Source organism: Cognatundibacterium crateris (genome assembly GCF_010078235.1).
GTDB classification, from domain to species: Bacteria; Pseudomonadota; Gammaproteobacteria; order Burkholderiales; family Burkholderiaceae_D; genus Undibacterium; species Undibacterium crateris.
In genome coordinates this window covers 173,015-230,685 of record NZ_JAABOS010000004.1, presented here as the reverse complement: position 1 = coordinate 230,685, position 57,671 = coordinate 173,015, and the positions used below count along the sequence as shown (strand labels likewise).

Here is a 57,671-nt window from a genome sequence, read left to right as displayed (position 1 = left end):
TTGTTCTGACATACGCTTAGTCAGCGTGGTCACCAGCACCCGCTCGTTCTTACGGATACGCTCAGTGATTTCGCCCATCAGATCATCTACCTGCGTCAGCGCCGGACGGACTTCAATCTCAGGATCGACCAGTCCGGTCGGCCGCACCACCTGCTCCACAGTCTGATCGGCATGCTCATGTTCATAATCGCCAGGCGTGGCTGACACAAACACGGTCTGGCGCATCTTGCTTTCAAATTCGGCAAATTTGAGCGGCCGGTTATCGAGCGCAGAAGGCAGCCTGAAGCCATAATCGACCAGATTGGTTTTGCGCGCACGGTCACCGTTATACATGCCGTTCAACTGTCCGGTCAGCACATGGGATTCATCAAGGAACATCAGCGCATCGGGCGGCAGATAATCGACCAGAGTTGGTGGTGGCTCACCTGGCTTGGCGCCGCTCAGATGGCGGGAGTAGTTTTCAATACCTTTGGTGAAACCGATTTCAGCCATCATTTCGAGATCGAAACGGGTACGCTGTTCGATACGCTGTTCTTCGATCAGCTTGTTCTCACGGCGGAAGAAGTCCAGCCGTTCGCGCAATTCGTCCTTAATCGATTCTATCGCGCGCAGCACAGTCTCACGCGGTGTCACGTAGTGCGAACCGGGATACACAGTAAAGCGTGGGATTTTTTGCTTAACCCGGCCGGTCAAAGGATCAAATAACTGCAGATTTTCGATTTCGTCGTCGAACATTTCTACTCTGACGGCGAGTTCCGCATGCTCAGCCGGGAAGATGTCTATGGTATCGCCACGCACCCGGAAAGTACCACGGCCAAAGTCGACTTCATTGCGGCTGTACTGCATCTGGATCAGCCGCGCAATCAGGTCACGCTGACTGACCTTGTCGCGCAATCTGAGGGTCAGTATCATTTTGTGATATTCGTTGGGGTTACCGATACCGTAAATCGCCGACACGGTCGCCACGATAATCACATCACGCCGCTCCATCAGCGACTTAGTGCAGGACAGGCGCATCTGCTCGATATGCTCATTGATCGCTGAATCTTTTTCTATGAACAGATCGCGCTGAGGCACATAGGCTTCAGGTTGATAGTAATCGTAGTAAGACACGAAGTATTCCACCGCATTGCGCGGGAAAAACTCCCTGAATTCACTGTACAACTGGGCCGCCAGCGTTTTATTCGGCGCAAAAATAATGGCAGGCCGGCCACAGCGCGCGATTACATTCGCCATGGTGTAAGTTTTACCAGAGCCGGTCACACCCAACAGTGTCTGGAAAAACAAGCCATCATGCACGCCCTCAGTCAATTGCGCGATCGCAGCAGGCTGATCACCCGCCGGCGGGAATATCTGATACAGCTGAAATGGGGAATCCGGAAAAGAAATGAACTTCTCCTCATCGAATTCATCGGATAAAGCAACTGAATTCACTGGTGCAACTGCCATGGTACCCATACCTTTGTTAAAATAAGCCGTTTATCAGCAGAAACAGCCTGTAAGCTGACTCTGCTCTCAGAGGATTTACGCAAAACCGACACGCGCGCCCTACCCTGCGCCACCCAACGTACTACCCGTACTGTTTTTCTGTGTTTTGCTCTGCATACCTTGCTGGAATCATTGTTTGCGTAAGCCCTGGCCGTAACGCATTTTTATTTCATTCCAACCTGTTTGCCGGCAACGGCAGAAACATTTCATATTATCACGATGACTGCTCCAGCTTCTTCCGCTCTGTTTTCCGCCATCGAAATGGCACCACGCGATCCTATCCTCGGCATCACCGAGGCGTTTAATGCCGATCAAAATCCGGCCAAAGTCAATCTTGGCGTTGGTGTCTATTATGACGACAATGGCAAAGTACCTTTACTCGAATGCGTAAAAAAAGCAGAAGCCCTGCTGATAGAAAAATACGCGCCGCGTACCTATTTGCCTATCGAAGGCCTGGCTGCCTATGACCGCGCGGTACAGGATCTGGTGTTTGGCGCCGACAGCGCGGTGGTGACAGAAAAGCGTGCTGTGACAGCGCAGGCGATAGGCGGCACCGGCGCACTCAAGCTGGGTGCTGACTTTCTGCAGCGCTTCAGCCCGCAATCCCAAGTGTATATCAGTGACCCAAGCTGGGAAAATCATCGTGCTTTGTTTGAATCTGCGGGCTTCACCGTCAATAATTACCCGTACTACGATGCGAATACGCGCGGCGTGAACTTCGAAGCTATGCTGGCCGCGCTGCAGGATATGCCGTCAGCCTCTATCGTATTGCTGCATGCATGTTGCCATAACCCAACCGGTGCCGACCTCAGCGATGAGCAATGGACCCAGATTATTGAAGTCGTCACCAGCCGTGGTCTGATTCCTTTCCTGGATATGGCCTATCAAGGCTTTGGCGATGGTATCGAGGCCGATGGTCAGGTGGTGCGTCGTTTTGCAGCGGCTGGCGGCCCTTTGTTTGTCTCCAACTCGTTCTCCAAGTCCTTCTCCCTGTACGGTGAACGGGTAGGCGCACTCAGCATCGTCGCTGCCAGTGCAGAAGAAGCGGGCCGTATCATGTCACAACTGAAGCGTGTGATCCGCACCAATTACTCTAACCCGCCATCCCATGGCGGTCAGGTAGTGGCAACTGTGCTGTCCACACCAGAACTGCGCCAGTTATGGGAAGAAGAACTGGCTGGCATGCGCGTTCGTATCCGTGAAATGCGCGCTGCATTCGTCAGCAAACTCAAAGAGCAGGCACCAGCGCAGCAGTTTGACTTCGTGATGCAACAGCGCGGCATGTTCTCTTATTCCGGCCTGAGCAAGGAACAGGTAGGCAAGCTGCGTGAGACAAACTCGATTTACGCTGTCGATACCGGTCGCATCTGTGTGGCCGCCCTGAATAGTAAAAACATCGACAAGGTGATTACAGCGATCGCAGGCGTGCTGTAATTGTTGGCACTGCAGTTGACAAGAATGGCTGCGAAGCATATAATTTTTGTCTCTGTTCCCTGATAGCTCAGTCGGTAGAGCGACGGACTGTTAATCCGCAGGTCCCTGGTTCGAGTCCAGGTCGGGGAGCCACAGAATTCAAAGTAGGTAGTGAACTTAAAACCAATCACTACATAAAGTTTACCGAAGATCATCAAATCTTCTATTCCCTGATAGCTCAGTCGGTAGAGCGACGGACTGTTAATCCGCAGGTCCCTGGTTCGAGTCCAGGTCGGGGAGCCACAGAATTCAAAGTAGGTAGTGAACTTAAAACCAATCACTACATAAAGTTTACCGAAGATCATCAAATCTTCTATTCCCTGATAGCTCAGTCGGTAGAGCGACGGACTGTTAATCCGCAGGTCCCTGGTTCGAGTCCAGGTCGGGGAGCCAAATTTGAGGGCTTAACATCAATGGTGTTAAGCCCTTTTTTCAGGCTGGCATATCTGATCAGTATTCCACGCCAAGTCACATCAGCCGCTCAGGCGGCATAATCAGACACCGCAGCCAGTCTGTTTCAGTATGGCGGCATCTCCCCGGTAGTATTCATTGTTTATCATTGGTATGCCTGGCCTGCTTCAGAGGCTGCGTAACCTGAGTAAAAAATTCTCAGGGTAAAAGTTGTGGCCAGCTTTTCCCGATTTTTTTATTCACCTGGCCACGGTTACGCCCACGGCATACCACTCCCCTATTTACCCAACACCTTCCCTCGAACCAATTTCAGGGAAAGCGAGCCCTGCAGCAGACCACTTCAGCAATACAGAATATCTGTCAAATACCCACCTTCGCAATTTCCAATTGAGGCGCTTGACTGTCATAGCACTGTAACATTTCGTAACTAATATTGCCTAAAATCAAGTTTTACCCTTTACAGAAATCCGCAATGACAACCGCCCTACTCACGCTGCTATCCCCCGCTATGCGTCTTATGCAAGGCTTTCGCATTACGCATAAGGTCGCCTTTGTCGCCATCAGCTTTGCTATCCCACTGTTGATCGTCGTCGGTTTGCTGTTCATGGAAATGCGCACCGAGGGTGCGATTGCACATAAAAAGCTCACTGCACTGACCGAAATCCAGACAAATAACCAGATTCAATCCGGCATACGGCAGCATCGCGCACTGAGTCACATGCAAGCTCAGGGCAATAAGCAAGTCACCGAAAAACTCAATAGTCTGGAAAAGCAAATTCATGAGCAATTGCAGTCTTCATCACTGCCGGACAAACTCAAAACGGACTGGCAAAGTCTGATCACAGCCCAAAGCAGCAGCAAGCCAGCACAAAATTTTCAGAACCATAACCAGTTTCTGGAGAAAATTGACCAGTTGTCACGTCAATTGGCGAATGATAGCAAGCTGAATCTGGATGCCGATATCACGACCAATCAATTGTTAAATATACAGTTACGCTCACTTCCATCGACAGAAGAAAAGCTGATGGTGATGACCGCACGCGGCGCTGCTTATATCGATAGCGGTCTGTTCGAAGCGGGAGAAGATGTGATGCTGAATTCCCTGCTCATGAACGTCAAGTCTGAGCAAAAACAATTGCTGGAACAGATAAGCACACTGGAGCAAGAACAAAGCGAACTCAAGCCAGCATTGCAGGCAATACGGACCGCGCTGCTGGAGAGTGACAAATTTTTCGCGCGCGCTCAGGATGAAGTACTGGCCTCAGTGAATCAAAGCTCGGGTTCAGAGTTTTACACTGCAGGAACCGGGGCAGCGAATCAGATTGCTGAGCAAAACCGAAAGCTTGCTGCTTTAATACAAAACAGGCTGGCACAAGTAGTGACTGCGCTGGACTGGAAAATTTACCGCATGTTTGCCGGAATTTTTGTACTGATCGCGGTAGCGACTTATTTACTGGCCGGGATCTATTTTGCACTGTCACGCGACATCCTGCAGCTAACGGCAAGTATACAAAAAACCGCCTCCGGCGATCTGGTACCGGAACAGGTGCAAGCCGGTAAAGACGAGATTTCTCAGCTGCTGAGCGCCGTTAATCAGATGAAGAGCGGCCTAGGCAGCCTGGTTGCAGATATACGACTCAACGCCGATAGCATCGATACCATCGCCAAGAAAATTCACCAGGATAACGGTGATTTGTCGGGCCGCACTGAAAGTCAGGCTGGCTCACTCGAAGAGACAGCCAGCGCAGTGGAGCAATTGACGACTACCACCAGGGACAATGCAGCGAATCTGGCGCAGGCAAGTCAGTTAGTCAGCGGCTCTGCACAAAGTGTGCAGGAAGGCTTGCATGTGATGAGCAGTGCCATTGAGTCTATGCAAAGCATCACCAGCAGCTCCAAAAAGATATCAGAAATCATAGGCGTGATGGATGGCATTGCATTCCAGACCAATATTCTGGCCCTGAACGCGGCAGTTGAAGCCGCTCGCGCCGGGCCAGAAGGACGCGGCTTTGCAGTGGTGGCGAGCGAAGTCAGAAACCTCGCCCAACGCAGTGCAAACGCCGCCAAGGAAATCAAACATCTGATCGACTCTTCGGGTGCAGAAGTCAAAAAAGGCAGCACCCTGATCAATAGCGCTGGCAAGAGCATGCAGGATATTGCCGAGAATGTGGAACAGGTAGCCAGCCTGATTCATCACGTGGCGAACGCCAGCCAGGAACAAAGCGCGGGCATTTCCAGCGTGAATAACGCGATCAGCAGCATCGATCAGCTGACCCAGGAAAATGCCAGCCTGGTAGAACAGGCAAAATTCTCTACTGAACAGTTAGAGCAAAATGCAGCAACACTCAGCAAGGCAGTCAGCGCCTTCCGTATTCAGGAACATGCAGCCGCAACGATCGCACATACTGCAACACCCCGGAAACACAGCGGCCGCCAGGCAGCTTTACGACATCAAAAACTGAGTATCGCCAGATCATGAAGTTCTGAGAACTCAAGCATTGAAGGACATAAAAAAACGGTACTGAAAACACAGTACCGTTTTTCTTTAGCGGGTCAGTTTTAGCGGCCGAGCAAAGCCAGCACCGCTTTTAACTCATCCCGGATCTGATGCAGATTGACTTGTGGCTCCACTGGCGCCTCTGCTTGCGCGTTAGCACGCCCGCCATGAGAACCCAGTTTGTTTCTTGCGCCACTGATGGTGAAACCCTGATCGTACAGCAACTCACGGATGCGACGCACTAACAGAACTTCGTGGTGCTGATAGTAACGTCGGTTACCGCGTCGCTTGACCGGTTTGAGCTGGGAAAACTCTTGCTCCCAGTAACGCAGCACATGCGGCTTGACGCCACAAAGCTCACTGACTTCGCCGATCGTGAAATAACGCTTTGCCGGGATAGCGGGCAAAGCCTGAGTTTCTATCCTGATTTCCGTCATACATTCACATTAAGCAGCGTGAGCAAGGTTTTGCCCACTGGTTTCATCAACCATACCTTTAAGCTTTTGGCTGGCATGGAAAGTCACGACACGGCGTGCCGTGATCGGAATTTCCTCGCCAGTTTTGGGATTACGCCCCGGACGCTGAGGCTTGTCACGTAACTGAAAATTACCGAAACCCGATAATTTGACTGCTTCGCCGCGCTCCAGCGCATCACGGATCTCAACGAAAAAAGTCTCTACCATATCCTTGGCTTCACGCTTGTTCAGGCCAACCTGCTCAAACAGGAGCTCAGCCAATTCAGCCTTGGTCAGGGTAGGTAATTCTTTTTCCGCCTGCGAGCGCGCTCTGGCCGCCTGCATGGCACGATTCAGATCCGCATCCAGTACTGACTGAAATTCAGCGGAATGTACATCATTCATTATCAAACTTCTCTCATTTACGTAACAGCACAAGCAAGAACTTAACGCAATTTCGCAGCATACTGCGCTGCAGCCGCCGCCGTCAAAGCTGTCATCGCGGCTTCAACACGATCGTCCTGCAGAGTAGATTGAGTATCTTGCAAGCTAAACCGGAAAGCAAGACTTTTCTCATCTTCTGCCAGACCTTTACCGCGATATTCGTCAAACAAAGTGACAGACTGCACGATATGGCAAGCCGCATTTTTTTGTATTTCTGCAGCGAAAGCATCTGCCAGATTCTGGGCTGGAATATCTTGTTTCACCACCAGTGCCAGATCGCGTGACACGGCCTGGAATTTCGAAATCTCCTGATACATAGGCACTTGTACAGTTTGCAAGGCGGCGATCTCCACCTCGAACACAACCGGTGCCAGCGGCAAATCATACTTCTGCTGCAGACGCGGATGCAATTCACCGATAAAACCGATAGCTTTGCCAGCCAGCTCTATACGTGCACTACGGCCAGGATGCAACGCCACATGCTCGTCTTTCACGAACTTCAAAGTCTGCGGCGCAAACAAGGCTTCCAGATCTGCTTTCACATCAAAGAAGTCGGCATTGCGTGCTGCCATGCCCCATTGCTCTTCGGCTACCGGGCCATAAGCCAATGCAGCTAAGTGCTTAGGCTGATGATAGCCAGCGACACTTAAAGGACCATCCTGTACGGCTGCATCACGCAAATAGACAGCGCCCATTTCAAAAATACGGACACGGCTCACTTTACGGTTCAGATTGTATCTGGCGTTTGCAATCAGACTGCCCAGCAAATTCGTGCGCATGACACTCATCTGACTGGCGATAGGATTGACGACGCGTATTGGTGCAGCATTACCGGCAAAATCTTTTTCCCAGGCTTCTTCTACAAAACTATAGTTAATCACTTCCTGGTAATCCTGATCGGCGATCAGGCGGCGGATAGCGAATAAGGAGCGTTGATTTTCAGGCGCAACCAACATCGCATTCGCTGCGACCGGTGGCAGTGCCGGGATATTTTCAAAGCCATACACACGGGCGACTTCTTCAATCAAATCTTCTTCGATTTCTATATCAAAACGATATGAAGGCGGCGTCACCAGGAACTCACCATCCTGATGTGTGAATTGCAGGTTCAGACGGGTAAAGATGTCAGCGATCTGCGCATCTGTCAGCGCAACGCCTATCACTTTCTGAGCACGTGCAGTACGCAGTTTAACCGGGCTACGCTGTGGTAATTGTATGATCTGATCATCCACCGGACCCAGTTTGACCTGCTCAATACCACCGCAGATTTCAACGATCAGTGCACTGATACGCTCGATATGCTCAACGATGTTTTCGAAATCTACGCCACGCTCAAAGCGGTGCGCAGCATCGGTAGAGAAGTTATAGCGACGGGCACGTCCTTGTATCGCAGAAGGCCACCAGAAAGCGGCTTCCAGATAGATGTTCTGAGTATCGAGCGTAACGGCTGTTGAGTCACCGCCCATGATACCCGCCAGCGATTCGATTTCTTTTTCATCCGCAATCACACCGACCCACTCATCCACATCCACGGTATTGCCGTTCAAGAGTTTGAGCGTTTCACCGGCCTTACCCCAGCGCACTTCCAGGCCGCCCTGGATTTTATCCAGGTCGAACACATGGGTAGGACGACCCAATTCCAGCATTACATAATTCGAGATATCTACCAAGGCAGAAATCGGGCGCTGGCCACTGCGCTCCAGGCGCTGCTTCATCCAGTCCGGGGTTTCCGCTTTCGCATTCACACCACGGATCACACGGCCACAGAAGCGGCCACACAGATCAGGTGCGCTGACCTTGACGGCTAATTTTTCAGTCAGCGTGACTGGCAATTCTTTGGTGGTCGGCAGATGCATAGGCGTGCCGGTCAATGCAGACACTTCACGCGCCACTCCCAGTACAGACAGGCAGTCTGCCTTGTTTGGTGTGAGCTTGATGGTGAATTTCAGATCATTGAGCTGGTAGTAGTCACGGAAATTCTGACCAACCGGCGCATCCGATGGCAGGTCCATCAAACCACCGTGGTCTTCCGACAATTTCAACTCACGCGCAGAACACAGCATGCCTTGCGACTCGACACCGCGCAGCTTGCCGACTTTAATCAGGAAAGGCTTACCGTCCGGACCAGGTGGCAATACAGCACCAGCCATGGCACAAGGAACACGCATGCCGACACGCACATTGGGTGCACCGCATACGATATTGAGCAAAGTACCGGTACCGACATCGACCTGGCACACATTCAGGCGATCTGCATCCGGATGCTTGTTGATTTCGCGGATCTCGGCGACCACGACGTTAGTGAAAGGAGGAGCGACCGGCTCCACCTCTTCCACCTCTAAACCAGACATAGTCAACAAATGGGACAACTCATCCGAAGTCATCTTCGGGTCGACCATAGTACGGAGCCAGTTTTCAGAAAATTGCATAATTCAGCCGTCTAATGTTGGGTGTCTGAACGCGCCGCGCTCAGATTGATTCAGATTGATTTAGATTTCATCATAAGACTCAGGCAACGCTGCTCCGGCGGATCTGGCAAAGCTGGCGTCACTACTGCCGCCAGCGGCCACAAAACACCGTAAGCGTTTTGCATGGGTCTTAGTTCAGTTAAATTGCTTCAGGAAGCGTAAATCGCCCTCGTAAAACAAACGCAGATCATTGACGCCGTAACGCAACATCGTCAGACGCTCCAGACCCGAACCAAACGCGAAACCTATGTATTTTTCAGGATCCAGACCCATGTTACGGATCACCGCAGGATGCACCTGACCGGAACCGGATACTTCCAGCCAGCGGCCTTTCAATGGACCACTGCCAAAGGCAATATCAATCTCCGCAGAAGGTTCAGTGAATGGGAAATAAGACGGACGGAAACGCACCTGCAAATCGTCTGTCTCAAAAAAGGCTTTCACAAAATTCAGATACACGCCTTTCAAATCGGCGAAGCTGATGTCTTCTGCTATCCACAAGCCCTCGACCTGATGGAACATAGGCGAGTGAGTCGCATCGCTGTCAACGCGATAGGTACGACCCGGTGCAATCACCTTGATCGGCGGTTTATTCATGCGCGCGTAACGCACTTGCATAGGACTGGTATGAGTACGCAGGAGTAACTGCTTACCCTGGCTATCGTTACCATCCACATAGAAGGTATCCTGCATAGAACGGGCCGGATGGTTTTCCGGACTGTTCAACGCAGTAAAATTGGTCCAGTCAGTTTCTATTTCCGGGCCGTCGGCCACGTCGAAACCGATAGAACGGAAAATCTCTTCCACCCTTTGCCAGGTGCGCATGACGGGATGGATACCACCAACGCCACGACCACGGCCGGGTAAGCTCACATCAATTGCTTCCGCGCTCAGGCGCGCCTGCAATTGTGCATTGGCCAAGGCTTCACGGCGCTCAGTCAAGGCATTTTCTATCTGCACTTTGGCGGCATTAATAATGGCGCCCTGTGTCTTACGCTCATCCGGGGATAATTTCCCCAGGCTCTTCATCTGTTCGGTAATCTGGCCACTTTTGCCCAGGTATAAGGCCTTAGCATTTTCCAGTGCAGCGGCATCCACGGCCGCCAGAAAATCAGCACATGCCTGGCTGACGATTTGATCTAATGGGTTCATGCGTTGTTCCCGCTTACATAGAAGCTGAAATAATGAGCTGAAAACAAAACGGGGCATAGGAATCAACCTCTGCCCCGCTTGATAGATGCAGTCTGCGTACAGACTGCATCAACTACTGATACTGTATTACGCTGCCAGGTTGGCTTTGACTTGATTAACAATCGCAGCAAATGCTGGTTTGTCAGTCACTGCCATGTCAGCCAATACCTTACGGTCGAGTTCAATCGCGGCTTTTTTCAGGCCGTTCATGAATACGCTGTAAGTCATACCGTGTTGACGTGTCGCTGCATTGATACGTGTGATCCACAGAGCGCGGAATACACGTTTCTTGTTGCGGCGATCGCGGTATGCGTATTGACCAGCGCGCATAACTGCTTGCTTAGCAATACGGAATACTTTACTACGGCGACCACGGTAACCTTTTGCAAGGTTCAGTACTTTTTTATGACGGGCACGAGCTGTAACCCCACGTTTTACTCTAGGCATAATTACTCCTTAAATAATGAGTATGAGGTTAAGCAGTTGGCATCATGCGCATAACGGAAACCATGTTGGTGTCATGAACACCTACAGCACCGCGCAATTGACGTTTGTTTTTGGTGGTTTTCTTAGTCAGAATGTGACGTTTGAAAGCCTGACCGCGTTTAACGGTACCACCTGGACGGACGCGGAAGCGCTTTTTCGCGCTGCTTTTCGTCTTCATTTTTGGCATAGCACTATCTGTCTTTTACGACAGCTCCAATTTTATATGATGGTAGGTGGCAGCAACGATCGCTACTCTTGGATGCCTACTTCTCACTTATTGTGACCCGGTCTGTGGACCGGATCTTGTAGTGCCCGCCAAAGCGAGCCCCACAAAACCTGAATTCAACTATAAGCTTTAAATACAGCTTATTTTTTCTTTTTCGGTGCCAGTATCATAACCATCTGGCGCCCTTCCATCTTAGGAAACTGCTCTACCTGACCGTAAGGCTCGAGATCTGCTTTCAGACGCTCCAGCATACGCATACCAATTTCCTGATGCGCCATTTCACGACCACGGAAGCGCAATGTGATCTTGGTTTTATCGCCTTCATCAAGGAACTTGACCAGATTACGCAGTTTGATGTTGTAATCACCATCGTCTGTACCCGGGCGGAATTTCACTTCTTTCACCAAAATGACTTTTTGTTTCAGTTTGGCTTCATGAGCTTTTTTCTGCTCCTGGTACTTAAACTTGCCGTAATCCATCAAGCGGCAAACTGGTGGCTGCGCGTTTGGCGCAATTTCCACCAAATCCACATTGGCCTCTTCGGCTAAGCGAAAAGCCTCACTCAGTTTGACGATCCCCAGAGGTTCATTATCAACGCCAGACAAGCGCACTTCAGGCGCGGTAACTTCACCGTTGATACGATGTGTTCTTTCGGTAGCTATTGCAGTTTCCTTTAAAAAAATAAAATCTTTACCGTGCGATCTTGCCAAAAGGGAAGATTGCCGCGCATCTGTCAAACCTTAGTTGCTATCTCGTCATGCAGACGGGAAATGAAGGTATCAATAGGCATTACGCCCAGATCCAGATTGCCACGCGTACGCACAGCTACGGTGTTTGCATCCCGCTCTTTATCACCGACAACAATGATATAAGGCATTTTTTGTATAGAATGCTCGCGTATTTTATAGGTTATTTTCTCATTGCGCAAATCAGTATTTACCCTAAATCCTTGTTTCTTCAGGATTTCTGCAACATGCTGGGCGTACTCAGCTTGCGATTCGGAAATATTCAGCACAGAAACTTGCAATGGAGACAACCACAGTGGCATCGCACCAGCATGATTTTCAATCAACATGCCGATGAAGCGTTCCAGCGAGCCCACGATGGCACGATGCAACATCACCGGTACTTTGCGACTATTATCGTCCGCCACATATTCTGCACCCAGACGACCTGGCATAAAGAAATCCACCTGCATAGTACCGACCTGCCATGGGCGACCCAGACTGTCTTTCAGGTGATACTCAATCTTAGGACCATAGAAAGCCCCTTCGCCCGGCAATTCCTCCCACGATTCCACACCGCAGGCACGCAAACCGGCACGCAAGGTTTCTTCGGCGCGATCCCAGACCTCATCACTACCGATACGGTTGTCCGGACGCAATGCCAACTTGATAGAAATCTGTTCAAAGCCAAAATCCGCATACACTTTCATTGCCTGCGGATGGAAGGCCATCACCTCAGACTGAATCTGCTCTTCAGTACAGAAAATATGACCGTCATCCTGGGTAAAGCCGCGCACGCGCATAATGCCATGCAAGGCACCGGACGGCTCATTCCGGTGACACTGACCAAACTCACCGAAACGCAGCGGCAAATCGCGATAGCTCTTCATGCCGGAATTAAAAATCTGCACATGCCCAGGGCAATTCATGGGTTTCAACGCATAAGTACGGTTTTCCGACTCAGTGACAAACATATTGTCTTTGTAGTTATCCCAGTGACCGGTTTTACCCCACAGACTACTGTCCAGAATTTGTGGGCCCTTCACTTCCTGGTAACCACATTCCTGATAAACCTTGCGCATGTACTGCTCAACTTGTTGCCAGATAGTCCAGCCCTTGGCATGCCAGAACACGAGGCCTGGCGCCTCATCCTGGAAATGAAATAAATCCAGCGCTTTTGCCAATTTACGATGATCGCGCTTTTCCGCCTCTTCCAGCATATGCAGATAGGCTTCCTGATCTTCTTTTTTTGCGAAAGCTGTGCCATAAACACGTTGCAGCATTTCGTTTTTAGAATCACCGCGCCAGTAAGCACCCGCCAGCTTCATCAGCTTGAATACTTTCAACTTGCCAGTCGATGGTACGTGAGGGCCGCGGCACAGATCCGTGAAATTACCCTCCGTGTAGAGCGACACATCCTGATCAGCCGGGATGGAGGCGATAATCTCCGCTTTATAGGCCTCACCGATAGATTTGAAGTAAGCCACCGCTTCATCACGCGGAACCACCTTGCGTACCACCTGCTCATCTTTCTTAGCAAGCTCTTGCATTTTCTTTTCAATCAGCACCAGATCGTCAGGCGTGAATGGACGCTTGTAAGAAAAGTCGTAGTAAAAGCCATTTTCAATGACCGGACCTATGGTTACCTGCGCATCAGGAAACAATTCTTTTACCGCATAAGCCAGCAAATGCGCAGTCGAGTGACGAATCACATCCAGACCATCCGCATCTTTATCAGTCACAATCGCCAGCTCTGCATCTTTTTCAATCAGAAACGAGGTGTCTACCAATTGACCATCCACACGCCCGGCCAGCGCTGCCTTAGCCAGACCAGCACCAATGCTGGCAGCCACTTGCGCAACCGTCACTGGCGCATCGAATTGACGTTGCGAACCATCAGGAAGTTTTACTGAGACCATGTCACTCTCCAAAGTGGCAGAAGTTTGCCGAAAATGTGTAATTGAAAATTTGAAAAAATCTGGACGAAAAAAAAGCACGGCTAGCCGTGCTTTTTCTAATTTGATTCAGACGAAAAAGATCCCCGACTAGAGTCGCTCCCAAACCATGTTAGTGGTAGTTCGCGGTGTCATAACCAGGATGCCTTTCTCGCTCTTATCTAAGAAGTTAAACTTCTAAATCTGTGGTAGACACGATTGGACTCGAACCAACGACCCCTACCATGTCAAGGTAGTGCTCTAACCAGCTGAGCTACGCGTCTAAAGAAACCGAAGTATAGCAGAGCATGTATGAATATTGCTAGTCCCCCCAAGCACTTTTTTGCTTGTCCAGCCAGTTCAGGCTAGCGCAGAGAGCAGAAAGCCCGCGTAAAAACCGCTTATTGACGGCGCACTTCCTGCACCCCACCCACTTCACGAATCACGCTCAGCGCCTTTTGCAATTGGGTCGTACCTGAGATTTCCACCGTAAACGACATACGCGCCTGCGATTTTGCACTCTGGGTATTAACACCGATCACATTGATTTTTTCACGCGAAAAAATTTCAGAAATATCCCGCAACAAGCCCTGTCTGTCCTGTGCCATGACATAGATATCAACCGGGTAAACGGTATCTTTACCCCCATCGCCCCAGGTGGTCTGGATCACCCGCTCAGGTGCCCTGTTGCGCATTTCACCAAAGTTTTTGCAATTGAGCCGATGGATAGACACGCCCTTACCGCGCGTGACGAAGCCCACGATATCATCTGGGGGAGCCGGCTTACAGCAGCGTGCCAGCTGCGTCATTAAGCCATCCGTACCCACCACCAACACGCCTGACTTAGCGCCCTGCGTCACACTGGACGCGCGGCTCTTATTGGTGATGGCCTGCTCATCCAGCTCTTCTGCAACTGCCGCGTTGTCTCGCAAAACAGTCTCTACCTGACGCAGACTGAATTCATCCTTACCGACCGACAAAAAGAACTCATCCAGCGCAGCAAAGCCGAGTTTACGTGCGAGCTCCTCCAGATTGACCGCCGTTTTCCCTTCTCGCTGCAAGGTTTTCTCGACCAGTGCACGTCCATTTGCCAGCGTTTCCTGCTGATCTATCGCATTAAACCAGGCGCGAATTTTGGTGCGCGTACGGGTGCCAGACGAGTACTCAGGACTCAGCCAGTCACGTGAAGGCCCGGCTTGAGCAGATCCCAGCTTGAGGGTAATAATTTCTACCGTCTGACCATTCTTTAGCCGCGTATTCAGCGGCACCATCACATTATCGACGCGCGCACCACGACAGCGATGCCCCACATCGGTATGCAACTGATAGGCAAAATCCACCGGCGTTGCGCCATTTGGCAACTCAATCACTCTGGCCTGCGGCGTCAACACGTAGATGCGATCATCCAGAGTGGCAGACTTCAGCCTTTCCACCCATTCACGCTGCACATCCTCCTGCTCCACCACCACATCTGTGACATCGGTTTTCCAGGCCAACAGTTGTCTTAACCAGGCAATCTTTTCATCATATTCCTGAGCCGTGAAGTTGGAGCCACCGGCTTCTTTATAACGCCAGTGGGCTGCCACACCATACTCAGCAAACTGATGCATCTCTCTGGTGCGTATCTGCACCTCCAGAGGGCGCCCGTCCTCAACCACAACCACTGTATGCAAAGATTTATAGCCGTTAGACTTGGGGCGAGAAATATAGTCATCAAACTCTTTAGGAATCGGCGCCCAGGCATTGTGCACGATACCCAAAACGGTATAACAATCCTTGATATCATCGACGATCACACGGAAGGCGCGCACATCGTACAACTCATCAAAATTGACCGATTTTCCCTTCATCTTTTTCCAGATACTAAAGATGTGTTTGGGGCGACCGGATACTTCTGCCGTAACGCCTGAAAGCTTTAACTCTGCATTGAGGCGCGCAATCGCGTTCACGACAAAACTCTCGCGCTCAACGCGCTTTTCTTCCAGCATTTTGGCGATACGCTTGTACTGAGCTGGCTCCAGAAAGCGAAACGACAAATCTTCCAGCTCCCACTTCAATTGCCAGATACCGAGGCGATTGGCCAATGGCGCATACAAGTCCATGGTTTCACTCGCGTATTGCTGAGCAGCGCCATCTTCGCGCTTACACTCAGCGAAGTAACGTAAGGTAGTCACTCTGGAGGCAAGACGTATCAACACCACGCGCATATCGTTCGCCATTGCGAGCACCATCTTACGCAAGGTCTCCATCTGCGCCGCAGTCTTTTCTACAGCATCCTTACCATTGCCAAATTCATGTTGCGTCAATGCCGCTTCACGCAACTTCATCAGGCGACGTATGCCTGTCACCAGCTCATCCACTTCTTTGCCGAACAGTGCTTCAATTTTCTTAGCCGCTTCAGGATGCAGATCAGGCAATTCAAACAACAATGCAGCGATCCGGGAATCCACATCGGCGCGCAACATGGCAAGCGTAGATACCACACCGCGCACAAACAGCAAGGCATTTTGTTCAGTAATGATAGAGCGCGCCTGATAATACGGCGTAACAAACTCCAGTGCTGCAATCAGCCTGTCCTTATCAGCCTCTGATAAGCCTTCCAGCAATTGCGACTCGGACATTGCGACAGATATGGAAACCATGTTCTTCTAAACTCTTCTTTATTTTTGCGCTGCCGTAACAACGATTTCGATTAGCCAGTCGGGATCAGCCAGTCGCGCCTCAACTGTGGCGCGCGGTGGCGAACTGCCCTGCGCCACCCATTGATCCCACACTTCATTCATCGCACCTATCATGCTGATATTGCGCAAAAATATCTGACAAGACAAAATGCGCGACTTGTCGCTGCCAGCCTCTGCCAGCAAGCGATCAACATGCCCAAGCACTTCAGCAGTTTGACCGTAGATATCTTGCTGAGTGTCTTCAGGAATTTGTCCAGCCAGATACACCACACCGTTATAGATGGCAGTTTCTGACAAACGTGGACCTACATGCAATCGTTGAACTTCCATATTTCACTTTCCATATGCTGATAAAAAATCCTGTATGAGCTGAATTTGCGCAGCATCTTGTAAGGTGGGTGCATGCCCGACACCGGCGATCTCAGCCAGTTGAGCCTGCGGCCCACGGCACCCCATTTCAGCGGCAGTTTCCGGTGACAACAAGTCAGACAATTCACCGCGTATCAGCAAGGTGCGCGCGCGGATCGCATCATAGGCGGCCCACAAAGCCGCCTGACCTGCGATAGCCATCTCCGGCGTGGTCGCTTTAAATGGCTCAGCCAAGCCCAGGTCATAATGCTTGCGCCAGCTACCGTCTGCATTTTCACGCAGCACATCCCGTGCCAGCTTGCGCCATTGCGCATCGGTATGCGGTCCAAATGACGCTGATACCGCCTTGATATACGCCAGTCCTGCTTCAAAATCAGCAAATTGGCTATCCTGACCGATGTAAGAACCGATACGTGCAATGGCTTCCGGATTCAGGGTGGGTCCAACATCGTTCAACACCAATTGACGGATAGGGTTCCCCTCTAAGGCAGCCAGGCCCATGCCGATTAAGCCACCCATCGAGGTACCTATCCAGTCTACCGATTGCGCACCGCTACGTGCCAGCAAGGTCACCATATCACTCACATACTGCGGTAAGACGTAAAAAGCCGGATTACGCAAACGATCAGAATAACCACGCCCCACCACATCCGGGCAGATCACGCGGTATTCGCCGGCAAAATGCCGGGCCAGCTCATCGAAGTCATCCCCTACCCGTGTCACGCCATGCACACAGATCAGCACCTGGGAATTTAACGGATCACCCCATTCCCGGTACGCCATCTTGTGGAGTCCGGCAGGAGACAGGCATTGCACATATTTACGATCTGCTGACATAGGGCGACCTTATCAAATGAAGCTGGGTGAAAGTTGAGTTAAAGATGCGTTGCAGTGCTACTGGTCAGTGATACAGCGCTTAAGCTGTTACAGTAAACTCCCATTTTACCCATCGTTGCGCTTAAAATCATTGTTAATCCGCATTCAATCTCATTTCTTTAATATCAATTTTCAGGAGAGTTCATGTCTGCCTCAACTTTACGTGGAAAAACTGCGCTGGTCACCGGCTCGACTTCAGGCATAGGACTGGGCATCGCCCGCTCACTGGCTGCAGAAGGTGCCAATCTCATTCTCAACGGTTTTGGTAATGCGAACGAGATCGCAAAAATTCAGGCTGATCTGCAAACTGAATTCGGTGTCGATGTCGGCTATCACGGTGCAGACATCAGCAAAGCAAGTGAAATTGTCGACATGATGGGCTATGCCACTGCACGAGCTGGTGGCGTCGATATCCTGGTTAATAACGCTGGCATACAGCATGTCGCCGCAATCGAGGATTTTCCGGTCGAAAAATGGGATGCGATTATCGCGATTAATCTGAGCTCCTGCTTTCATACCACGCGCCTGGCTTTGCCCTATATGAAGGAGAAAAACTGGGGCCGCATTATTAATCTGGCTTCCGTGCATGGCTTAGTCGCCTCGGCACAAAAATCGGCGTATGTCGCTGCCAAGCATGGATTAATAGGATTAACTAAAACGACCGCATTGGAAACTGCGCAGACTGGTGTAACCTGTAATGCGATCTGCCCTGGCTGGGTATTAACACCACTGGTGCAAAAGCAAGTAGACGCGCGTGCTGCCAAAGACAATCTGAGCAATGAAGAAGCCAAGAAAGCCCTGCTGGCTGAAAAACAACCGTCCGGCGAATTTGTCACGCCTGAACAATTAGGTGCCTTGGCCGTATTCTTTTGCAGCGATGCAGCAACCCAGATTCGTGGCGTGGCCTGGAATATGGATGGTGGCTGGGTCGCACAATAAGGTCCGCAGCGTCACTAACAAAAAAGCCAGTACGGGTCATCCGGACTGGCTTTTTTTTCACTGACAACGCAGTTTATTGTACGGCGCTGAGGTCCAGCTTTGCTTCGGTCTTAGCCTGAATTTCTTCTGCACTCACACCGCTGGCGAGCTCAACGACTTTCAAGCCTGCCGGGGTCACATCAATCACACCCAGATCGGTAATGATGCGATTGACCACAGCAACCCCAGTCAGTGGCAGATTGCATTGATGCAGAATTTTAGGCGCATCACCTTTGGCGACGTGCTCCATCAGCACTACGACACGACCTACACCGGCAACCAGATCCATAGCGCCACCCATGCCCTTGACCATTTTGCCTGGGATCATCCAGTTCGCCAGATCACCCTTTTCACTGACCTGCATCGCCCCCAGAATCGCCAGGTTGATTTTACCGCCGCGTATCATCGCAAACGAATCAGCAGAACTAAAAATAGAAGATCCCGCCAAGGTCGTTACGGTCTGCTTACCGGCATTGATCAAATCTGCATCCACTTCCTCTTCGGTAGGGAAAGGACCTATGCCTAACAGACCATTTTCAGATTGCAGCCAGACTTCCATCCCTTGCGGCACATGATTCGCCACCAGGGTCGGCAAACCTATACCCAGATTCACATAAAATCCGTCTTGCAATTCTGCGGCTGCACGTGCTGCCATTTCATCTCGGTTCCACGCCATGTTTATCTCCCGGCTTATTTAGTTGGACGCGTTGTACGTTGTTCTATGCGCTTTTCAGGCTGCGCATTCACAACGATGCGATGTACGAAAATACCTGGTGTATGCACTTCATCCGGGTCCAGCTCGCCGGTTTCCACCAGCACTTCAACCTCCACCACAGTGACCTTACCTGCCATCGCCACATTGGGATTGAAGTTACGCGCTGTTTTGCGGTACACCAGATTCCCCGCTTTATCTGCCTTCCAGGCCTTCACCAGGGATACGTCCGCCACCAGGGAGCGCTCCATCACATATTGATGGCCATCGAATTCGCGGATTTCCTTACCCTCAGCCACGATAGTACCAACGCCGGTCTTAGTAAAAAATGCGGGAATACCGGCACCACCGGCGCGCAATTTTTCTGCCAGGGTGCCTTGAGGTGTAAATTCCAGTTCGAGTTCACCGGCCAGATATTGACGCTCAAATTCTTTATTTTCCCCGACATAGGAGGAAATCATTTTCTTAATCTGACGTGTGGTCAACAGCTGACCCAGACCAAATCCATCCACGCCTGCATTATTCGAAATTGCGGTCAGACCGGTCACACCGGAATCGCGCAATGCGCCTATCAGTGCCTCAGGAATACCACACAAGCCGAAGCCGCCGACGGCGATGGTCTGCCCATCTTGAACCAGTCCGGCCAGCGCAGTGGTCGCATCAGGATACACTTTATTCATGTTTGTCCCCTCTCTTCAGGATAATTCGTCAAAACGGCAGCATATGGAGCAGCTATTCAATCGCAACGATACACACACCGGATCAGAAAAGATACGTCTTATAATCTTAGCCATGCAGCATAGATTGCTGCGTTATACTCCGCAATACCGTAAAACTACCTAGCGTTCGAGCACGCCCGGCCACTGAAGCAGCACATCAGGATTTATCTGTCAGAGCTATGCAAACCATCGATTTTGAAACGATTTTCCAACTGGCGCCCATAGGGATGTGCGTCTCACAAAACCGGGTGATCCACGCCTGCAATGAGGCTTTGGCTGAGATGTTTGGATATACGAAACATGAGCTCATTGGTGCGTCATTCCAGATACTGTATCCGAGCAGCGATGAGTTTGAGCGCACAGGCGCGAGAATCACGCCCATCATCAATGCCAAGGGCTGCTATTCCGACGAAAGAATTATGAAGCGTGCCAATCAGGATTTATTCTGGTGTCATGTCTCGGGGCGTGGATTGCAAAAGGATCACCCACATGCAGCGGGCATCTGGACCTTTGAGGATCTGAGCGCCAAACGCAGTGTATCGGCAGAATTAACGCCCAGAGAAAGAGAGATTGCTGCTTTGCTGGTCGAGGGTAAAACCAGCAAACTGATTGCACGGCAAATTGAACTGAGTCCGCGCACAGTTGAAATGCACAGAGCCAAACTGATGAAAAAGTTCAGCGCTGCGACCTCGAGTGAACTGGTACATAAGCTGCTGGGCATCATGCGTTGAAACGCAGGCCTTCGCCTGTGCGGGCATCAAGTCCTGCGGCGCCGCCCAGCCTGCTTTAGCTCATTAAATTTTTGTCGTATCGCTTCAGGAACTGCGGTCGCTTTTTCAGTCTGCCGGTCCACCCATACCACCTTGGCGCCCCCCTCAGCATACAGGGTGTAGCCGCCACTGACTGAGCGCATCTCCTGTATGGTTTCAAAGCTTGTTCGCCCTAATGCGGCGATATAGGTACAGACCTCCACCTGATCAGGATACTTAAGCGGCTTTTTGAAGGTGCAATGCGCATTGACGATCACAGCACCATTGCCGTTCTCGTCAGGCAAACATCCCATCATTGCCAGCCACTCTATCCTGGCCTGCTCCATAAAGCGAAAATACACCGTATTGTTCACATGGCCGAGCGCATCCATATCGCCCCAGCGTATGGGAATAGTGACGGTATAGACCAGCTTCTTATCAGCCGCCTTACGCTCAGTAATCACTTCTGTCATTGCACACTCAATCCATCATCAGCAGTCACGATAGCACCATTGAGGAAGCGTGATTCTTCTGCCGCTAACAGCAACAACAAGCCATCGAGGTCTTCCGGGCTGCCAACGCGGCGACGCGGCAACAATTCAATCAGTTTTTGCCCCTGCTCAGTGTCGAAATAATCGGAATTAATTTCGGTTGAAATATAGCCGGGACAGATCGCATTCACGTTAATCCCGTATTTACCCCATTCGACCGCCATGGCCTTGGTCATATGCACCACGGCAGCCTTACTCATGCAGTAAATGCCAATTTGTGGCAATACGCGCAGACCCGCAACAGAGGCGATATTGACGATGCGGTGCTGCTTGCGCGGATCGCCTTTATGACGCGCTATCATGCGCTTCGCCGCTTCCTGCGCCACAAAGAAAGCGCCACGCTGATTGGTATCCATCACGTAGGCATAATCATCAGGCGTCACATCGACCAGGCGCTGAGTGGTGGATACGCCCGAATTATTGATCAGAATATCGATAGGACCTGCTTCTGTCTCAGCATGCGCGATGGCAGACTTAATGCTGGCATAATCGGTCACATCCAATGCCACTACATGCGCGGCGCCACCTTCGGCTTCAATTTCAGCACGCAGCTCTTTTAAACGGTCTATTCTGCGTGAAGCGAGTACGACCTGAGCGCCAGCCTGAGCCAGCACCTTGGCAAAGCGTGCACCTAAGCCGCTGGAAGCACCGGTCACCAGCGCGATTTTGCCTTCGAAATTGACTTCTATACCCATTCGTCTCTCCGTTTTGTTAGATATGCGGATCTACACTCAATTCGCTATGATGACATAGAGATCACATGTATGTTGTATGGAATTCGTACACATCGTTTTTTTTTACAAAATAGATGGGTTTCACACAGCATATGATGCGATCCTTGCGGGGCTCTGCCATAATTCAGCCAACCTGCAAAGCAGGAAAAAAAGGATAGGCTCATCAACCCCGGCTAAGCAAATAAGCACCTCGAAGCGCAGTTTGTCACACTCTCAGGCTAATCACACTGATCTGTAACATGCTCAGTTCACTGAAAATAAAAACCTGCCAGAGATGAGTCAAATGCGGGTGTAAATCTAGGGGCGTGCGCCTAATCCAGAACTTGCAGAATGCGTTTTCAGCATATACCATGCTGTGACTAATTTAGCACGTTCGTTCGAAAAATTTTCTGAAAGCGATTACAGCCATGACACAAAACATTCTTGAACAGTACGGCCCCCGCGATGCGATGGAGTATGACGTCGTGATCGTCGGCGGCGGTCCTGCAGGTTTGTCTGCCGCAATCAAATTAAAACAGCTGGCCGCAGAAAAAGGCAATGAAGTGTCAGTTTGCGTGCTGGAAAAAGGCGGCGAACTGGGCGCGCATATTTTGTCCGGCGCAGTAATGGATCCAAAAGCATTAACGGAACTGATCCCAAATTGGAAAGAACTTGGTGCACCTCTGAATACAGAAGTGACGGAAGACCGCTTCCTGTTTTTATCGGAGACCAAAGCTTATAAAACACCGAACTTTTTACTGCCATCCTGCTTCCAGAATCACGGCAATTATGTGATTTCACTCGCCAATGTAGTGCGTTGGCTGGGACAGCAAGCAGAAAATCTGGGCGTAGAAATTTTCCCTGGTTTCAGCGCGGCTGAGGTGCTGTACAACGATGACGGTTCGGTCAAAGGTGTCGCCACCGGCAATATGGGTGTCAATCGCGAAGGTGAGCCAGGTCCGGCCTTCCAGCTGGGTATGGAACTGCATGCAAAATACACATTGTTTGCAGAAGGCGCGCGTGGTCATCTGGGCAAACAGCTGATCAGTAAATTTGATCTGAACAAAGGCAAAGACCCGCAAACCTACGGTATCGGCATTAAAGAACTGTGGGAAATCGATCCGGCCAAACATCAGCCAGGTCTGGTAATCCACTCCGCTGGCTGGCCACTGGATAGCAGCACCTATGGCGGTTCCTTCCTGTACCACCTGGAAAATAATCAGGTCGCAGTGGGTTATGTGGTGGGTCTGGGTTATGAAAATCCGTATCTCTCACCTTATGAAGAGTTCCAGCGCTATAAAACGCATCCGGAAATCCGCAAATTCTTTGAGGGCGGTAAGCGTATTGCCTATGGCGCACGTGCCATTACGGCTGGTGGTTTGCAATCCTTGCCAAAACTGACGTTCCCGGGTGGTGCGTTGATAGGTTGTGATGCGGGCTTCCTCAATGCAAGCCGCATCAAAGGCAGCCATGCTGCGATTAAGACCGGTATGCTGGCAGCGAATGCGGTATTTGATGCCTTGCAAGAAAACCGTCAGTATGACGAAGTGACAGCCTACGCTAGTGCATTTGAAGCATCGTGGCTGCATGAGGAATTGCATGTGGCACGTAACTTCAAGCCTTGGATGAGCAAAGGTCTGTACCTGGGCACATTGATGGTGGGGATAGATCAGGTACTGTTAGGTGGTAAAGCACCATGGACTTTGCGTCATACCCATGCTGACCATGAGTGCCTGCGCCCGGCGTCCGAGTTCCAGCCTATCAATTATCCTAAGCCAGATGGCAAACTGACTTTTGACCGGCTGTCCTCAGTATTTATTTCGAATACCAATCACGCCGAAGATCAGCCTATCCATCTGACCTTGAAAAATCCGGATGTGCCTGTCTCTGTCAATCTGGCTAAATATGCGGGCCCGGAAAGCAGATATTGCCCGGCTGGTGTGTATGAATTTACTAAAACGGATGATGGTCAGGATAAGCTGCAAATTAATGCACAAAACTGTGTGCACTGTAAGACCTGTGACATTAAAGACCCGACACAAAATATCGTGTGGGTGACGCCTGAAGGCGGTGGTGGTCCTAACTACCCGAATATGTAAGCAAAAAGCCGTCGCAAACGACGGCTTTTTTATGGCGCTGTATTTATAGCGCGATGATCGCACTGTGTATAGCACTTTGCTGCAGGCTGGCGCAAGACGAAGACCTGCAGTCTGCATTCACCAGCTTTTACTGAGAATTTTTTCCAGCCAAAAGATGCCGATGATCGTTTTCACATCGGTGATACTGCCATCCTTAACCCAAGCCAGAAGCTGCTCCGGCGTTGCGAAAAACGTCTCTAAAAATTCTTCTTCATCAAGGCTGGCTTCACCTGCCTGCAGCCCCTTGGCCAAATAAATTTCTAAGTGCTCATCTGAGTAAGCGATGGCATTGTGAATGGTACACACATGCTGCCAATCGGTTGCCTTGTAGCCGGTTTCTTCCTGCAACTCGCGCTTGGCACAAGCCAGAATATCCTCACCTGCATCGATTTTCCCGGCAGGGAATTCGATGAATACGCGGTCCAAAGGGTAGCGGAACTGGCGCTCCATCAATACCCTGCCATCGTCGAGTAAGGGAATCACCACCACCGCGCCAGGATGCAGGATGTACTCGCGGGTTGCGGTCTTGCCGTCTGGTAGTGCGATGGTATCCTTATTCACCCGCAAGAAATCACCGTCATACGCGAGCCTGCTGTCTATACGTTGCTCTCTGAGCTGCTCATCACTCATGACGGACGCCCCTGCGTTTCACCAGATAGCGCAGCACAAATCCGGGGAAACTCAATACCAGAAATAAGCACAAAGTCGTCGCATAAAATTCCCATCCTTGTGGGAAACGATTGCCGAGTTGCGCCTCAAGGAAAAACCCCAGTCCCAGCACGACAAAGTAAAGCGCCAGCAATTCAAGTAGCCGAATAAAAACAGGCTTAGACAAAGAAAAACGCTGTAGCGCGAAAATTGCGAAACAGCGTTCATTCAGAAAAGGCAGGTTTGCAGCAAACACTGCAAACCCTACCAATAACCAGACAGAGACTGAACTATGCAAAACTCACCTTTAGGAAGCCAGTGTTTTGACGATGGCGTTCAGGCACGCGGACATCAGGCCGCTAGGCAACAAGCCCATTACCAGAACCGCCAGCCCATTCAGGCTCAAAACAATACGTACGTCTGCTGTCGGATTAATCAGATTGCTGTCCTGAGCTTCATCAAAGTACATCAGCTTGACGACGCGCAGATAATAGAAAGTACCGATCAGTGAGAACAAGACCGCAACCACAGCGAGCCAGATCTGACCAGTTGCCACCACTGACTGCAGTACCGACAATTTTGCATAGAAGCCCATCAGCGGAGGAATACCTGCCAGCGAGAACATCAACAGCAACATGACAAATGCGAACCATGGTGAACGCTTGTTCAGACCTTTCAGATCATCCAGATTCTCAGCTTCAAAACCTGAGCGTGACAACAGCATGATCACGCCGAAAGTTCCCAATGTGGTCAACACATAAGTAATGCTGTAGAACATGGATGCACTGTAAGCATCTGCTGCCAGAGCGGAGCTGCCATTCGATACACCGGACAGCAGGCCCAGCAACATGAAGCCCATTTGGGAAATGGTGGAGTAAGCCAGCATACGCTTCAGATTAGTCTGTGCAATCGCGGTGATATTACCGATCGCCATGGACATCACCGCCAGCACCACCAACATCTGCTGCCAATCAACCGCTTGCGGGAACAAGCCTTCCACCAACAGACGGAAAGTAATCGCGAATGCTGCAAGCTTAGGTGCGCCACCCAGCAGCAAAGTCACTGCAGTAGGAGAACCCTGATACACGTCAGGTACCCACATGTGGAAAGGAACAACACCCAGTTTAAAGGCCAGACCAGCTACCAGGAATACGATACCAAATACCAGAATTGTTTTGTTTGCAGTTGCAGATGCAGCCTCTTTCGATACTTCAGCCAGTTCCAGTGAACCCGTCGCACCGTACAACATAGAAATACCGTACAGCATAAAGCCAGATGCCAGTGCGCCAAGAATGAAGTACTTCATCGCCGCTTCTGTCGAGACTGTATGTTCACGGCGCAATGCAACCAGCGCATACAAAGACAGTGACATCAACTCGAGGCCCAAATAAATCACCAGGAAATTATTGCCGGAGATCATGACCATCTGACCAAGCAAGGAAAACAGAGCCAGCACGTAGAACTCGCCGCCCAGTTTTCCATTACTCATACCGCGGTCTGTCACATACTGACGGGAATAGACCAGTGTCATCGCAACTGCTGCGTAAGAAGCCAGTTTCAGCATGACCGACATAGGGTCAGACACAAACATGTTATTGCTGACGTACACAGATGCAACCGGATCAGCCGTACCCACTGTCAATGCGGCGGTGACAGCCAGTGCAAGCAAACTGAGCACATAAGTCAGATTGCGTTTGCCATCTGACAGGAACATGTCGATCAGCAAAATGGCGCAAATGGCCACCAGCAAAAACATTTCGGGATAAAGTGGTATGAAGTTCATATTATTTCGTTCTACTAGCATTGATCGCTGCCGCAGCAATAAGCCGCTGCGGCCCGCTTACCTGGCTACATCCTCTGTTAAGGTAATACCTTCGATGTCGCAACGTGCTTCAACAAATCAGATACCGAGACTTGCATCGCATCTGTAAATACTGCTGGATACAGACCCATCGCCAGTACTGCGATAGCCAACACACCCAGCATGAAGAATTCACGCATGTTCAGATCTGTGAGTTTTGCAACATGATCATGAACAATCTGACCGAATACCACGCGTTTAACCATCCACAGCGAATAAGCTGCACCAAAGATCAGAGCTGTTGCTGCCAGCATACCGATCCAGAAGTTAAACTTCACTGCACCCAGGATCACCATGAATTCGCCGACGAAGCCGGACGTCGCAGGCAAACCGCAGTTAGCCATGGAGAACAACACGAAGAAAGCAGCGAAACGCGGCATTGTGTTGACCACACCACCGTAGTCAACGATCTGACGGGAGTGTACGCGGTCATACAATACACCGATACACAGGAACATCGCGCCGGAAATGAAACCGTGAGAAATCATTTGCACGATCGCACCTTGAACCGACATGTCGTTAAACATGAAGAAGCCTAAAGTCACGAAACCCATGTGAGCGATAGAAGAATAGGCTACCAGTTTCTTCATATCGGCCTGTACCAATGCGACCAGACCAATATAGATCACAGCAATCAGCGACAAGGTAATCATGAAACCGGCCATGTAGTGGCTCGCGTCCGGTGCGATAGGCAGGGAGAAGCGCAGGAAACCATAAGCGCCCAGTTTCAGCATGATCGCAGCCAACACCACGGAACCACCGGTAGGCGCTTCAACGTGAGCATCAGGCAACCAGGTATGCACGGGCCACATAGGTACCTTGACCGCGAATGCCATCAGGAATGCGCAGAAGATCATAATCTGTGTGTGCAGTGGCAAAGGCAGTTTGTGCCATACCAGGATATCAAACGAGTGACCCGCTTTGATATACAGATAAATCACAGCAACCAGAGTCAGCAAAGAACCGAGCAAGGTGTACAGGAAAAACTTAAATGCTGCATACACGCGGTTCGGGCCGCCCCAGATACCGACGATGATGTACATAGGAATCAGCGTCGCTTCGAAGAATACATAGAACAGCAAACCGTCTGTCGCGCAGAACACACCGATCATCAGTCCTGACAAGATCAGGAATGCGCCCATATATTGTGCGACCTGCTTCTCGACCACTTCCCATGCAGCGATCACCACGATCACAGTGATAAACGCGGTCAGGGGTACCAGCCACAAAGAGATACCATCGATACCGAGTGCATAGAAAACATTAAACTTTTCTATCCATGAAAACTTCTCGACAAACTGCATGCCATGCGCAGCATTATCAAAGTTTTTGATCAAAGGCAAAGTCACAAGAAAACTGGCTAAGGAACCTATCAGAGATAAGCCACGTACCAGCCCTGGATTGCTGTCCCGGCCGAACGCCAGGACAAATATGCCGAACGCGATAGGGCACCAGATCGCAAGGCTGAGTAAAGAAGAGGTCGACTGCATCATGATTATATTGTTATCGCTGAGGTCACTTATTTAGCAAAAGGGAAAGGCATGAAATAGACGAGGAATGCCAGTACGCCCAAAATCATTACAAAAGCATAGTGATAGATATAACCACTCTGGAACAAACGGATGACGCGGGAAGACCAGCCTACAACTTTGGCACTTCCGTTGACAATCAGACCGTCAATCAGACCCTTGTCACCAATATTCCACAGGCCGCCACCCAGTAAGCGTGCGCCACCTGCAAATACGATCTCATTGAAGCGATCCATGTAGTATTTATTGTCCAGCAGCGTGTAGATTGCGCTTGCATTTTTCTTGATTGCAGTCGGAATCGCTGGTTTCACCATGTAGAAGAAATACGACAAGGCTACACCTGCAATCGCCAGCCACAGTGGCAAGGATGTCAGTGCATGCACGGCCATTGCTACCGGGCCATGGAACTCGTGTTTCAGCTCTGCCATCGCGTGATGTGCTTCATTAACGAAAATCACGTTATTGAAGAAGCTGCCGAACAACATCGGTTCGATGGCGATGAAACCGATAGCGACCGAAGGAATTGCCAGCGCAACCAATGGGAACCAGACCACGAATGGTGATTCATGCGGTTTCTGACCTGGAGCCAGTCCATGGTGATGATCGCCGTGATCATCATGCGCATCGTGTGCATCATGGCCATGATGATCATGGGCGTGACCGAAGTTTTCCTTACCGTGGAATACCAGGAAGTACATACGGAAAGAATAGAAGGCAGTCACGAATACACCAGCCAGCGTCGCAAACTGAGCAAAGCCAGCGCCTGCCAGATGTGAAGCCTGCACTGCTTCGATAATGCTGTCTTTAGAGTAGAAGCCGGAGAAAAACGGAGTACCGATCAGCGCCAGGGAACCCAGCAAGGACGTGATCCAGGTGATTGGCATGTACTTACGCAGACCACCCATGTTACGGATGTCCTGATCATGATGCATACCGATAATCACAGAACCTGCACCTAAGAACAGCAGCGCTTTAAAGAACGCATGTGTCATCAGATGGAAAACAGCAACCGAGTAGGCTGAAGCACCCAGGGCGACTGTCATATAACCCAGCTGGGACAGCGTAGAGTAAGCAACAACGCGCTTGATATCGTTCTGGATGATACCCAGGAAGCCCATAAACAAGGCGGCAATCGAACCGATAACCAGAATAAAGGACAAGGCGGTATCGGACAATTCAAACAACGGAGACATACGGGATACCATGAAGATACCTGCAGTCACCATAGTTGCGGCGTGAATCAGCGCGGAAATCGGTGTCGGGCCTTCCATGGAGTCAGGCAACCAGACGTGCAGCGGGAACTGAGCAGATTTACCCATCGCACCGATAAACAGGCAGATACAGGCAACGGTAATCAGCATCCAGTCTGTGCCTGGCAACAATACTGTCGCCAGCTCTTCTTTCTTAGCGAAGACTTCCGCGTAATTCATCGAGCCTGAGTAAGCAAGCAGCAAGCCGATACCGAGTATGAAGCCAAAGTCACCGACACGGTTGACCAGGAATGCCTTCATGTTCGCGTAGATCGCCGTTGGCTTGGTATACCAGAAGCCAATCAGCAGATAAGACACCAGGCCCACCGCTTCCCAGCCAAAGAACAATTGCAGGAAGTTGTTACTCATCACCAGCATCAGCATGGAGAAAGTGAACAGGGAGATATACGAGAAGAAGCGGTTATAGCCTTCGTCTTCCTGCATATAACCGATGGTATAGATATGCACCATGAGCGACACGAAGGTCACCACGCACATCATCATGGCCGTCAGATTATCGACCAGGAAACCGACTTCCAGCTTCAGACCAGCGACTTCCATCCACTGATATAAAGTCGCATTGTAGACCGGTGCACCATCCAGCAGTGAACTGAGCGTCATACACGAAAGGATGAACGCGACCAGAACGCCAAGGATAGTCGCCGTGTGTGAGACTTTACGCCCGACGACGTTACCGAAAAACTTGGTGCCCAGCAAACCTGCAATGGCAGATCCTGCCAATGGAGCCAGAGGTACAGCCAATAATAGTTGTGGGTTAAGTTGCCCCGCCATGATGACCCTTTGTTAGCTTATTACTTTTTTAAATCGCCAGCGAATGATGGGTCGTTATCCAATAACGACCCGCCATCATTATCCCTTTAATGCGTCCAGATCTTCGACATTGATCGTATCCAGATTACGGAACAGTACGACCAAGATAGCCAGACCTATCGCCGATTCTGCCGCTGCTACCGTCAGAATGAAGAAGACGAAAATCTGACCTGCTGCATCACCCAGGTAATGGGAGAATGCAATAAAGTTGATATTCACAGCCAACAGCATCAGCTCAATCGCCATCAGCAAGACGATGATATTTTTACGATTCAGAAAAATACCGACGATAGAAATTGCGAACAGTATCGCGCCCAGGATTAAGTAGTGTGTCAGAGACAAACCCATGATCAGTTCTCCTTAGCCGCGGTGGATGCGTCAGCCACACGCTCAGATTCAGCTTTCATCTTGACGATGCGTACACGGTCAGATGCTTTCACTTTGACAGCCTGTGCCGGGTCGACATATTTACTGTCTTTACGCTTACGCAGAGTCAGAGCAACCGCGGCAACGATAGCCAGCAACAGAATTGCAGCGGCAACCTCAAACGCAAACGGATACTGCGTGAAAATAATCACACCCAGGTTCTTGGTATTACCTAAGTTATCAGACGCTGCAGGTACGTGGTTAAACGGAAGCAGGAAGCCTTTCCATAAAACCGCAGACATTTCCAGCACGATCACGACACCTACAGTAGCAGCCAAAGGGAAATGGCTCCAGAATCCGGCACGCAGTTTGTCGATATTAATATCCAGCATCATCACGACGAACAGAAACAGCACCATGACGGCACCGACATACACCAGCACCAGTACGATCGCCAGGAATTCAGCTTTCAACAGCATCCAGATGCCAGCTGCTGTGAAAAATGACAGCACCAGGAACAGCGCTGCATGAACCGGATTTCTGGCAGTGATCACCTGCGTGGCTGCCAGCACCAGAATCGCTGAAAAAACATAAAATAAAACAGTGGTAAATTCCATATCGAATTCTATCCAATTAGCGGTAAGCAGCGTCAGCAGCGCGGGCTGCGGCGATTTCGTTCTCGTAACGATCACCTACAGCAAGCAGCATCTCTTTGGTGAAGTACAGGTCGCCACGTTTTTCACCGTGATATTCCAGCACATGCGTTTCAACAATCGAATCGACCGGGCAGGACTCTTCGCAGAATCCACAGAATATACATTTGGTCAGATCGATATCATAACGTGTGGTACGACGGCTACCATCTTCACGCTGGTCGGATTCAATGGTGATCGCCATTGCAGGACAAACTGCTTCGCACAATTTACAGGCGATACAACGCTCTTCACCATTTGGATAACGACGCAGTGCATGCAGACCACGGAAACGTGGGGACTGTGGCGTTTTTTCCTCAGGAAATTGGACAGTAATTTTGCGAGCGAACATGTAGCGACCAGTCAGTGCCAGCCCCTTAATCAGTTCGCGCAGCATCAGGCTGCCAAAAAAATCTTTAATTGCTTCCATTTTTCTAGCCTCTTACTTCCAAATATTCCAGGAGGTTTGCATCCAAGCTGCAACGATTACCAAGTACACCAGGGTCAGCGGAATGAATACTTTCCAACCCAGACGCATAATCTGGTCATAGCGATAGCGTGGGAAAGATGCACGTGCCCAGATAAACAGGGAAACCACAAAGAAAGTCTTTATACCAAGCCAGATCCAGCCAGGGATAAAGTCCAGGAAGGCCAATGGTGCCGACCAGCCGCCGAGGAACATCAGGGATGCCATCGCAGAGATCAGGATCATGTTAGCGTATTCAGCCAGGAAGAACATCGCAAACGACATACCGGAGTATTCAACCATGTGACCGGCAACGATTTCAGACTCACCTTCAACCACGTCAAACGGGTGACGGTTGGTTTCCGCAATACCGGAAATCACATACACGACAAACATAGGCAGCAATGGCAACCAGTTCCAGGAGAACAGATTGAAACCATGGCTCGCAGCAAAACCCTTAGTCTGGGAATTGACGATATCAGTCAGATTCAGACTGCCGGATACCATCAGTACGATCACCAGCACGAAACCCATCGCGATTTCATAGGACACCATCTGTGCAGAAGCACGCATCGCACCGAGGAAAGCATACTTAGAGTTCGATGCCCAGCCTGCGATGATGATGCCGTACACTTCCATGGAAGTGATCGCCATGATCAGCAACAGACCTGCATTCACATTCGCCAGCACTGTCTCTGGACCAAAAGGAATAACCGACCAGGCTGCCAGCGCAGGCATGATGGTCATGACCGGCGCCAAGATAAACAAGACTTTATTTGCTTTTGCCGGAACAACGATTTCCTTGAGCAAGAGCTTCAGGGCGTCAGCAATCGGCTGCAACAACCCGGCAGGACCGACACGATTCGGGCCCAGACGGATATGCATCCAGCCTATCATCTTACGTTCCCACAAAGTCAGGTACGCAACGCAACCCATGACAGGCAAAGTAATGCAAACGATCTTGATTAAGGTCCAGACAAAAGGCCAGTAATAGCCAAATACACTCTGACCCATATTTTGCAAAGTGAGCAGCAAATCCATTACGCACGCTCCACGTTAATTTCGCCAAACATACCATCCAGATTCGCGGTCAACACATTGGCTGCTGCGACGCGGACTACATTCGCTGGCAATGCAGCATCGATACGTGTATTTAACAATACCGAACCACCTTTAGTGAATTTCAACAAATCACCATCCTGCGCACCCAGCTGTGCAGCCAGCGCAGCGCTGATCGACGCCAGCGGTGCACGTGCATCTGCAGTCTGTTGCAGCGCTTCAGCGCGACGCACGATACCGTCAGTGTTATAAATACCTACATCAGCGATACGTTCCAGCGCGACGCTTGCAGTTTGTACTGCAACCGGAGCGATATCAGCACGGTTATTGAGGATAGCCGCAAGGTCTTTACCTGCCAGCACGCTGTCGCGTACTGCTTCGGAAGTCTCGAAATCAAAATCAGGCAGGCTCAGCAAATTGCCAAGTACGCGCAAGACTTTCCATGCGGGACGGGTATCGCCCAAAGGACGAACCACACCGTGGAAGCTTTGTGCGCGACCTTCACAGTTCACGAAAGTACCGGCTGTTTCTGTGTATGGAGATACTGGCAGCAATACGTCCGCATACTCAGCACCATGTTTAAATGGTGACATGACCACCACCATTTCGGCCTGAGCCAGTGCAGCCTGGGCCTGAACCGGATTGGCGCTGTCCAGCAAAGGCTCAGCGTGCAATACGATGTAGGCTTTCTTAGGCGCCGCGAAAACCGCTTGTGCAGACTTTTGTGGATAGGCGTTTGCAAGATAGCCACCGACCGTATTTGCCGCTTCAGTCAGATAACCGAAATCAGCCTGGGTCTGTTCAGCAATCCATTGTGCCAGCGCGTGCAATTGTGCAGACTGTGGATGTGCAACCGCTGCGTTACCGAGGAAAACACCGGCCTTGCCTGCGATCAGGCTGGCAGCGATATTTTCTGCGGTGCTGTCAGCTACAAACTGTTCGAAACCAGCTGGTGCAGCCACTTCTTTTTTGGCAGCGATGGCTACCGCTACTTTGGCCAGTTCTGCCAGCCATGCAGATGGTGCAGCAACGACTTTATTTGCCAGCTTGATCAGCAGGTCATCATCCGTTGCATTCAGAACGCTTAACTTGGCGCCCAGCTTAGCAGACTGGCGCAGACGCGCAGCCAGCAAAGGATGGTCTTTGCGCAGGAAAGAGCCGATGACGAATACATTTTTCAGCTGCGCGAATTGCGCAATGCTGGTACCCAGCCAAGGTTTCACTGTGCCGTTCAGTGCAAAATCAGTCTGACGCAGACGGAAGTCGATATTGTCAGAACCCAGACCACGTACGATGCGTTGTGCCAGGCTCATTTCTTCCAGTGTCGCATAGGGCGCAACAACAGCAGCAATGGAATCAGCACCGTGTTCATGCTTGACATTACGCAGGCCATGCGCAACGTATTCCAGTGCGGTTTGCCAGTCAGTTTCCTGCCATTGACCACCTTGCTTGATCATAGGCTTGGTCAGACGCTCAGCGCTGTTCACGCCTTCATAAGAGTAGCGGTCTTTGTCGGAAATCCAGCACTCGTTGATCTCTTCGTTTTCGAGAGGAACAACGCGCATTACCTTGTGATTCTTCACCTGAACGATCAGGTTGGAGCCGAGACCATCATGCGCACTCACCGATTTACGACGGGACAATTCCCAGGTACGTGCGGAGTAGCGGAATGGCTTAGAAGTCAGTGCACCGACCGGGCACAGATCGATCATGTTGCCTGACAATTCAGAGTCAACTGTCTTACCGACGAAGGAAGTGATCTCGGAGTGTTCGCCGCGATTGAGCATACCCAGCTCCATCACACCAGCGATCTCCTGGCCGAAACGGACGCAGCGCGTGCAATGTATGCAGCGGCTCATTTCTTCCATCGATACCAGCGGACCTACGTCCTTGTGGAATACCACACGCTTTTCTTCTTCGTAGCGTGAAGTCGTGCCACCGTAACCTACCGCCAGATCCTGCAACTGACACTCACCGCCCTGATCGCAGATAGGGCAATCCAGCGGGTGGTTAATCAACAGGAATTCCATTACCGCTTTTTGTGCTTTCACCGCTTTATCGCTGTGAGAACGCACGATCATGCCCGGCGTGACCGGAGTCGCGCAGGCTGGCAATGGCTTAGGTGCTTTTTCAACCTCAACCAGACACATGCGGCAGTTTGCCGCAATAGATAATTTTTTGTGATAGCAAAAATGAGGAATGTAAGTGCCAAGCTTATTGGCAGCATCCATCACCATACTACCTTCTTGGACTTCGACTTTTTTGCCGTCTATTTCGATTTCAACCATGGTCTACTCTAAGTGTGCTAACCGAAGCTGGCTTACAGGTAAGTGGGAACCAAGCAATGCTTATGCTCGATGTGATATTCAAATTCTTCGCGGAAGTTCTTCACGAATGCACGTACCGGCATTGCTGCAGCGTCGCCCAGTGCGCAAATCGTTTTACCTTGAATATTGTCGGCGATGGAATTGAGCATATCCAGATCTTCCGGACGGCCCTGACCATGTTCGATGCGATGTACCATGCGATACAACCAGCCTGTGCCTTCACGGCAAGGCGTACATTGACCGCAAGACTCTTCAAAGTAGAAGTAAGACAGACGCAGCAGGGATTTGACCATGCAACGTGTTTCATCCATCACGATAACCGCGCCGGAACCCAGCATGGAACCCGCTTTAGCGATGGAGTCATAATCCATGTCAGTCGCCATCATCACGTCACCAGTCAATACTGGCATCGAGGAACCACCAGGGATGACCGCTTTGATCTTCTTACCATCGCGCATGCCACCAGCTAATTCCAGCAGCGTCGCAAACGGGGTACCGAGCGGCACTTCATAGTTACCTGGTTTCGCCACGTCACCCGACATAGAGAAAATCTTGGTACCGCCATTGTTAGGCTTACCTAATGCTGCATAGGCCTCACCACCCATGGCCAGTACGAAAGGCACGGCAGCAAAGGTTTCGGTGTTGTTGATCGTGGTCGGCTTGCCATACAGACCAAAACTGGCCGGGAATGGCGGTTTAAAGCGTGGCTGACCTTTTTTACCTTCCAGCGATTCCAGCAAAGCTGTTTCTTCGCCGCAGATATAGGCGCCATAACCATGGAAAGCATGCAGCTGGAAAGAAAACTCGGAACCGGCGATGTTATTCCCTAACATCCCAGCTGCACGTGCTTCTTCAATCGCTTCTTCGAAACGATCGTAATCTGCGAAAATTTCGCCGTGAATGTAGTTGTAGCCGACAGTGATACCCATCGCATACGCACCGATTGCCATACCCTCAATCAAGGCATGCGGGTTATAGCGAATGATATCGCGGTCTTTAAATGTACCAGGCTCACCCTCATCTGTATTACAGACCAGGTACTTCTGACCAGGGAACTGGCGTGGCATGAAACTCCACTTCAGACCAGTCGGGAAACCTGCACCACCACGCCCACGCAGCGATGACGCTTTGAGCTCAGCGATAACCTGTTCAGGCGGGATTTTTTCGGAAAGGATGCGCTTCAGGGATTGATAACCACCCCGTGCGACATAGTCTTCGAGATGCCAGTTTTTTCCATCCAAACCAGCCAGAATCAAAGGCTTAATATGGCGACTATGCAGACTCGTCATTATTTACCTGCCTCTTTCAATTCATTAACCAGATGGTCGATTTTGTCGTTCGACATGAAGCTGCACATACGCTTGTTATTCACGAGCATAACCGGTGCATCGCCGCAAGCGCCCATGCACTCACCTTCAACCAGCGTAAACTGTCCGTCAGCACTGGTCTCTTTGTAATCGAGACCCAGTTTTTGCTTGAGGTGATGCGCTGCGCGCTCACCGCCGGACAAGGCGCAAGGAAGATTGGTACACACAGAAATCTTGAACTTGCCAACCGGTTTCGTGTTGTACATGTTGTAGAAGGTGGCCACTTCCTGAACGGCGACAGCTGGCATACCAATGTAGTCTGCCAGGGTCTGCATCACTTCAGGGGAAACCCATCCCGTCTCGTCTTGAGCAATAGCCAATGCCGCCATCACAGCGGATTGACGCTGGTCAGCCGGGAACTTTGCCAGTTCACGATCAATTTTTTTAAATGCCTGCTCTGATAACACCATAGCCCATGCCTCGAATCAACGTCAACCAACGTCTTTATCTATCAATCTCACCAAACACAATATCCTGAGTACCAATAATGGTCACCGCATCAGCAATCATGTGTCCCTTCGCCATTTCATCCAGACCTTGCAAGTGCGCATAGCCAGGAGCACGGATCTTCAACCGGTAAGGCTTATTCGCACCATCAGACATCAGATAAATACCGAACTCACCTTTTGGATGCTCAACTGCTGCATACGCTTCGCCAGCAGGAACATGGAAGCCTTCAGTGAACAATTTGAAGTGATGGATCAGTTCTTCCATATTCGACTTCATGTTCACACGTGCAGGCGGAGCCACTTTATAATTATTGGTGATCACCGGACCAGGATTATTCCGCAGCCATTCCACGCATTGTTTGATGATGCGGTTAGACTGACGCATTTCCTCGACGCGCACCAGATAGCGGTCGTAGCAGTCACCATTCACACCGACAGCAATATCAAAATCAAGCAGGTCGTAAACTTCGTACGGTTGCTTCTTACGCAGATCCCATTCAATACCGGAACCACGCAACATCGCACCAGTGAAACCCATAGCCAGTGCACGCTCAGGCGACACCACACCGACGCCAACCAGACGCTGTTTCCAGATACGGTTATCAGTCAGCAGAGTTTCGTATTCGTCGACGTAACCAGGGAAACGGTTAGTGAAGTCTTCAATAAAGTCCAGCAAGGAACCTTGACGGTTCTCGTTCATCTGACGCATTGCTTTTTCGTTTTTCAAAGCAGAGGTCGTGAACTGAGGCATCTGATCCGGCAGATCACGATACACACCACCCGGACGATAGTAAGCCGCATGCAAACGTGCACCGGATACCGCTTCGTAGCAATCCATCAGGTCTTCGCGTTCGCGGAATGCGTACAGGAACACCGCCATCGCACCCACGTCCAGCGCATGCGCGCCTATCCACAACAGATGGTTCAGCAAACGCGTGATTTCATCGAACATGACGCGGATGTACTGCGCACGCAAAGGCACTTCCAGGCCCAGCATTTTTTCTATCGCCATCACATAGGCATGCTCGTTACACATCATGGATACGTAATCGAGGCGATCCATGTAAGGCACGGACTGCAGGAAGGTTTTTTGTTCAGCTAACTTTTCTGTCGCGCGATGCAGCAAACCAATATGCGGATCAGCACGCTGGATCACTTCACCATCCAACTCCAGCACCAGACGCAACACACCGTGCGCAGCAGGATGCTGAGGACCAAAGTTCAGGGTGTAATTCTTAATTTCAGCCATTATTTCATCCCGTAATTTTCTTCACGAATAATACGTGGTGTATTTTCGCGGGGTTCAATGGTGACAGGCTGATAGACCACGCGCTTTTGTTCAGCGTCATAGCGCATCTCAACATATCCGGAAACAGGGAAATCTTTACGGAACGGATGACCGATAAATCCATAGTCAGTCAGAATGCGGCGCAAATCATTGTGACCATCAAACAAAATACCGTACAAATCGAAAGCTTCACGCTCATACCAGTTGGCCGCGTTCCACACATCAATCAGTGAAGCAACTACCGGCATGTCGTCGTCCGTAGCGAACACACGCACACGCAAGCGCCAGTTATGCTTCACAGACAGCAAATGGGATACGACCGCATAACGCAGCCCATCCCATGCACCGTCACCGTAGGTGGAGTAATCAACACCACACAGGTCAATCAACTCTTCAAAATGCGTATCTGCGTGATCACGCAGATCACGCATTACCTGCAGATAGTCTGCAGCCGCAACAACGATAGTCAACTCACCCAGCGCATTTTTCGACTGAACGATGCGCTCACCCAAGACAGCTTGTACAGCAGCCTCAAGTTTCTCTAATTTGGTTGTCATAATTTACGAATGCCTCAGCAACCTATCGCTCAACGCGCGATAGTATTGGTACGTTTGATCTTATTCTGCAACTGGATGATGCCGTACATCAGCGCTTCAGCAGTCGGTGGGCAGCCCGGAACATAAATATCAACAGGCACGATACGATCGCAACCACGCACAACTGAGTACGAATAGTGATAATAACCACCACCGTTAGCGCAGGACCCCATAGAGATTACCCAGCGCGGCTCAGCCATCTGATCGTAAACTTTACGCAGCGCAGGCGCCATTTTATTGCACAGCGTACCAGCAACAATCATGACGTCAGACTGACGTGGCGACGGACGAAACACCACACCAAAGCGATCCAGGTCATACCTGGAAGCACCAGCATGCATCATCTCAACCGCGCAGCAAGCCAGACCAAAAGTCATCGGCCACATAGACCCGGTACGGGTCCAGTTAATCAGCTTATCGGCAGTCGTCGTAACGAAGCCTTCATTCAACACACCATCAATCGCCATAATCCATCACTCCCAATCCAGAGCGCCTTTTTTCCAGATGTACCAGAATCCAACTGCAAATTCCAAGACAAAACCCAGCATGATCAGGAAACCTGGCCAGCCAAGATCACGCATTGCCACCCCCCAAGGGAAGAAGAACGCAGTCTCAAGATCAAACAGAATAAAAAGAATAGCAATCAGGTAGTAGCGCACATCAAACTTCATGCGCGCATCTTCGAATGCCTCGAAGCCGCACTCATAGGCGGATGTTTTTTGGGAATCTGGCTTATAAGGAGCAAGGATGCGACCTAATAATTGCGGCAATACACCAACACCGATGCCAACCAGAATAAATAGAAGAACTGGGAAATAATTTTCGAGGTTCACGTTAGGCTACCTGTAATTGAACGCCATATGAAGCGAATTGCATTTTGAAAGAGACTTCAAACCCACAACCACTTCCTCGACAAAGCCAGGAAAGAAAATCTGACTTTTTGCTTGGTGCCGACGACGAGACTCGAACTCGTACAGCTTGCGCCACTACCCCCTCAAGATAGCGTGTCTACCAATTTCACCACGTCGGCCTAAGCCCAGCATTCTACTACTTCCACACCCATTGTTCAACGCACAAAGGGCATAAAATCGAAGTTTTTTTGCTGAGCAACAAATTAAATACACAGCAGAGTCGGTTCAAACTTTGGAGTCCAGACCTTCAGGCTTTTTCAGCACCCAAAACCAAATCAAACCAAACCAACCCACTCTGCCCCGTACAACTTATTTTGGAATCTGATTCGATTGCGTATCTGCAGGCGCAGAAGCTGGTGCAGCGGATACTGCCGCACTGGCCGGAGCAGCCGACGCAGGCAAATTATCCATCACACCACCACTAACTTTAGCTTTGCCGCCCACCACTGCCAACGCCAGCGTCGCAGAAAAGAAAATTGCAGCAGCGATACCAGTTGAACGGGACAGAAAATTGGAAGAGCCAGTCGCACCAAATAAGCTACCCGAAGCACCGGAACCGAAAGAGGCACCCATGTCAGCACCTTTACCGTGCTGCAACAGCACCAGACCGATAATAGCCAACGCCGAAACCACTTGCACCACAACGATCAACGTAAAAAAAGTTTGCATTCAAAACACCCAAAAAAGATTAAATATCCAAATTCGCGATTACTTCACTGCACCGACAATAGCGAGGAAATCCGCCGATTTCAGCGCCGCACCACCAATCAAGCCACCATCAATATCCGCCATTGAAAGCAACTCAGCCGCATTATCCGGCTTCATACTGCCACCATACAAAACTTGCATAGACGCGCCCAACCCCTGGTCTTTTGCAGCAATCTGCTGACGCAGGAAAGCATGCACATCCTGCGCCATTTGTGGTGTCGCGGTTTTACCAGTGCCTATCGCCCAAACCGGCTCATACGCAAGCACGATATGACGCAACTGTTCGACCGTCAGCAGAGCAAGCACCGCATCAAGCTGTGCACCCACCACCTGATTCGTCTGACCACCCTCACGCTGCTCCAGCGTTTCACCCACACAAACCACAGGTTTCAGGCCTGCCTCAACGGCGCGCAATGCCTTCTGCGCGACCAGTTGATCTGACTCTGCATGATATGCACGGCGCTCTGAATGCCCGACTATCACGTAACGACAGCCACAATCCAGCAACATCGCAGCAGACACCTCACCCGTGTACGCACCCTGCGCATGCACAGACAGATCCTGCGCCCCCCATGCGACTGGCGAAGCAGCCAGCACATCAGCACACTGAGCCAGATAAGGAGCAGGCGCACAAACCAGTACATCTGCCGAAGACTGAGCTGGCAAACCAGCTACGATTTCAGTAAGTAAGGAGCGGTTAGCAGCAAAGCTGCCATTCATTTTCCAGTTACCAGCTATAAGAGTGCGTCGCATAGTCAGTTTCAATGTAAATAACCGTCTATTGTATCCCGCGGAACAAGTGTGGTCAAACCACAAGCCCCTCAATATTCAACAAGTTTCCACTATCATTTAAGCACTTACATTTAAGACCTTAACCGGGGAGCTAAATTGATGCCCTCAATCGAGCTGCAAGACGATTTTTCCGATATGCTGCCCGGACTCCATAAGCACATGCGCCTGAGCCGCCTCCCGCAAAGGGAGTACCGCATGAATCACAGGCTTAATCCGCCCATTTTCCAGCAAAGGCCAGACCTTTTCCTTAAGCTGAGCGGCAATGGCATGCTTAAACTCCACGGAACGCGGCCTCAAAGTAGAGCCAGTGATTGTCAACCTTCTGCGCAACACCTGCCCCAAATCGATTTGCGCCTTAGCCCCACCCAGCAATGCGATGATCGCTATCCGCCCATCATCCGCCAGACACTGCATCTCACGTGGCAGATAATCACCGGCCACCATATCCAATACCACGTCCACACCACGGTTAGCGGTCAGCTCGCGTACAACTTGTACAAAGTCCTCAGTTTTATAGTTAATGCAGCGCTCCGCACCCAACACCTCAACAGCACGGCATTTCTCATCCGAACCGGCAGTCGCGAAGACCCGGTTACCCATTGCGCGCGCCAGTTGCACCGCCGCCACACCTATGCCGGATGCTCCACCCTGTACCAGCAAACTCTCGCCAGGCAGCAGACGTGCACGGTCAAAGACATTACTCCAGACAGTAAAGTAAGTTTCGGGCAGCGATGCCGCTTCCAGCATAGACAATCCGTGCGGAACAGGCAGACACTGCACCAGCGGTGCGACGCAATATTCAGCATAGCCCCCACCCTGCACCAGAGCGCACACCGCATCACCAATGCGCAAGTCACTGCCAGTCATATCACCAGCCACAATCTCGCCAGCCACTTCCAGCCCGGGCAAATCCGAAGCACCAGGCGGCACCGGATAAAGCCCCATACGCTGCAACACATCAGGCCGGTTCACCCCAGCCGCCCCGACCCGTATCAATACCTCACCAGGACCCGGCACAGGCATGTCGCGCTCGCAAAGCTGCAGCACTTCCGGACCACCAAAACCACGAATTTCTATCGCACGCATCATGCACCTCCAACTATTTCACACACCAATTCAACACACAGGCCGCCAAGTAGCGCAATAAAGACAAGTCACTCAGCCCACTCCAGCTTACCAGCACACCTTGCCAGATTTTTTTGTAAACCCCAATAAAAAAACGCCCGTAATGATACGGGCGCTTTTCACAATTTCAGCTAACGCCGATGATTGATTACTGTTGCTGCTGTTGTTGCTGCTGAACATCAGCACCTTCAGCCACAGCTGCTTTCATCGACAGCTTGAAGCGGCCGCGATCATCTGTTTCCAGCACTTTTACGCGCACTTGCTGACCTTCTTTCAGGTAGTCAGCGACTGCATTCACGCGCTCATTTGCGATCTGGCTGATGTGCAGCAAGCCATCTTTACCTGGCATGATCTGAACGATGGCACCGAAGTCCAGCAATTTCAACACTGTACCGTCATAGACCTTACCTACTTCAACTTCAGCAGTCAGCTCTTCAATACGGCGTTTAGCTTCCTGACCTGCAGCAGCATCCACAGAAGCGATAGTGACCACACCTTCATCACTGATGTCGATCTGCGTACCGGTTTCTTCAGTCAATGCGCGGATCACTGCACCACCCTTACCGATGACGTCACGGATTTTTTCAGGATTGATCTTGATAGTGATCAGGCGTGGCGCAAAGTCAGACAATTCTGTCTTACCGGTTGGCACAGCTTCTTGCATCTTACCCAGGATATGGATACGGCCTTCTTTTGCCTGCGCCAAAGCGACCTGCATGATTTCCTTGGTGATGCCCTGAATTTTGATATCCATCTGCAAGGCAGTGATACCGGCGGCAGTACCTGCCACTTTAAAGTCCATATCACCCAGATGATCTTCATCACCCAGAATGTCTGTCAAAACCGCAAATTTATTGCCATCTTTGATCAGACCCATCGCGATACCGGCGACGTGGGCTTTCATCGGCACACCCGCATCCATCAGTGCCAGACAGCCACCGCATACTGACGCCATAGAGGAAGAACCATTGGACTCTGTAATTTCAGACACCAGACGTACGGAGTAGCTGAAATCTTCCGGATCAGGCAATGCAGCCTGCAATGCGCGCTTAGCCAGACGGCCATGGCCGATTTCACGGCGCTTAGGCGTACCAACACGGCCAGTTTCGCCAGTAGCAAACGGAGGCATGTTGTAATGCAACATGAAGCGGTCAGAATATTCACCCATCAAGGCGTCAATTTTCTGTTCGTCGCGTGCTGTACCCAGAGTCGCAATTACCAGCGCCTGCGTTTCGCCACGTGTGAACAGAGCGGTACCATGGGTACGTGGCAATACGCCAGTACTGATACTGATAGGACGCACAGTGCGTGTATCACGGCCATCAATACGTGGCTCACCTTCCAGGATCTGGGAACGTACAATTTTTGCTTCCAGATCAAACAGGATGTTGCCAACTTCTGCGGAATCCGGCGCATCCACACCAGCAACTGCAGCCTGCTCTGCCAACGCAGCAGCAACAGTAGCACTGGCCGATTTCAGCTGCTCAGTACGTGCTTGCTTTTCTTTAGTCTGATAGGCAGCGCGCAACAGCGGTTCAGCAACTGCAGTCACCGCAGCGATCAGCGCTTCATTTTTAGCTGCCGGCGCCCATTGCACTTCTGGCTTACCCGCATCACGTACCAGCTCGTGAATCGCATCGATCACGACTTTCATTTGCTCGTGACCATACACGACCGCGCCCAACATGACTTCTTCCGACAATTGCTGCGCTTCGGATTCCACCATCAGCACAGCTGCTTCGGTACCGGCAACAACCAGATCCATCTCGGAAGTTTTCAACTGAGTCGCAGTTGGATTCAAAACGTATTGACCATTTGTATAGCCTACACGCGCTGCGCCCAGAGGACCATTGAAAGGAATACCAGACAGGCTGATCGCAGCAGAAGCACCGATCATCGCAGCGATATCAGGGTCGATTTCAGGATTGACCGACAATACATGCACGATTACCTGAACTTCATTCAGGTAACCTTCCGGGAACAGTGGACGAATCGGACGATCGATCAAACGGGATGTCAGTGTTTCTTTTTCAGAAGGGCGGCCTTCACGTTTGAAGAAACCACCTGGAATACGGCCAGCTGCGTAGCTTTTTTCCATGTAATCAACGGTCAATGGGAAGAAATCCTGACCTGGCTTTGCATCTTTTTTAGCAACGACGGTTGCCAGCACAACGGTATCTTCGATAGAAACCATCACAGCGCCGGATGCCTGGCGCGCGATTTCACCGGTTTCCAGGGTGACTTGATGTTGGCCGTATTGGAAGGTTTTAGTAACTTTATTAAACACAATGTGTCCTTTCTATTTTGCCGACAGATTTTCAGGCGCTGTCGTTCACCTCACCACAAGCAGCCTTGAGGGCCACCTTTTTTGCATCAGCACACACAAATCCCGCGTGCAGCAGAGCAAATCTGCGTAGCTTTCATCCGCGCAGACTTACACACAGCGCAGAATCAAAACCACAAAAGCAAAAAGCCTGCGACATCATCTGACGCAGGCTTTTTGCTACAAATTTTTTGCCAGAAACAGCAACAATTACTTACGCAGACCGAGTTTTTCGATCAGAGCGCGGTAACGGTTCAGGTCTTTACCTTTCAGGTAAGACAGCAGGCTTTTACGACGGTTAACCATCATGATCAGACCGCGACGGGAATGGTGATCTTTACCGTGTTCTTTGAAGTGGGAGTTCAGATCGTTGATACGAGCTGTCAACAAAGCAACTTGAACTTCTGGAGAGCCAGTGTCGTTCTGACCACGTGCGTTATCCGCAACGATGGCGGCTTTCTGGGATTTAACGATAGACATAATTTTCCTTTACATGCGATAGCAAAAGTGAGCCAAAGACAACCTCTGCTATCGTGAATAAACACCCGCCGGAATGACGGGACCCGCAACTATAACATAAATGCGAATAATTGAACAAGCACGAGCATCAGACCTGAGGATTCAGCTTCTCTGTTTTCGATTGCAGTTTATTCAGTGCTGACAAATAAGCTTTTGCCGAGGCCACCACGATATCCGGATCAGCACCAACACCATTAACGATACGTCCCGACTTGGACAGGCGCATCGTCACTTCGCCCTGCGACTGGGTACCGGTCGTGATCGCATTCACCGAGAACAGCAGCAATTCAGCTCCGCTTGCGACTTTAGACTCAATCGCATTGACTATCGCATCAACCGGGCCATTACCGTTCGCCTCGCAACTGATTTCACTGCCTTCACGCGAAAAGACTACCTTGGCAAGCGGCAGTTCACCGGTTTCTGAACGCTGAGCCAGTGAGACAAAATGGAAGGCCTCATTATCGTTTGCATGTTCTTCATCCGAAACCAGCGCCAGAATATCTTCATCGAAAATCTCTGATTTACGATCCGCCAATTCCTTGAAGCGCGCAAACGCCGCATTGACTTCAGTCTCAGACTCCAGCTCTATACCCAATTCTTCCAGGCGCTGTTTGAACGCATTGCGACCGGACAGCTTACCCAAGACGATTTTATTGGCACTCCAGCCCACATCTTCGGCACGCATAATTTCATAGGTATCGCGGGCTTTCAAAATACCATCCTGGTGGATACCCGATGCATGCGCAAATGCATTAGCACCCACCACGGCCTTATTCGGCTGCACTGCAAATCCGGTAATCTGTGACACCAGTTTAGAAGCCGATACGATCTGACTCGCATCGATACCCAAATCGAGATTGAAATAATCTTTACGGGTACGCACTGCCATCACAATTTCTTCGAGAGCGGTATTACCAGCACGCTCACCCAGACCATTGATCGTACACTCCACCTGGCGCGCGCCGCCTATCATCACGCCTGCCAGGGAATTGGCCACCGCCATACCCAGATCGTTATGACAGTGCACGGACCAGATCGCTTTATCGGAATTTGGTATGCGTTCACGCAAAGACTTCAGCATATTGCCGTATAACTCAGGCACGCCGTAACCAACTGTGTCAGCAAAGTTAATCGTGGTCGCGCCTTCTTTAATCACCGCTTCAATCACGCGACACAGAAAATCCATTTCGGAACGGCTGCCATCTTCAGGACTGAACTCCACATCATCGGTAAATTGACGTGCATAGCGCACCGCCTGTATCGCCTGCTCCAGCACCTGATCGGGAGACATGCGCAGCTTCTTTTCCATGTGCAGCGGAGAGGTTGCGATGAAAGTATGGATACGCTTGCGCTGGGCGGCTTGCAAGGCCTCGGCTGCGCGTGCAATATCGCGGTCGTTCGCGCGCGACAGCGAGCAGATGGTGGAATCCTTAATCGTTGCGGAAATCGCCTTGATCGCCTCAAAATCGCCTGGAGATGCTGCAGCAAATCCAGCTTCGATCACATCCACCTTCAGGCGCTCCAGTTGTTTCGCGATGCGGATTTTTTCATCCTTAGTCATCGAAGCACCAGGTGATTGCTCACCATCGCGCAAGGTTGTATCGAATATGATCAGTTTGTCAGCCATGTTACTCTCCAGTAGCGAATAATTTGAATAAGAAAAATGCAGATTTTGCCTATTGTCCGGCCTGCCCTTGCAGGATATGCACGAGCAGGGCAATACACGAATTGTGGGTAGGGGGGATTTAGCGCGTTACCGCACTAGTAGAAATGCCAATAGCGATAGCAGACGGGTTGCGCCTGCTAAAGTGAAAACTGCGAAGGATGAAGAAGAAAAGTTCATGCCTCAGACTATAAGCGCGAATGCGGAAAAGTGCAAGAATTTATAGCAGCAAAAAACCAAATTAAATCCAGACAAAAAAGAAAAAAGCCACAGTGAATTTTGCTCACTGTGACCCCGATCAGAAAACCCGGAATTTTATTTTTCGTCCGTGTGTTCTGCTTTGGTTTGAATCAGACTGACTGGACGACCGCGGCGCCAGCGCCACAACAATACGATGTAGCCGGACAAGCCATACAGCACAAATAGTCCGAACAACACTTTAGGCGGATCACTGACGACAATCACGTACACCAGCAATATCAGCAGCGGCGCCATAAAGGGTACCGTTTTGCGCAGATTCACTTCTTTAAAACTGTAAAACGGCACATTCGTCACCATCGTCAATCCGGCAAACAAAGCAATCGCCCACGCGTACCAACGCAAATCAGCGCCCGCAAATTGCAGATCATTCATCAGCAATACAAAACCTGCTACTAATGCCGCCGCAGCCGGACTAGGCAAACCCTGGAAATAACGCTTATCAACCACTGCGATATTGGTATTGAAACGTGCCAGTCTGAGCGCAGCGCCAGCACAGTAGACAAAGGCTGCCAGCCAGCCGAGCTTACCCATGCCACGCAAGGCCCATTCATACACCACCAATGCGGGCGCCGCCCCGAAAGACAGCATGTCTGACAAGCTGTCATATTGCGCACCGAACTCACTCTGGGTATTAGTCAGCCGCGCCACGCGGCCATCCAGACCATCCAATACCATGGCGATAAAAATCGCGACGGCAGCCTGATGGAATTGCTGATCCATCGCCATCACGATGGCATAAAATCCGCAAAACAAAGCTGCGGTGGTAAATGCATTGGGCAGCAGATAAATACCACGCGAACGCTCACGCACGGCTGGCGGTGGAAGTCCATCGTTTCTCTGTTGTGATTTGCGCGCACCTTTAGGAAAAAGTTTAAAACTGCCTTTTGGTTTGCGTCGCGGTGAAGATGACATGCGTTTTGCCCGAAAAAATATGCCCGAACCAGAGCTGGCTGCCTGAGCAGCCCACTCTAACCGGGCGATAGATAAAAGTTCGGGCAAGTATAACCCTGATTCCTACACAGGAAAACCCATAGTGATGTTGCCACATGCAGATAGCAGGGCATGTGGCAGCAAGCAGCACTTACTTCAGGCGCACCTTACCATTGACGCGTATCGACAGCGAGCTTGAACCCGGCTCAAAACTAGGCTCCGCCACCGCATCTGCCACGCGTGCGCCCTTCAGCATCATAGGCGCTGCTGCCATTTGTACCTGGGGCATTTCCAATGCTGCACCATCGAAATCCACAGCTTCAATTTGCACATCCTGCAATTTGCGGCCCATTGCATTGACCACCATGGCTAATTTGTCGGAAAAATTTTTGTATCCAGCCTGAATACGTTCTTCTTCCAGTTTAGCTGCCGCCTGTGGCGATAAACCAAAATGGATGCCATTCAGGCTCATGACTTTTTGTGCCGATGCCACGGTCGATGGCAACTGCTTCAGATTGATTGTTTTGACTTCCAGATATTGACCTACGCGCCAGCCAGTGATCTGGCGTTTTTTAGGCTGAGCACCGGCGACTTGCAGCTCGTCAGAATAGACTGGGTAGGTATAATAATTACGCGTCATCAGCTCTGCCTGAGGATCTTCTTTTTTGATCAGATCGGTACCGGATTTCATTTTCTGATTCAGGCGCGAAGCAGCCTGTGCTTTATCTTTATCCTGTTCTTCCAGATAAAAACTCAGATTCGCCTGATCGTTGTCGACTTTAATTTCAGCACTGCCACCTACTGTTAATACTGTACCGGCCAGACTTTGTGCATAGACAGGAATTGCAAAGCTCATTGCAGCAGCAAGCAAGATCATTTTTTTCATCGCATTCTCCGAAAATGTAGTTAATACTGAGGTCAGACATGATTCAGAAATCAAAGTTGCATCATCTGTTCATGATTCACGCTTTTTAACAAGTTTGCAGTTGCCTCAGCTTAGCGCAGAATTTCAACGCAAATAAAAAAGTCGCCTGCAAGGGCGACTTTTTTTATGCTTCAGTGCGAACCGGGCAGCGATCAGTTTTTAGACTGATCAACCAATTTGTTTTTCGCAATCCAAGGCATCATCGCGCGTAACTTGGCACCGACTTCTTCGATCTGATGTTCGGCAGTCAGGCGACGGCGCGAGATCAGGGTCGGTGCACCTGCTTTGTTTTCGAGGATGAAGCTCTTCGCGTATTCACCAGTCTGAATATCTTTCAGACATTGGCGCATTGCGTCTTTGGTTGCAGCAGTCACAACGCGTGGGCCAGTCACATATTCACCATATTCGGCATTATTCGAAATCGAATAATTCATGTTGGCGATACCACCTTCGTAGATCAAATCTACAATCAGCTTCAACTCATGCAAGCATTCGAAGTAAGCCATTTCAGGCGCATAGCCAGCTTCAACCAGAGTTTCGAAACCTGCTTTGATCAGCTCAACCGCACCACCACACAATACTGCCTGTTCGCCGAACAAATCGGTCTCAGTTTCTTCGCGGAAGTTGGTTTCGATGATACCGGCACGACCACCACCATTCGCCATTGCATAGGACAAGGCGATATCACGTGCAGCACCGGACTTGTCCTGATACACAGCGATCAGGTGTGGCACACCGCCACCCTGGGCATAAGTGCCGCGTACGGTATGGCCTGGCGCTTTAGGAGCAACCATAATCACGTCCAGATCTGCGCGTGGTACAACCTGGCCGTAATGCACGTTAAAGCCATGTGCGAATGCCAGCACAGCCCCTTGCTTGGCATGCGGTGCGACGTTCTCAGCATAGACCTGAGCGATGTTTTCATCTGGCAGCAAAATCATGATGACATCCGCTGCTTTTACGGCGTCATTGACTTCCGCTACTTTCAGGCCAGCACCTTCGGCTTTCGCCCAGGATGCGCCGCCCTTACGCAAAGCAACGGTCACATTGCAACCCGAATCATTCAGATTCTGTGCATGTGCGTGGCCCTGGGAGCCGTAACCGATGATGGCTACGTTTTTACCTTTGATCAAAGAGAGATCACAATCTTTATCGTAGAAAACTTTCATTTTTTATCCTGTTTAAATGTCTGAATTTTTAAATGCTTCAATGGGTGGTGGTCAGCAAACTGCACTGCGACGAGTACGCATTTGTGTCATCTTTATCCGTTCGCAGTGAGTCTGCCGGATGAATTACACTTTGAGTATGCGCTCGCCACGGCCTATGCCTGAGCCGCCGGTACGTACTGTTTCCAGAATCGCTGCACGGTCTATCGCATCGATAAACGCGTCCAGTTTGCCTTTGTTGCCGGTCAGTTCTATGGTGTAGGTTTTTTCTGTGACATCGATAATGCGGCCGCGGAAAATATCAGCTGTACGCTTCATCTCTTCACGCTCTTTACCGACTGCGCGCACTTTGATCAGCATCAGTTCGCGTTCTATATGCGCACCCTCGGTCAGATCCACCACCTTGACCACCTCAATCAGGCGATTCAAATGTTTGGTAATCTGTTCGATGATATCGTCCGAACCCGAAGTCACGATAGTCATACGCGACAAAGTCGCATCTTCGGTCGGTGCAACGGTCAGGGTTTCGATGTTATAGCCACGTGCAGAAAACAAGCCAACCACACGCGACAAGGCACCAGCTTCGTTTTCCAGAAGAATAGAAATTATGTGTCTCATTACAGATCCTCCGAACCCAGTAACATTTCAGTCAGCCCTTTGCCGGCTTTCACCATGGGCCAGACATTTTCGGTCTGATCGGTAATGAAGTTCATGAATACCAGTCTGTCCTTCATCGCAAATGCTTCACGTACCGCGCCATCGACATCGGCAGGGTTTTCTATCTTCATACCCACATGTCCATAGGCTTCAACCAGCTTAGTAAAGTCAGGTAAAGAGTCCATGTAGGATTCTGAATAACGCGAGCCATAATCGATCTGCTGCCATTGACGTACCATGCCCAGGAAACGGTTATTGAGCAGGATAATCTTTGGTGTCAGGTGATATTGTTTGCAGGTAGCCAGTTCCTGAATACACATTTGTATCGACGCTTCACCGGTAATGCAGGCGACTGTTGCACCAGGATTCGCCATTTGCACACCCATGGCATACGGCAATCCGACACCCATGGTGCCCAGACCACCGGAATTGATCCAGCGGCGTGGCTTATTGAAACGGTAGTACTGCGCTGCCCACATCTGATGCTGGCCTACGTCAGAGGTCACAAAGGCATCGCCCTGCGTGACTTCCCAGACTTTCTCCACCACGGATTGCGGTTTGATCACTTCGCTTGAAGTCGGATATTTCAGACAATCGCGGCTACGCCATTCCTCAACCTGCTTCCACCAGGCAGACAGTGCTTTCTGGTCAGGTCGCGTCTCAACAGCACGCAATTGCGACAGCATTTCTATCAGCACGTCTTTGACATTGCCAACGATAGGAATATCAACCTTGACGCGCTTGGAAATCGAAGACGGATCAATGTCGATATGAATGATCTTGCGTGGATGCGAAGCAAAATGCTTAGGATTCCCAATCACGCGGTCATCAAAGCGAGCACCGATCGCAATCAGTACGTCACAATGCTGCATCGCCATGTTGGCTTCATAGGTGCCATGCATGCCTGGCATACCGACGAATTTGGAATCGCTGGCGCGGTAAGCACCCAGACCCATCAAGGTATTGGTGCAAGGAAAGCCCAGCATATCCACCAGTTGATTCAACTCATCGGAAGCATGTGCCAGTATCACACCGCCGCCGGTATAAATCATAGGGCGTTCAGCCTGCAACAACAGTTGCACTGCTTTACGAATCTGCCCCGCATGACCTTTATCGACCGGTTTGTAAGAGCGCATCTCTACTTCTTTCGGATAATGGAAAGAAGTTTTATGCATGCTGATGTCTTTAGGAATATCCACCAGTACCGGACCTGGTCGTCCGGTGGTTGCAATATAAAATGCTTTTTTGACTGTTTCAGCCAGATCCCTGACGTCTTTCACCAGGAAATTATGCTTGACGCAAGGACGGGTAATGCCAACGGTATCGCATTCCTGGAAGGCATCCTGACCAATCACGGCGCTGGGCACCTGACCGGAAATCACCACCATAGGAATGGAATCCATATAAGCCGTAGCCAGACCGGTAACCGCGTTGGTCACACCGGGTCCGGAAGTCACAATCGCGACACCGACTTTATTGGAAGAGCGGGAATAAGCATCTGCAGCATGAATGGCAGCCTGTTCATGACGAACCAGCACATGCTGAAACTTATCCTGATTGAAAATTGCATCGTAGATGTAGAGTACTGCGCCGCCCGGATATCCGAAAACGTGCTCAACACCCTCTTCGGCCAGACACTTAACCAGTATCTCTGCGCCTGTAAACTCTGAACTCATTATGTTGTCCTTTCAAGGTCCATAGGAAATTGATCGGATGCTCTTTCCTGGCGAAATCGCGATGCAGGTCCGGTAAGCTGAAATCCCTTTACGTGCGGGCATATTCCCCTTCGCATATCCGTTGGACATGGTTCCAGGCAATACTTGAGGCACTCGTTCAATCAGTGGTAAGGCTTTGCAAAGACAGACTTCTCACGCTTGTGGCATGGGTCAGAACAAACAGCTTCATTTAAAGCGCATCTGCTGGCGGCAACATTGTGGGTCGAGCCAAGCAGATATTTGGTGCTCCGAGATTTTGGAGCGGACTCATACGGTACTGCGTCGCAGCATTTTGGTCAAGCGGAATTATGTGAAATTCTTATATTCTTCTGCAATTTCTCTGAGACAAAAAGGTGCAAATTACAGAACTTTGACAAAGTTAAGGACATGTAGAGTCATTTTTGCTAGCATGTGCGCACTTTTACGGAACAAAAAACACCTATTCCGGTCCACTGGCCGGAATCAGACTATCTGAATCACCAAGCGAATATTGCCAACAATGGCCACCGACAGAGAATTATCCAGTTTCCTTGAAGGCGTAGAACGCCGTGCTTTCAAGCAAGCGATGTATGCAGTCAGAAATGAAGAGTCCGCGCTCGACATCGTGCAGGAAGCGATGATCAAGTTATCCGAAAAATACGGTGACAAGCCTGCCGCCGAATTACCCATGTTGTTTCAGCGCATATTGCAAACCACAACGCTGGATTATTTCCGAAGAGAAAAAGTAAGAAATACCTGGGTCAGCCTGTTCTCCAGCATCACTCCGGACAATAACCGCGAAGATGACAACTTCGATTTGCTGGAAAGCTATGCCGCCGAGGAGGGAACTGAAGCAGCGGAATCCAGTGCTGATAAAATAGAGCGCGAGCAAGTCCTCAACATTATTGATGAAGAAATAAAAAAACTTCCGACACGTCAACGGGAAGCCTTCCTCATGCGTTACTGGGAAGACATGGATGTAGCAGAGACAGCTGCCGCAATGGGCTGCTCTGAAGGCAGTGTCAAAACGCATTGCTCGCGTGCCACTCACACATTGGCTGCATCGCTCAAGGCTAAAGGAATACAGCTATGAACTACTCAAAAGAATCGCAGGATCTCGACTTTGCCTACAAGGTAAAACGTGCGCTCAATGAGTCGGCAGAACAACTCCCTGCCCCGACTCTGGACCGGCTCGCCCAGGCACGTAAGCTGGCAATGGCGCGTAAGAAAAAAGAAGCACCGGTTGCAGTGCGCGTATTTAAAGGCGCTTTCGCTGGTAACAATGGCCTTTCATTCAGTGGCCCGGGCTCCTGGCTGGGCAAACTGGGACTGGCCTTACCGGCGCTGGTACTGGTGGTTGGTATGTTCGGCATCTATGAATACGAACAACAGCAAAATATCAACGAACTGGCAGATATAGACGCCACCATGCTGGTCGATGAATTACCACCGGCCGCCTATGTAGATACTGGCTTTACGGCTTACCTGAACAATAAAGACAATAAAGATAAACCGGAGGATTGAGCGTGTTGTTGAAAGCCTTGCCGCGTATCACAGTCATACTTATCGCTACAGCGACTGCACTGCCTTTGGCCTATGCCATAGGCGGTGCCTTACCTGTCAGCAACAACACCTCTGCGGTCAAGGCAACATTGCCCCAGACCGCGACCAAACCACTCTGGACAGAATTGAGCGCTGCGCAGAAGCTGGCGCTCAGTCCGCTGGCTGGCGAATGGGACAGGCTGCCTGAACTCAGTAAGAAGAAATGGCTGGAAATTGCCGCCCGTTACAACGGCATGAAGCCGGATGAACAGGCACGCCTGCAGGAACGTATGCGCGACTGGGTCAAGCTGACACCGGAACAGCGCATGGCAGCCAGAGAAAACTATGCCAAATCGACGCAATTGCCAGCTGAAAAAAAATCAGCGCAATGGCAACAGTATCAGCAACTGAGCGATGAAGAAAAGAAACGCCTGGCTGCTGAGCATGAGAAAAAAAAGAGCCTGACTAATCTGTCGCCTGAATCGATTAAGAATCCGAATCCGCTGGCACCGATTAAACTGGGCCCAAAACCGGTCATTGCCCCCAAAGCTGCTGTTCAGGCCGCTCCCGCCAGCCTGAGCAGCGCAGCACCTGCCTCAGTGGCAGTGGAAGCGGCTCCTGTTAACACCAGCGCCAGCCCTGCCTCCCAGCCTCAGACGAAGTAAGATGTCGACTACGATTTTGCCTGCCCCGCCACTCAGGCGCAGGGTAATTTGTATGGTGTACGAAGCAATGTTGCTGTTTGGCATAGCCTTCGTTGCCGATTTCCTGTTCGATGTGCTGACCCAAAGCCGTCACGCACTCAGTTTGCGTGCCGGACGGCAAGCCTGGCTGTTTGTGGTATTCGGCGTTTATTTTGTGTATTGCTGGACCCGCAGCGGCCAGACGCTGGCGATGCAAACCTGGCGCATCAAAGTGACCGATAACAATGGTGGGCGCATACCAGTCATCAAGGCGATCGTACGCTACTGCCTGGCCTGGATGTGGTTCTTACCAGCGATGGCGCTGGTGTATCAATTTAATCTCAAGCAATGGCCTATGGTGATTGCGGTGACCGCGGGTGCCGCTGCCTGGGGCGCGATAGCCTTACTGCGCCCTGACCGCCAGTTTCTGCATGATCATCTGGCGAAAACACGGTTATTGCATATTCCGGCAGTGAAGCAGGACAGCACTGCAGACCAGTGAAGTTTTGATGTTAGAGCGAAGGATGATATTCTTACGAAATCATCCATCGAGAAGAATGACATGCAACACAAAGCTCCTCGCCGTACCAGGGAACGCATCCTCGAGCTCTCCCTGCGCTTATTCAATGAATTTGGTGAACCGAATATCACAACGACCGTGATAGCGGAGGAAATGAATATTTCCCCCGGCAATCTTTATTATCACTTTAGAAATAAAGACGATATCGTCAATTCTATTTTTGCTCAGTTTGAAGCGGAAATTAATAAGAAACTGGCCTTCCCTCAGGGAAGAAAAGCAAATATTCAGGATGTCTGGACCTACCTGCATCTGACCTTTGAGCTGGTCTGGCGCTATCGCTTTTTCTATCGTGACCTGAATGATCTGTTGTCACGCAACCGCAAGCTGGAACTGAATTTCAAAGAAATTCTGACCCATAAAATCAAGGTTGCGACTGGCTTGTGCACCGGCTTACGGGCTGATGGTGAGTTCGAAGCGACCGATATGGATATTGATGCGCTCGCCACTAACATGGTCGTGGTTGCAACCTATTGGTTATCCTACGAATACGTGCGTAATCCGCGCAAATATACCGAGCTGCAAACCATGTCAGATTCACTGGCGCGTGGCTGCTATCAGGTCATCGTGCTGATCAGCCCCTATCTGCGCGGCGAAGCAAAACAGGTATTTGAAAAGTTATCTGCCGACTACTTGCGGAAGATGAATCAGGAATGAGTGCCATCTGCGTCTATTGCGGCTCATCGCCCGGCATTTCCCCAGTCTATGCAGATTCGGCGCGCCAGTTAGCGGCGGAGCTGGTCGCACGCGGCCACGAGCTGGTGTACGGCGGCGGCAATGTCGGCCTGATGGGCGTGATTGCCGATGAAGTCATGCGCCTGGGCGGCAGTGTTACCGGCGTGATTCCGCAAGCCCTGATGGACAAGGAAGTCGGTCACCGTGGGCTCACGCAATTGCACATCGTTGCCAATATGCATGAACGCAAAGCCATGATGGCTGAACTGGCGCAAGGCTTTATCGCCATGCCCGGTGGCATAGGCACACTGGAAGAATTGTTTGAAGTCATGACCTGGGCGCAATTAGGCTTCCACCACAAGCCGGTGGGCTTACTGAATACCCAGGGATTTTATGACGGATTAGTACAATTCCTGCAACACACAACTGAACAGGGTTTTTTACGCCCGGCGCATCAGGCCATTCTGCAAGCGAGCGCAAACCCCGCGCAATTACTCGATCTGCTTGCTGCGTATCGCCCTGTCGATACGCGTAAATGGCTGCAGCAAAGCGATCTGTAAAAAGAATTTTTAGCGCCAGCAACTGGTGCTATGGTCACAATCCGGAATCTGAGGCGGCATTCGAAGGGGATTTCCTTTATTTCCTTTAAAACCAGAGTAAAATGCCGCTTCATCCGTTCTTTTAAGCGTTTATTTCAAAATGAAATTCTCCAAGCAATTTTCCCTGTACGAATCCGAAGCGACCCACTTCCTGCAAAGTCTGAAGAAGGCCAATCCACAACTGGAACAAAGTCAGCGCGATGGCCGTGCCTTGCTGTGGGATAAAGCACCTATCGATCTGGATGTAGCCAGCCGCAACAAAGATGCGCGCGTGGCCCAGCAGCCTTATGTCTATCAAAACAAAGGCTGATTTTTCTGCCTTAATTGATTGATTATTGACTGTTAACGCGAGTGACTGACAGCGAAACCAGCAACACCGACCTGCCCCTGGTCGGTGCTACGGACACCACACCGGACGTCGTTGACGGCCTGGCGTTTGCCAAGCTGTATGGTGAGCCTTTATTCAAGCTGCCTAACGATCTGTACATTCCACCCGATGCGCTGGAAGTATTTCTGGAAGCCTTCGAGGGACCGCTCGATCTGCTGCTGTATCTGATACGCAAGCAAAACTTCAATATCCTCGACATTCCCATGGCGGATGTCACTCTGCAATACCTGAAATACGTAGACCAGATTCGTAAAAACAATCTCGAGCTGGCAGCAGAATACCTGCTGATGGCAGCGATGCTGATCGAGATTAAGTCGCGCATGCTGCTGCCCTCCACCAAGAGCACTGAGGGCGAAGAAGCCGACGATCCGCGCGCGGAACTGGTGCGCCGTTTGCTGGAATATGAACAAATCAAGCTGGCCGCCTATGATCTGAATACGGTACCGCAACTGGGGCGTGATTTTTTACATGCCCAGGTCTTTATCGAAACGCAGACCGTACTGCACTGGCCGCAGGTCGA

General features: G+C 50.6%; 56 protein-coding genes and 5 tRNA genes (2 of these 61 running past the window's edge). 16 read left to right on the top strand and 45 right to left on the bottom strand.

What is annotated here, in order from left to right; genetic code table 11:
- On the bottom strand, positions 1-1,449 hold the 5' portion of the coding sequence (uvrB, locus tag EYB48_RS09530; protein ID WP_162020106.1) for an excinuclease ABC subunit UvrB. The gene continues 657 nt to the left of window position 1, outside the view; 1,449 of the gene's 2,106 nt are visible here — the first part of the coding sequence; its start codon is at positions 1,447-1,449; the stop codon falls past the left edge of the window.
- A gap of 258 nt (positions 1,450-1,707) precedes the next feature.
- On the opposite strand from uvrB, the gene EYB48_RS09525 reads away from it, so the two are divergent.
- The 5 genes from EYB48_RS09525 to EYB48_RS09505 all read left to right on the top strand — a co-directional run bounded on the left by EYB48_RS09525 (position 1,708) and on the right by EYB48_RS09505 (position 5,851).
- Positions 1,708-2,922: an amino acid aminotransferase gene (locus EYB48_RS09525; protein WP_162020105.1), complete on the top strand. Its 1,215-nt coding sequence runs from the start codon at positions 1,708-1,710 to the stop codon at positions 2,920-2,922.
- A gap of 56 nt (positions 2,923-2,978) precedes the next feature.
- Positions 2,979-3,054, top strand: a tRNA-Asn gene (locus tag EYB48_RS09520).
- A 74-nt stretch (positions 3,055-3,128) separates the two neighbouring features.
- A tRNA-Asn gene (locus EYB48_RS09515) sits at positions 3,129-3,204 on the top strand.
- 74 nt (positions 3,205-3,278) lie between these two features.
- A tRNA-Asn gene (locus tag EYB48_RS09510) sits at positions 3,279-3,354 on the top strand.
- Positions 3,355-3,844: 490 nt separating this feature from the next.
- Entirely contained in the window at positions 3,845-5,851 is a 2,007-nt protein-coding gene (locus EYB48_RS09505; RefSeq protein ID WP_162020104.1) for a methyl-accepting chemotaxis protein, read from the top strand.
- Between the two features lie 80 nt (positions 5,852-5,931).
- Here EYB48_RS09505 and EYB48_RS09500 read toward each other — a convergent pair whose 3' ends face one another.
- From EYB48_RS09500 to EYB48_RS09445, 12 genes are all read right to left on the bottom strand, one after another.
- Positions 5,932-6,306, bottom strand: coding sequence for a MerR family transcriptional regulator (locus tag EYB48_RS09500; RefSeq protein WP_162020103.1), 375 nt, complete (start codon positions 6,304-6,306; stop codon positions 5,932-5,934).
- 9 nt (positions 6,307-6,315) lie between these two features.
- Positions 6,316-6,729, bottom strand: coding sequence for an integration host factor subunit alpha (locus EYB48_RS09495; RefSeq protein ID WP_162020102.1), 414 nt, complete (start codon positions 6,727-6,729; stop codon positions 6,316-6,318).
- A gap of 41 nt (positions 6,730-6,770) precedes the next feature.
- Entirely contained in the window at positions 6,771-9,197 is a 2,427-nt protein-coding gene (gene pheT, locus EYB48_RS09490) for a phenylalanine--tRNA ligase subunit beta (RefSeq protein WP_162020101.1), read from the bottom strand.
- 174 nt (positions 9,198-9,371) lie between these two features.
- Complete coding sequence (gene pheS, locus EYB48_RS09485; protein WP_162020100.1) at positions 9,372-10,388, bottom strand: phenylalanine--tRNA ligase subunit alpha; 1,017 nt, start codon at positions 10,386-10,388, stop codon at positions 9,372-9,374.
- A 126-nt stretch (positions 10,389-10,514) separates the two neighbouring features.
- Positions 10,515-10,874 (bottom strand): 50S ribosomal protein L20, encoded by a 360-nt coding sequence (gene rplT, locus EYB48_RS09480; protein WP_162020099.1) that lies wholly within the window; start codon positions 10,872-10,874, stop codon positions 10,515-10,517.
- Between the two features lie 28 nt (positions 10,875-10,902).
- Positions 10,903-11,100, bottom strand: coding sequence for a 50S ribosomal protein L35 (rpmI, locus tag EYB48_RS09475; protein ID WP_162020098.1), 198 nt, complete (start codon positions 11,098-11,100; stop codon positions 10,903-10,905).
- A gap of 179 nt (positions 11,101-11,279) precedes the next feature.
- The gene (gene infC / locus EYB48_RS09470) at positions 11,280-11,822 is read right to left on the bottom strand and encodes a translation initiation factor IF-3 (protein ID WP_328823359.1); all 543 of its coding nucleotides are present in this window, start codon (positions 11,820-11,822) and stop codon (positions 11,280-11,282) included.
- Positions 11,823-11,872: 50 nt separating this feature from the next.
- A complete protein-coding gene (gene thrS / locus EYB48_RS09465) occupies positions 11,873-13,783 on the bottom strand; it encodes a threonine--tRNA ligase (protein ID WP_162020097.1) in 1,911 nt (636 codons plus the stop codon).
- A 222-nt stretch (positions 13,784-14,005) separates the two neighbouring features.
- Positions 14,006-14,082, bottom strand: a tRNA-Val gene (locus EYB48_RS09460).
- Positions 14,083-14,199: 117 nt separating this feature from the next.
- Complete coding sequence (locus tag EYB48_RS09455; protein WP_162020096.1) at positions 14,200-16,440, bottom strand: RelA/SpoT family protein; 2,241 nt, start codon at positions 16,438-16,440, stop codon at positions 14,200-14,202.
- An 18-nt stretch (positions 16,441-16,458) separates the two neighbouring features.
- Complete coding sequence (locus tag EYB48_RS09450; RefSeq protein ID WP_162020095.1) at positions 16,459-16,809, bottom strand: RidA family protein; 351 nt, start codon at positions 16,807-16,809, stop codon at positions 16,459-16,461.
- 3 nt (positions 16,810-16,812) lie between these two features.
- Positions 16,813-17,685, bottom strand: a complete 873-nt coding sequence (locus tag EYB48_RS09445) for an alpha/beta fold hydrolase (protein WP_235935009.1) — start codon at positions 17,683-17,685, stop codon at positions 16,813-16,815.
- Between the two features lie 183 nt (positions 17,686-17,868).
- On the opposite strand from EYB48_RS09445, the gene EYB48_RS09440 reads away from it, so the two are divergent.
- Entirely contained in the window at positions 17,869-18,663 is a 795-nt protein-coding gene (locus EYB48_RS09440; RefSeq protein ID WP_162020094.1) for a 3-hydroxybutyrate dehydrogenase, read from the top strand.
- A 73-nt stretch (positions 18,664-18,736) separates the two neighbouring features.
- On the opposite strand, the gene EYB48_RS09435 is transcribed toward EYB48_RS09440, so the two are convergent.
- Both EYB48_RS09435 and EYB48_RS09430 read right to left on the bottom strand, forming a co-directional pair.
- Positions 18,737-19,378, bottom strand: coding sequence for a CoA transferase subunit B (locus tag EYB48_RS09435; RefSeq protein ID WP_162020093.1), 642 nt, complete (start codon positions 19,376-19,378; stop codon positions 18,737-18,739).
- 14 nt (positions 19,379-19,392) lie between these two features.
- Positions 19,393-20,094: a CoA transferase subunit A gene (locus EYB48_RS09430; RefSeq protein WP_162020092.1), complete on the bottom strand. Its 702-nt coding sequence runs from the start codon at positions 20,092-20,094 to the stop codon at positions 19,393-19,395.
- A 218-nt stretch (positions 20,095-20,312) separates the two neighbouring features.
- Here EYB48_RS09430 and EYB48_RS09425 point away from each other — a divergent pair, with 218 nt between their 5' ends.
- On the top strand, positions 20,313-20,864 hold the full coding sequence (locus tag EYB48_RS09425; protein WP_162020091.1) for a LuxR C-terminal-related transcriptional regulator: 552 nt from the start codon (positions 20,313-20,315) through the stop codon (positions 20,862-20,864).
- Positions 20,865-20,890: 26 nt separating this feature from the next.
- Here EYB48_RS09425 and EYB48_RS09420 read toward each other — a convergent pair whose 3' ends face one another.
- Together EYB48_RS09420 and EYB48_RS09415 are read right to left on the bottom strand one after the other, a co-directional pair.
- Positions 20,891-21,355 (bottom strand): acyl-CoA thioesterase, encoded by a 465-nt coding sequence (locus tag EYB48_RS09420; RefSeq protein ID WP_162020090.1) that lies wholly within the window; start codon positions 21,353-21,355, stop codon positions 20,891-20,893.
- Positions 21,352-22,128, bottom strand: coding sequence for an SDR family oxidoreductase (locus EYB48_RS09415; protein ID WP_162020089.1), 777 nt, complete (start codon positions 22,126-22,128; stop codon positions 21,352-21,354). Before EYB48_RS09415 ends, EYB48_RS09420 begins: the two co-directional genes overlap by 4 nt.
- A 488-nt stretch (positions 22,129-22,616) precedes the next feature.
- On the opposite strand from EYB48_RS09415, the gene EYB48_RS09410 reads away from it, so the two are divergent.
- Positions 22,617-24,245: an electron transfer flavoprotein-ubiquinone oxidoreductase gene (locus EYB48_RS09410; protein ID WP_162020318.1), complete on the top strand. Its 1,629-nt coding sequence runs from the start codon at positions 22,617-22,619 to the stop codon at positions 24,243-24,245.
- 117 nt (positions 24,246-24,362) lie between these two features.
- Here EYB48_RS09410 and EYB48_RS09405 read toward each other — a convergent pair whose 3' ends face one another.
- From EYB48_RS09405 to EYB48_RS09270, 28 genes are all read right to left on the bottom strand, one after another.
- On the bottom strand, positions 24,363-24,914 hold the full coding sequence (locus EYB48_RS09405) for an NUDIX domain-containing protein (protein ID WP_162020088.1): 552 nt from the start codon (positions 24,912-24,914) through the stop codon (positions 24,363-24,365).
- On the bottom strand, positions 24,907-25,230 hold the full coding sequence (locus tag EYB48_RS09400; RefSeq protein WP_162020087.1) for a DUF2818 family protein: 324 nt from the start codon (positions 25,228-25,230) through the stop codon (positions 24,907-24,909). Before EYB48_RS09400 ends, EYB48_RS09405 begins: the two co-directional genes overlap by 8 nt.
- A 9-nt stretch (positions 25,231-25,239) precedes the next feature.
- Positions 25,240-26,715 (bottom strand): NADH-quinone oxidoreductase subunit NuoN, encoded by a 1,476-nt coding sequence (gene nuoN, locus EYB48_RS09395; RefSeq protein WP_162020086.1) that lies wholly within the window; start codon positions 26,713-26,715, stop codon positions 25,240-25,242.
- Positions 26,716-26,792: 77 nt separating this feature from the next.
- Entirely contained in the window at positions 26,793-28,286 is a 1,494-nt protein-coding gene (locus EYB48_RS09390) for an NADH-quinone oxidoreductase subunit M (protein ID WP_162020085.1), read from the bottom strand.
- A gap of 26 nt (positions 28,287-28,312) precedes the next feature.
- Positions 28,313-30,364, bottom strand: coding sequence for an NADH-quinone oxidoreductase subunit L (nuoL, locus tag EYB48_RS09385; protein WP_162020084.1), 2,052 nt, complete (start codon positions 30,362-30,364; stop codon positions 28,313-28,315).
- Between the two features lie 78 nt (positions 30,365-30,442).
- Positions 30,443-30,751, bottom strand: a complete 309-nt coding sequence (nuoK, locus tag EYB48_RS09380) for an NADH-quinone oxidoreductase subunit NuoK (RefSeq protein WP_162020083.1) — start codon at positions 30,749-30,751, stop codon at positions 30,443-30,445.
- 2 nt (positions 30,752-30,753) lie between these two features.
- Entirely contained in the window at positions 30,754-31,386 is a 633-nt protein-coding gene (locus EYB48_RS09375; protein ID WP_162020082.1) for an NADH-quinone oxidoreductase subunit J, read from the bottom strand.
- A gap of 16 nt (positions 31,387-31,402) precedes the next feature.
- On the bottom strand, positions 31,403-31,891 hold the full coding sequence (gene nuoI, locus EYB48_RS09370) for an NADH-quinone oxidoreductase subunit NuoI (RefSeq protein ID WP_162020081.1): 489 nt from the start codon (positions 31,889-31,891) through the stop codon (positions 31,403-31,405).
- Positions 31,892-31,903: 12 nt separating this feature from the next.
- Positions 31,904-32,968: an NADH-quinone oxidoreductase subunit NuoH gene (nuoH, locus tag EYB48_RS09365; protein ID WP_162020080.1), complete on the bottom strand. Its 1,065-nt coding sequence runs from the start codon at positions 32,966-32,968 to the stop codon at positions 31,904-31,906.
- Complete coding sequence (gene nuoG, locus EYB48_RS09360) at positions 32,968-35,274, bottom strand: NADH-quinone oxidoreductase subunit NuoG (RefSeq protein WP_162020079.1); 2,307 nt, start codon at positions 35,272-35,274, stop codon at positions 32,968-32,970. Before nuoG ends, nuoH begins: the two co-directional genes overlap by 1 nt.
- Before the next feature lie 32 nt (positions 35,275-35,306).
- On the bottom strand, positions 35,307-36,602 hold the full coding sequence (gene nuoF, locus EYB48_RS09355; protein WP_162020078.1) for an NADH-quinone oxidoreductase subunit NuoF: 1,296 nt from the start codon (positions 36,600-36,602) through the stop codon (positions 35,307-35,309).
- A complete protein-coding gene (gene nuoE / locus EYB48_RS09350; protein ID WP_162020077.1) occupies positions 36,602-37,090 on the bottom strand; it encodes an NADH-quinone oxidoreductase subunit NuoE in 489 nt (162 codons plus the stop codon). The genes nuoF and nuoE overlap by 1 nt, the downstream gene beginning before the upstream one ends.
- Before the next feature lie 34 nt (positions 37,091-37,124).
- Positions 37,125-38,378, bottom strand: a complete 1,254-nt coding sequence (locus EYB48_RS09345; RefSeq protein ID WP_162020076.1) for an NADH-quinone oxidoreductase subunit D — start codon at positions 38,376-38,378, stop codon at positions 37,125-37,127.
- Positions 38,378-38,974: an NADH-quinone oxidoreductase subunit C gene (locus EYB48_RS09340; protein ID WP_162020075.1), complete on the bottom strand. Its 597-nt coding sequence runs from the start codon at positions 38,972-38,974 to the stop codon at positions 38,378-38,380. The genes EYB48_RS09345 and EYB48_RS09340 overlap by 1 nt, the downstream gene beginning before the upstream one ends.
- Before the next feature lie 29 nt (positions 38,975-39,003).
- Positions 39,004-39,480 (bottom strand): NuoB/complex I 20 kDa subunit family protein, encoded by a 477-nt coding sequence (locus EYB48_RS09335; RefSeq protein WP_162020074.1) that lies wholly within the window; start codon positions 39,478-39,480, stop codon positions 39,004-39,006.
- A 6-nt stretch (positions 39,481-39,486) separates the two neighbouring features.
- On the bottom strand, positions 39,487-39,846 hold the full coding sequence (locus EYB48_RS09330) for an NADH-quinone oxidoreductase subunit A (RefSeq protein WP_162020073.1): 360 nt from the start codon (positions 39,844-39,846) through the stop codon (positions 39,487-39,489).
- A 112-nt stretch (positions 39,847-39,958) separates the two neighbouring features.
- Positions 39,959-40,043: transfer RNA gene (locus EYB48_RS09325), tRNA-Leu, on the bottom strand.
- A gap of 190 nt (positions 40,044-40,233) precedes the next feature.
- Positions 40,234-40,593, bottom strand: coding sequence for a preprotein translocase subunit SecG (gene secG, locus EYB48_RS09320; RefSeq protein WP_162020072.1), 360 nt, complete (start codon positions 40,591-40,593; stop codon positions 40,234-40,236).
- A 39-nt stretch (positions 40,594-40,632) separates the two neighbouring features.
- Complete coding sequence (gene tpiA / locus EYB48_RS09315; RefSeq protein WP_162020071.1) at positions 40,633-41,385, bottom strand: triose-phosphate isomerase; 753 nt, start codon at positions 41,383-41,385, stop codon at positions 40,633-40,635.
- Positions 41,386-41,529: 144 nt separating this feature from the next.
- Positions 41,530-42,510 (bottom strand): NAD(P)H-quinone oxidoreductase, encoded by a 981-nt coding sequence (locus EYB48_RS09310; protein ID WP_162020317.1) that lies wholly within the window; start codon positions 42,508-42,510, stop codon positions 41,530-41,532.
- A gap of 187 nt (positions 42,511-42,697) precedes the next feature.
- Positions 42,698-44,836, bottom strand: a complete 2,139-nt coding sequence (gene pnp / locus EYB48_RS09305; RefSeq protein WP_162020070.1) for a polyribonucleotide nucleotidyltransferase — start codon at positions 44,834-44,836, stop codon at positions 42,698-42,700.
- Between the two features lie 246 nt (positions 44,837-45,082).
- Positions 45,083-45,352, bottom strand: a complete 270-nt coding sequence (rpsO, locus tag EYB48_RS09300; protein WP_162020069.1) for a 30S ribosomal protein S15 — start codon at positions 45,350-45,352, stop codon at positions 45,083-45,085.
- A gap of 127 nt (positions 45,353-45,479) precedes the next feature.
- Entirely contained in the window at positions 45,480-47,018 is a 1,539-nt protein-coding gene (locus tag EYB48_RS09295; RefSeq protein ID WP_162020068.1) for a 2-isopropylmalate synthase, read from the bottom strand.
- A gap of 351 nt (positions 47,019-47,369) precedes the next feature.
- Entirely contained in the window at positions 47,370-48,227 is an 858-nt protein-coding gene (pssA, locus tag EYB48_RS09290; RefSeq protein ID WP_162020067.1) for a CDP-diacylglycerol--serine O-phosphatidyltransferase, read from the bottom strand.
- A gap of 169 nt (positions 48,228-48,396) precedes the next feature.
- Complete coding sequence (locus tag EYB48_RS09285; protein WP_162020066.1) at positions 48,397-49,131, bottom strand: SIMPL domain-containing protein; 735 nt, start codon at positions 49,129-49,131, stop codon at positions 48,397-48,399.
- Between the two features lie 191 nt (positions 49,132-49,322).
- Positions 49,323-50,339, bottom strand: a complete 1,017-nt coding sequence (gene ilvC / locus EYB48_RS09280; protein WP_162020065.1) for a ketol-acid reductoisomerase — start codon at positions 50,337-50,339, stop codon at positions 49,323-49,325.
- A 123-nt stretch (positions 50,340-50,462) separates the two neighbouring features.
- On the bottom strand, positions 50,463-50,954 hold the full coding sequence (gene ilvN, locus EYB48_RS09275) for an acetolactate synthase small subunit (protein ID WP_162020064.1): 492 nt from the start codon (positions 50,952-50,954) through the stop codon (positions 50,463-50,465).
- Positions 50,954-52,669: an acetolactate synthase 3 catalytic subunit gene (locus EYB48_RS09270; protein ID WP_162020063.1), complete on the bottom strand. Its 1,716-nt coding sequence runs from the start codon at positions 52,667-52,669 to the stop codon at positions 50,954-50,956. Before EYB48_RS09270 ends, ilvN begins: the two co-directional genes overlap by 1 nt.
- A 538-nt stretch (positions 52,670-53,207) precedes the next feature.
- Between EYB48_RS09270 and EYB48_RS09265 the strand changes: the two genes are divergently transcribed.
- The 8 genes from EYB48_RS09265 to EYB48_RS09230 all read left to right on the top strand — a co-directional run.
- A complete protein-coding gene (locus tag EYB48_RS09265; RefSeq protein WP_162020062.1) occupies positions 53,208-53,780 on the top strand; it encodes an RNA polymerase sigma factor in 573 nt (190 codons plus the stop codon).
- A complete protein-coding gene (locus tag EYB48_RS09260; protein WP_162020061.1) occupies positions 53,777-54,211 on the top strand; it encodes a DUF3619 family protein in 435 nt (144 codons plus the stop codon). The genes EYB48_RS09265 and EYB48_RS09260 overlap by 4 nt, the downstream gene beginning before the upstream one ends.
- A gap of 2 nt (positions 54,212-54,213) precedes the next feature.
- A complete protein-coding gene (locus tag EYB48_RS09255) occupies positions 54,214-54,894 on the top strand; it encodes a DUF3106 domain-containing protein (RefSeq protein ID WP_328823331.1) in 681 nt (226 codons plus the stop codon).
- A 1-nt stretch (position 54,895) separates the two neighbouring features.
- Positions 54,896-55,414: an RDD family protein gene (locus EYB48_RS09250; RefSeq protein WP_162020059.1), complete on the top strand. Its 519-nt coding sequence runs from the start codon at positions 54,896-54,898 to the stop codon at positions 55,412-55,414.
- A 60-nt stretch (positions 55,415-55,474) separates the two neighbouring features.
- Positions 55,475-56,146, top strand: a complete 672-nt coding sequence (locus EYB48_RS09245) for a TetR/AcrR family transcriptional regulator (RefSeq protein WP_162020058.1) — start codon at positions 55,475-55,477, stop codon at positions 56,144-56,146.
- Complete coding sequence (locus tag EYB48_RS09240) at positions 56,143-56,724, top strand: LOG family protein (protein WP_162020057.1); 582 nt, start codon at positions 56,143-56,145, stop codon at positions 56,722-56,724. Before EYB48_RS09245 ends, EYB48_RS09240 begins: the two co-directional genes overlap by 4 nt.
- Before the next feature lie 139 nt (positions 56,725-56,863).
- Positions 56,864-57,073, top strand: a complete 210-nt coding sequence (locus EYB48_RS09235; RefSeq protein ID WP_162020056.1) for a DUF3460 family protein — start codon at positions 56,864-56,866, stop codon at positions 57,071-57,073.
- Between the two features lie 41 nt (positions 57,074-57,114).
- A protein-coding gene (locus tag EYB48_RS09230) for a segregation and condensation protein A (RefSeq protein ID WP_328823329.1) crosses the window boundary here: on the top strand, positions 57,115-57,671 show its 5' portion. It continues 298 nt past the right edge of the window; only the first 557 of its 855 coding nucleotides appear in the window; the start codon lies at positions 57,115-57,117; its stop codon lies off the right edge, out of view.

Coding starts and splice junctions, on each gene's coding strand:
- EYB48_RS09525 (WP_162020105.1), top strand. CDS start 1,708: ATGACTGCTCCAGCTTCTTCCGCTCTGTTTTCCGCCATCGAAATGGCA.
- EYB48_RS09505 (WP_162020104.1), top strand. CDS start 3,845: ATGACAACCGCCCTACTCACGCTGCTATCCCCCGCTATGCGTCTTATG.
- EYB48_RS09500 (WP_162020103.1), bottom strand. CDS start 6,306: ATGACGGAAATCAGGATAGAAACTCAGGCTTTGCCCGCTATCCCGGCA.
- EYB48_RS09495 (WP_162020102.1), bottom strand. CDS start 6,729: ATGAATGATGTACATTCCGCTGAATTTCAGTCAGTACTGGATGCGGAT.
- pheT (WP_162020101.1), bottom strand. CDS start 9,197: ATGCAATTTTCTGAAAACTGGCTCCGTACTATGGTCGACCCGAAGATG.
- pheS (WP_162020100.1), bottom strand. CDS start 10,388: ATGAACCCATTAGATCAAATCGTCAGCCAGGCATGTGCTGATTTTCTG.
- rplT (WP_162020099.1), bottom strand. CDS start 10,874: ATGCCTAGAGTAAAACGTGGGGTTACAGCTCGTGCCCGTCATAAAAAA.
- rpmI (WP_162020098.1), bottom strand. CDS start 11,100: ATGCCAAAAATGAAGACGAAAAGCAGCGCGAAAAAGCGCTTCCGCGTC.
- thrS (WP_162020097.1), bottom strand. CDS start 13,783: ATGGTCTCAGTAAAACTTCCTGATGGTTCGCAACGTCAATTCGATGCG.
- EYB48_RS09455 (WP_162020096.1), bottom strand. CDS start 16,440: ATGGTTTCCATATCTGTCGCAATGTCCGAGTCGCAATTGCTGGAAGGC.
- EYB48_RS09450 (WP_162020095.1), bottom strand. CDS start 16,809: ATGGAAGTTCAACGATTGCATGTAGGTCCACGTTTGTCAGAAACTGCC.
- EYB48_RS09445 (WP_235935009.1), bottom strand. CDS start 17,685: ATGTCAGCAGATCGTAAATATGTGCAATGCCTGTCTCCTGCCGGACTC.
- EYB48_RS09440 (WP_162020094.1), top strand. CDS start 17,869: ATGTCTGCCTCAACTTTACGTGGAAAAACTGCGCTGGTCACCGGCTCG.
- EYB48_RS09435 (WP_162020093.1), bottom strand. CDS start 19,378: ATGGCGTGGAACCGAGATGAAATGGCAGCACGTGCAGCCGCAGAATTG.
- EYB48_RS09430 (WP_162020092.1), bottom strand. CDS start 20,094: ATGAATAAAGTGTATCCTGATGCGACCACTGCGCTGGCCGGACTGGTT.
- EYB48_RS09425 (WP_162020091.1), top strand. CDS start 20,313: ATGCAAACCATCGATTTTGAAACGATTTTCCAACTGGCGCCCATAGGG.
- EYB48_RS09420 (WP_162020090.1), bottom strand. CDS start 21,355: ATGACAGAAGTGATTACTGAGCGTAAGGCGGCTGATAAGAAGCTGGTC.
- EYB48_RS09415 (WP_162020089.1), bottom strand. CDS start 22,128: ATGGGTATAGAAGTCAATTTCGAAGGCAAAATCGCGCTGGTGACCGGT.
- EYB48_RS09410 (WP_162020318.1), top strand. CDS start 22,617: ATGGAGTATGACGTCGTGATCGTCGGCGGCGGTCCTGCAGGTTTGTCT.
- EYB48_RS09405 (WP_162020088.1), bottom strand. CDS start 24,914: ATGAGTGATGAGCAGCTCAGAGAGCAACGTATAGACAGCAGGCTCGCG.
- nuoN (WP_162020086.1), bottom strand. CDS start 26,715: ATGAACTTCATACCACTTTATCCCGAAATGTTTTTGCTGGTGGCCATT.
- EYB48_RS09390 (WP_162020085.1), bottom strand. CDS start 28,286: ATGATGCAGTCGACCTCTTCTTTACTCAGCCTTGCGATCTGGTGCCCT.
- nuoL (WP_162020084.1), bottom strand. CDS start 30,364: ATGGCGGGGCAACTTAACCCACAACTATTATTGGCTGTACCTCTGGCT.
- nuoK (WP_162020083.1), bottom strand. CDS start 30,751: ATGGGTTTGTCTCTGACACACTACTTAATCCTGGGCGCGATACTGTTC.
- EYB48_RS09375 (WP_162020082.1), bottom strand. CDS start 31,386: ATGGAATTTACCACTGTTTTATTTTATGTTTTTTCAGCGATTCTGGTG.
- nuoI (WP_162020081.1), bottom strand. CDS start 31,891: ATGGAAGCAATTAAAGATTTTTTTGGCAGCCTGATGCTGCGCGAACTG.
- nuoH (WP_162020080.1), bottom strand. CDS start 32,968: ATGGATTTGCTGCTCACTTTGCAAAATATGGGTCAGAGTGTATTTGGC.
- nuoG (WP_162020079.1), bottom strand. CDS start 35,274: ATGGTTGAAATCGAAATAGACGGCAAAAAAGTCGAAGTCCAAGAAGGT.
- nuoF (WP_162020078.1), bottom strand. CDS start 36,602: ATGACGAGTCTGCATAGTCGCCATATTAAGCCTTTGATTCTGGCTGGT.
- nuoE (WP_162020077.1), bottom strand. CDS start 37,090: ATGGTGTTATCAGAGCAGGCATTTAAAAAAATTGATCGTGAACTGGCA.
- EYB48_RS09345 (WP_162020076.1), bottom strand. CDS start 38,378: ATGGCTGAAATTAAGAATTACACCCTGAACTTTGGTCCTCAGCATCCT.
- EYB48_RS09340 (WP_162020075.1), bottom strand. CDS start 38,974: ATGACAACCAAATTAGAGAAACTTGAGGCTGCTGTACAAGCTGTCTTG.
- EYB48_RS09335 (WP_162020074.1), bottom strand. CDS start 39,480: ATGGCGATTGATGGTGTGTTGAATGAAGGCTTCGTTACGACGACTGCC.
- secG (WP_162020072.1), bottom strand. CDS start 40,593: ATGCAAACTTTTTTTACGTTGATCGTTGTGGTGCAAGTGGTTTCGGCG.
- tpiA (WP_162020071.1), bottom strand. CDS start 41,385: ATGCGACGCACTCTTATAGCTGGTAACTGGAAAATGAATGGCAGCTTT.
- EYB48_RS09310 (WP_162020317.1), bottom strand. CDS start 42,510: ATGCGTGCGATAGAAATTCGTGGTTTTGGTGGTCCGGAAGTGCTGCAG.
- rpsO (WP_162020069.1), bottom strand. CDS start 45,352: ATGTCTATCGTTAAATCCCAGAAAGCCGCCATCGTTGCGGATAACGCA.
- EYB48_RS09295 (WP_162020068.1), bottom strand. CDS start 47,018: ATGGCTGACAAACTGATCATATTCGATACAACCTTGCGCGATGGTGAG.
- pssA (WP_162020067.1), bottom strand. CDS start 48,227: ATGTCATCTTCACCGCGACGCAAACCAAAAGGCAGTTTTAAACTTTTT.
- EYB48_RS09285 (WP_162020066.1), bottom strand. CDS start 49,131: ATGAAAAAAATGATCTTGCTTGCTGCTGCAATGAGCTTTGCAATTCCT.
- ilvC (WP_162020065.1), bottom strand. CDS start 50,339: ATGAAAGTTTTCTACGATAAAGATTGTGATCTCTCTTTGATCAAAGGT.
- ilvN (WP_162020064.1), bottom strand. CDS start 50,954: ATGAGACACATAATTTCTATTCTTCTGGAAAACGAAGCTGGTGCCTTG.
- EYB48_RS09270 (WP_162020063.1), bottom strand. CDS start 52,669: ATGAGTTCAGAGTTTACAGGCGCAGAGATACTGGTTAAGTGTCTGGCC.
- EYB48_RS09265 (WP_162020062.1), top strand. CDS start 53,208: ATGGCCACCGACAGAGAATTATCCAGTTTCCTTGAAGGCGTAGAACGC.
- EYB48_RS09260 (WP_162020061.1), top strand. CDS start 53,777: ATGAACTACTCAAAAGAATCGCAGGATCTCGACTTTGCCTACAAGGTA.
- EYB48_RS09250 (WP_162020059.1), top strand. CDS start 54,896: ATGTCGACTACGATTTTGCCTGCCCCGCCACTCAGGCGCAGGGTAATT.
- EYB48_RS09245 (WP_162020058.1), top strand. CDS start 55,475: ATGCAACACAAAGCTCCTCGCCGTACCAGGGAACGCATCCTCGAGCTC.
- EYB48_RS09240 (WP_162020057.1), top strand. CDS start 56,143: ATGAGTGCCATCTGCGTCTATTGCGGCTCATCGCCCGGCATTTCCCCA.
- EYB48_RS09235 (WP_162020056.1), top strand. CDS start 56,864: ATGAAATTCTCCAAGCAATTTTCCCTGTACGAATCCGAAGCGACCCAC.